The sequence below is a fragment of the Blautia sp. MSJ-19 genome (assembly GCF_018918125.1).
Classification (GTDB): domain Bacteria; phylum Bacillota; class Clostridia; order Lachnospirales; family Lachnospiraceae; genus Blautia_A.
The window spans coordinates 115344-173014 of sequence record NZ_JAHLQA010000017.1 but is presented as its reverse complement, the minus strand read 5'-3'; the positions used below and the strand labels follow the sequence as shown (position 1 = coordinate 173014).

At 44.5% G+C, this 57671-nt stretch carries 40 protein-coding genes and 2 tRNA genes (2 of these 42 cut by a window edge); 5 read left to right on the top strand and 37 right to left on the bottom strand.

The window, feature by feature from the left end:
* The 6 genes in view from KQI91_RS07715 to KQI91_RS07690 are tightly spaced (at most 9 nt apart) and all read right to left on the bottom strand, a layout consistent with a single transcriptional unit that may run on beyond the window.
* Positions 1–659, bottom strand: partial view of a transporter substrate-binding domain-containing diguanylate cyclase gene (locus KQI91_RS07715; protein ID WP_216392264.1) — the 5' end (the start) only. 1492 nt of this gene lie to the left of the window's left edge; only the first 659 of its 2151 coding nucleotides appear in the window; it begins with the start codon at positions 657–659; its stop codon lies beyond the left edge, outside the window.
* Between the two features lie 7 nt (positions 660–666).
* On the bottom strand, positions 667–3009 hold the full coding sequence (locus KQI91_RS07710) for a transglutaminase-like domain-containing protein (RefSeq protein WP_216392263.1): 2343 nt from the start codon (positions 3007–3009) through the stop codon (positions 667–669).
* Positions 3010–3018: 9 nt separating this feature from the next.
* Positions 3019–4191: a DUF58 domain-containing protein gene (locus KQI91_RS07705; protein ID WP_216392262.1), complete on the bottom strand. Its 1173-nt coding sequence runs from the start codon at positions 4189–4191 to the stop codon at positions 3019–3021.
* 6 nt (positions 4192–4197) lie between these two features.
* The gene (locus tag KQI91_RS07700) at positions 4198–5139 is read right to left on the bottom strand and encodes an AAA family ATPase (protein ID WP_216392261.1); all 942 of its coding nucleotides are present in this window, start codon (positions 5137–5139) and stop codon (positions 4198–4200) included.
* A complete protein-coding gene (locus KQI91_RS07695; protein ID WP_216392260.1) occupies positions 5136–9623 on the bottom strand; it encodes a leucine-rich repeat domain-containing protein in 4488 nt (1495 codons plus the stop codon). The genes KQI91_RS07700 and KQI91_RS07695 overlap by 4 nt, the downstream gene beginning before the upstream one ends.
* Positions 9624–11333, bottom strand: a complete 1710-nt coding sequence (locus tag KQI91_RS07690) for an ATP-binding protein (RefSeq protein ID WP_216392259.1) — start codon at positions 11331–11333, stop codon at positions 9624–9626. It abuts the gene before it with no gap.
* Positions 11334–11739: 406 nt separating this feature from the next.
* Between KQI91_RS07690 and KQI91_RS07685 the strand changes: the two genes are divergently transcribed.
* Together KQI91_RS07685 and KQI91_RS07680 are read left to right on the top strand one after the other, a co-directional pair.
* The gene (locus KQI91_RS07685) at positions 11740–12831 is read left to right on the top strand and encodes an ABC transporter ATP-binding protein (protein ID WP_216392258.1); all 1092 of its coding nucleotides are present in this window, start codon (positions 11740–11742) and stop codon (positions 12829–12831) included.
* Positions 12832–12899: 68 nt separating this feature from the next.
* Positions 12900–13982 carry a PucR family transcriptional regulator gene (locus KQI91_RS07680; RefSeq protein ID WP_216392257.1) on the top strand — a complete coding sequence of 361 codons (1083 nt, stop codon included), beginning with the start codon at positions 12900–12902 and terminating at the stop codon, positions 13980–13982.
* Between the two features lie 93 nt (positions 13983–14075).
* Here the strand turns inward: KQI91_RS07680 and KQI91_RS07675 are convergent, their stop codons facing one another.
* From KQI91_RS07675 to KQI91_RS07645, 7 genes are all read right to left on the bottom strand, one after another.
* On the bottom strand, positions 14076–15125 hold the full coding sequence (locus KQI91_RS07675) for a sulfate/molybdate ABC transporter ATP-binding protein (protein ID WP_216392256.1): 1050 nt from the start codon (positions 15123–15125) through the stop codon (positions 14076–14078).
* Positions 15125–15817: a molybdate ABC transporter permease subunit gene (gene modB / locus KQI91_RS07670; RefSeq protein WP_216392255.1), complete on the bottom strand. Its 693-nt coding sequence runs from the start codon at positions 15815–15817 to the stop codon at positions 15125–15127. Before modB ends, KQI91_RS07675 begins: the two co-directional genes overlap by 1 nt.
* Positions 15818–15945: 128 nt before the next feature.
* Positions 15946–16803: a molybdate ABC transporter substrate-binding protein gene (modA, locus tag KQI91_RS07665; RefSeq protein ID WP_216392254.1), complete on the bottom strand. Its 858-nt coding sequence runs from the start codon at positions 16801–16803 to the stop codon at positions 15946–15948.
* Positions 16804–16952: 149 nt separating this feature from the next.
* Positions 16953–17828, bottom strand: coding sequence for a hypothetical protein (locus tag KQI91_RS07660; RefSeq protein ID WP_216392253.1), 876 nt, complete (start codon positions 17826–17828; stop codon positions 16953–16955).
* 170 nt (positions 17829–17998) lie between these two features.
* Positions 17999–18901, bottom strand: a complete 903-nt coding sequence (locus tag KQI91_RS07655; RefSeq protein ID WP_216392252.1) for an undecaprenyl-diphosphate phosphatase — start codon at positions 18899–18901, stop codon at positions 17999–18001.
* Positions 18902–19171: 270 nt separating this feature from the next.
* Entirely contained in the window at positions 19172–22387 is a 3216-nt protein-coding gene (gene carB, locus KQI91_RS07650) for a carbamoyl-phosphate synthase large subunit (protein ID WP_216392251.1), read from the bottom strand.
* Positions 22374–23462: a carbamoyl phosphate synthase small subunit gene (locus tag KQI91_RS07645; RefSeq protein ID WP_216392250.1), complete on the bottom strand. Its 1089-nt coding sequence runs from the start codon at positions 23460–23462 to the stop codon at positions 22374–22376. The genes carB and KQI91_RS07645 overlap by 14 nt, the downstream gene beginning before the upstream one ends.
* A gap of 234 nt (positions 23463–23696) precedes the next feature.
* Between KQI91_RS07645 and KQI91_RS07640 the strand changes: the two genes are divergently transcribed.
* A tRNA-Leu gene (locus tag KQI91_RS07640) sits at positions 23697–23780 on the top strand.
* 60 nt (positions 23781–23840) lie between these two features.
* On the opposite strand, the gene KQI91_RS07635 is transcribed toward KQI91_RS07640, so the two are convergent.
* Positions 23841–26039 carry a leucine-rich repeat protein gene (locus KQI91_RS07635; RefSeq protein WP_216392249.1) on the bottom strand — a complete coding sequence of 733 codons (2199 nt, stop codon included), beginning with the start codon at positions 26037–26039 and terminating at the stop codon, positions 23841–23843.
* A gap of 225 nt (positions 26040–26264) precedes the next feature.
* On the opposite strand from KQI91_RS07635, the gene KQI91_RS07630 reads away from it, so the two are divergent.
* Positions 26265–26348, top strand: a tRNA-Leu gene (locus tag KQI91_RS07630).
* A 141-nt stretch (positions 26349–26489) separates the two neighbouring features.
* Here the strand turns inward: KQI91_RS07630 and KQI91_RS07625 are convergent.
* From KQI91_RS07625 to KQI91_RS07590, 8 genes are all read right to left on the bottom strand, one after another.
* Complete coding sequence (locus KQI91_RS07625) at positions 26490–27113, bottom strand: zinc ribbon domain-containing protein (protein WP_216392248.1); 624 nt, start codon at positions 27111–27113, stop codon at positions 26490–26492.
* A gap of 46 nt (positions 27114–27159) precedes the next feature.
* A complete protein-coding gene (gene clpX / locus KQI91_RS07620) occupies positions 27160–28587 on the bottom strand; it encodes an ATP-dependent Clp protease ATP-binding subunit ClpX (protein WP_216392247.1) in 1428 nt (475 codons plus the stop codon).
* A gap of 145 nt (positions 28588–28732) precedes the next feature.
* A complete protein-coding gene (locus KQI91_RS07615; protein WP_216392246.1) occupies positions 28733–30223 on the bottom strand; it encodes a S1C family serine protease in 1491 nt (496 codons plus the stop codon).
* 96 nt (positions 30224–30319) lie between these two features.
* Complete coding sequence (locus tag KQI91_RS07610) at positions 30320–31243, bottom strand: glycosyltransferase family 2 protein (RefSeq protein WP_216392245.1); 924 nt, start codon at positions 31241–31243, stop codon at positions 30320–30322.
* Between the two features lie 123 nt (positions 31244–31366).
* Positions 31367–32782 carry an LCP family protein gene (locus KQI91_RS07605; RefSeq protein ID WP_216392244.1) on the bottom strand — a complete coding sequence of 472 codons (1416 nt, stop codon included), beginning with the start codon at positions 32780–32782 and terminating at the stop codon, positions 31367–31369.
* An 18-nt stretch (positions 32783–32800) separates the two neighbouring features.
* Positions 32801–34204: an undecaprenyl-phosphate glucose phosphotransferase gene (locus KQI91_RS07600; protein WP_216392243.1), complete on the bottom strand. Its 1404-nt coding sequence runs from the start codon at positions 34202–34204 to the stop codon at positions 32801–32803.
* A 172-nt stretch (positions 34205–34376) separates the two neighbouring features.
* A complete protein-coding gene (locus KQI91_RS07595; RefSeq protein WP_216392295.1) occupies positions 34377–35333 on the bottom strand; it encodes a glycosyltransferase family 2 protein in 957 nt (318 codons plus the stop codon).
* Positions 35334–35338: 5 nt separating this feature from the next.
* Complete coding sequence (locus KQI91_RS07590; RefSeq protein WP_216392242.1) at positions 35339–37210, bottom strand: glycosyltransferase family 2 protein; 1872 nt, start codon at positions 37208–37210, stop codon at positions 35339–35341.
* Positions 37211–37442: 232 nt separating this feature from the next.
* On the opposite strand from KQI91_RS07590, the gene KQI91_RS07585 reads away from it, so the two are divergent.
* Positions 37443–38699, top strand: a complete 1257-nt coding sequence (locus KQI91_RS07585; protein ID WP_216392241.1) for a D-alanyl-D-alanine carboxypeptidase family protein — start codon at positions 37443–37445, stop codon at positions 38697–38699.
* 31 nt (positions 38700–38730) lie between these two features.
* Here KQI91_RS07585 and KQI91_RS07580 read toward each other — a convergent pair whose 3' ends face one another.
* The 15 genes in view from KQI91_RS07580 to KQI91_RS07510 are tightly spaced (at most 55 nt apart) and all read right to left on the bottom strand, a layout consistent with a single transcriptional unit that may run on beyond the window.
* Entirely contained in the window at positions 38731–41181 is a 2451-nt protein-coding gene (locus KQI91_RS07580; protein WP_253288440.1) for a YfhO family protein, read from the bottom strand.
* 55 nt (positions 41182–41236) lie between these two features.
* Positions 41237–42085, bottom strand: coding sequence for a dTDP-4-dehydrorhamnose reductase (rfbD, locus tag KQI91_RS07575; protein ID WP_216392239.1), 849 nt, complete (start codon positions 42083–42085; stop codon positions 41237–41239).
* A gap of 10 nt (positions 42086–42095) precedes the next feature.
* Entirely contained in the window at positions 42096–44540 is a 2445-nt protein-coding gene (locus KQI91_RS07570) for a glycosyltransferase family 2 protein (RefSeq protein WP_216392238.1), read from the bottom strand.
* Positions 44541–44554: 14 nt separating this feature from the next.
* Positions 44555–46978 (bottom strand): glycosyltransferase family 2 protein, encoded by a 2424-nt coding sequence (locus KQI91_RS07565; RefSeq protein WP_216392237.1) that lies wholly within the window; start codon positions 46976–46978, stop codon positions 44555–44557.
* Positions 46979–47021: 43 nt separating this feature from the next.
* Positions 47022–49208 carry a methyltransferase gene (locus KQI91_RS07560; RefSeq protein WP_216392236.1) on the bottom strand — a complete coding sequence of 729 codons (2187 nt, stop codon included), beginning with the start codon at positions 49206–49208 and terminating at the stop codon, positions 47022–47024.
* The gene (locus KQI91_RS07555; protein ID WP_216392235.1) at positions 49205–50467 is read right to left on the bottom strand and encodes an ABC transporter ATP-binding protein; all 1263 of its coding nucleotides are present in this window, start codon (positions 50465–50467) and stop codon (positions 49205–49207) included. Before KQI91_RS07555 ends, KQI91_RS07560 begins: the two co-directional genes overlap by 4 nt.
* A 12-nt stretch (positions 50468–50479) precedes the next feature.
* A complete protein-coding gene (locus KQI91_RS07550) occupies positions 50480–51286 on the bottom strand; it encodes an ABC transporter permease (protein WP_216392234.1) in 807 nt (268 codons plus the stop codon).
* Positions 51283–51852, bottom strand: a complete 570-nt coding sequence (gene rfbC, locus KQI91_RS07545; protein ID WP_216392233.1) for a dTDP-4-dehydrorhamnose 3,5-epimerase — start codon at positions 51850–51852, stop codon at positions 51283–51285. The genes KQI91_RS07550 and rfbC overlap by 4 nt, the downstream gene beginning before the upstream one ends.
* 1 nt (position 51853) lies before the next feature.
* Entirely contained in the window at positions 51854–52732 is an 879-nt protein-coding gene (rfbA, locus tag KQI91_RS07540; RefSeq protein WP_216392232.1) for a glucose-1-phosphate thymidylyltransferase RfbA, read from the bottom strand.
* 32 nt (positions 52733–52764) lie between these two features.
* Positions 52765–54045, bottom strand: coding sequence for a D-alanyl-D-alanine carboxypeptidase family protein (locus tag KQI91_RS07535; protein ID WP_216392231.1), 1281 nt, complete (start codon positions 54043–54045; stop codon positions 52765–52767).
* Between the two features lie 21 nt (positions 54046–54066).
* Positions 54067–55194, bottom strand: coding sequence for a dTDP-4-amino-4,6-dideoxygalactose transaminase (rffA, locus tag KQI91_RS07530; protein WP_216392230.1), 1128 nt, complete (start codon positions 55192–55194; stop codon positions 54067–54069).
* Complete coding sequence (locus KQI91_RS07525) at positions 55191–56129, bottom strand: glycosyltransferase family 2 protein (protein ID WP_216392229.1); 939 nt, start codon at positions 56127–56129, stop codon at positions 55191–55193. Before KQI91_RS07525 ends, rffA begins: the two co-directional genes overlap by 4 nt.
* 18 nt (positions 56130–56147) lie before the next feature.
* On the bottom strand, positions 56148–56492 hold the full coding sequence (locus KQI91_RS07520; protein WP_216392228.1) for a DMT family transporter: 345 nt from the start codon (positions 56490–56492) through the stop codon (positions 56148–56150).
* Complete coding sequence (locus KQI91_RS07515; RefSeq protein ID WP_216392227.1) at positions 56489–56869, bottom strand: transporter; 381 nt, start codon at positions 56867–56869, stop codon at positions 56489–56491. Before KQI91_RS07515 ends, KQI91_RS07520 begins: the two co-directional genes overlap by 4 nt.
* Before the next feature lie 15 nt (positions 56870–56884).
* A protein-coding gene (locus tag KQI91_RS07510; RefSeq protein ID WP_216392226.1) for an ATP-grasp domain-containing protein crosses the window boundary here: on the bottom strand, positions 56885–57671 show its 3' portion. It continues 401 nt past the right edge of the window; 787 of the gene's 1188 nt are visible here — the last part of the coding sequence; its start codon lies off the right edge, out of view — the gene reads right to left on this strand; its stop codon occupies positions 56885–56887.

Genomic DNA, 57671 nt, shown 5'->3' with positions numbered 1-57671 from the left:
ATTTTGAGAATGGAATTCCAGTGATATTTCAAGATTTCTTTCTCAGCAACCGTTGTAGACACAATCGCATCCAGTTTGCCGCTGTTCATGTCATTATAGCGTTCTGAACTGCTTTCGTAAAGTTTAATCTCGCAGTCAATCTGATTCTCTTTACACCATTCCTCAAACAGATCGACCTGGACGCTTCCCTTGTTGATTCCAACTTTTGCGCCCTGCAAAGTAGAAAAATCTGTTGCACTGATATCCGTCCTGTCCTCACGCACAAACAGATAGTAATATTCTCTTCCCTGTTCCTCCCTGGCAAAGTTGATATCTCTGGCACGTTCTTCTGTATAGGACAGATCACCCATAATATCAATTTCGCCATTTTTCAGCATTTCGAGAAGTTCGCTGAAGTTACCGTTGACATATTCATATTCCCAGCCTGCATAATAAGCAATCTGCTGAAGATATTCGTATCCGTAACCGGATTTCGGCTGATCTCCTTCTCCTTCCTGATATCCCGGATAAATGAGGTATCCAACTCGTACTTTCTTTAATGCACGATTTTCATCTTCTGCTCCTGCTGCCCGAGAATTCACAGGAAAGCATGTAAAAATCATAAACACCACAATCAGTAAAATGCCTACATTTAATCTTATCTGTCTTTTTGCAGTCATCTCTTTCCTACAAATCCTTTCTGTTTTTCCATACATAGACATATCTGTATCTCAGCCAGTTTTTCCAATTTAATGATTTTTTCTCAGCAAGCAGCTTTTCAAGGAAGCTGTTCACAGTACGCTCCTCATATGGTTCCAGTTCTATCTCACCATAGATCATTTTTTCAATCAGATCACAGACGCGGCTATATTCGCCTTCTTCCATATCTTCATATCGCTGCGCAAGCTCATGATCCGTTTCCTGTGTATTCCATCCAAGCCGTGCTTCAATACCTATGATATCCAGATAATTGTATATTTTTCTTTCTATCCAGTGGATTCTCCTGCTCTGTTCAGCACTTCTGCTCATCTTCGCATCCTTCCACAGCAGATAGCCCCGAATTCCCTCTGCAAGTACGATAAGCAGTACTCCGAGCATAAACAGTACCGCTATTATGCCAAGACAGATCGCTGCTACACTTCTCACAGTTGGAAGCATTTTATCCCGGAGATTTTCTTTTGTGTTTCCCTCCAGTCCGGTGACCTGTTCCGCCCCAAACGAATTATTTTTCAGAAACGCATTTTTCTGTGCCATATCCGGGGAACCTACCATTTTCTGTAACGCTACAGCATCGTAATAGTATCCCGGAGAAACATCCAGCGGCATCCATCCGATTCCGTCAAAATAGGCTTCAACCCAGGCATGTGCATCTTTGCCGGTAAGCGTGAGCTCTGCTCCGCCATTCTGGGACATTGTCTCAGAAGATACATAATATCCCTCCACATATCTGGCCGGGATTCCATGCACGCGCAGTGCATCTACCGCTGCCGATGCATAAAGCATGGAATTTCCCCTCTGCGATTCTGTAAGAAAATACTGCACCGGATCTTCTCCCTCCGGGGTCTCTTCCGGTTCTTCTGTATAGCTTACGGTTTCTTTAAGTACTTTCCGGATCTGACAGATCGCACTGTAGATTCCGTCACTGTCCGATGCATAATCATCCCAGAACACAGTGCGGATCAGATCAGCAGTTTCTGTATCTACATCTCTGTATTTTTCATAAACAAAAGAGCGATACACTGCCTCTGCTTCCAGATAGGACTCCTGATCTTCTGTCTGTGGAGCACTCACCCAACTGTCTGTTACCATCAGCTCTGATGGTCTTGTCGATGATATTTCATCCAGTGCATATTTCTTTGTGCCCAAAAGCGCCTTACTGAAAAGTCTGGTGTCTTTTTTTTCGGATAATTTTCCACTTCTTACCAGATCCAGCGAAGCCGGTGCATACACATAGTATCTTGATGCTCCGGTCACCTTGACTTCAATCCTGTTTTTTTCCGGCTTATTTTCATCGGTACTGCAGGTATAATAATCCGAAACCTGCGTAAGAGGATCAAAACCTTTTTCATGAAGCCATTCCAACATGCCGGCATGCTCTTCTCCATACGCAGAATCTGCAAGCGGATTCCAGATCCCCGCCTCATATTCAGCACCCACAAAGCCTTTAAGATACAGATTCTTCTGCTGCTCTGTCCGTACCTGAAGCATACTTCCGTTTTCTTTTTGAAGTTCATCCGCGTGATACAGATTTCCTTCCGGCAGTGTGTCCCTGCCGTATCTTATCTGATGGACAGTTTCCTGTACGCTCTCACGTATCTGACTTACCATGGAAATCTCCTCTGAAGATACAGTTCCTCCAAACACACACATAACCACCAGAATTCCACCAGTCCATACGATCCCTCTGAAACTGATCCGTAAATTCCGGTCAGATATCCACAGACCACTCAAGGATGCCAGAAGCAGTCCACAGGCAATGGGATGCAAAACCGCACAGAACAGCTCAATCATCAGCCACAGCAGACAGAACAGATTCGCCCACACAATATGATATCCGGCAACAAGTATCCAGGCAATCTGTGCAACTGCCAGTGTCAGAAACAAAGTAAATACCAAAATATCACTTTTTCCCGCATTGACTGAAAAAAGTGCCGCACCGCCCTTATTTATTGTATTCCATCTGCTGATCAATACATTGATCCAGGCTTTTGCACCTGTGGTTATTCCCTGCAGTCTGGTCATCACAGCCAATACTGCCCATGGAAGCAGCATATACAGCCCTCCCAGTGGATTTTGTTTTTTTCGTATATATGCCAGTATACAACCGGCAAGTCCAAACAATGCAGTCAGCAGCATACTGCCGCCTGACGGAGCTGTCTCTCCCCATCCTGCCCTTATTCCACTCAGAATCCCACCTGTCATGAGCAGTGTCAGAAACAAGATCCACAGAATCTGTCTGTCATATCTTTCTTCTACACCGGAATACAGCTCCTGAATCATAACCGGTGTTTTTTTCATTTTTGTTTTCATTTATATTTCCTAACATATAATCCGATAGGTTCTATCGTTTTTGTGAGCAGCCGGAATCTCCATCAATTCACAGCTGCCATTCCTGCTCACATAAACATCCTCTCTGTTCTCAGATGCATTCAGTACCGTAACACTGATCTGCCCATCCAGAATGCTGAGATTCTGATCATACTGTCCGGCAGACAGGATCAGAAGTCTTGTAAAACAATGCTCCAGATGCTCTGTTATAAACATTTTTAATCCGTCCCCACTGTTTTTCTGTACCCGCATGGCAAGCCACTGAGAAAGCATCCGTCGATAATCACTCTGATTTCGTACTTCTACCAGTCTGATCCCCGATGCGGACGGAAATGCCATACAGAAAGCAACTCCCTTTGCTGCAAGCTGTCTGCATACTGCTGCACCGATCCCGACTGCTGCATTCAGCTCTGTCTCCGAGGCTGATTCGCCTGCCTGTTTCAGACCAAAATCCGGCAGAATCACCATATGATAACGTGAAGGATCGCTTGATTCCCGAAAAATCAGGGTGTCGGTTTTGCTTGAAAGTTTCCAGTGAATCGAGCGCACATCATCTCCCGGCATATATTCACGTATATCAAACGTTTCACTCGGATCATTTCCTTTGCGGCTCTGCACCAGTCCCTCATCCTGTGACGCTCCGACAAATTTTCTGGAAACCTCCACCCTGATCGGGGCATCTTCCGGATAGATCACGGTATGAATCGTCCGAAGGTTCTTTCCCGGAAAACGAAACAGTTTAAACAGATCCGAAATCCATACACCGGCGGATTCAATATTGATCTCTCCACTCAGATTTGCAGAAATCGGAATTTCAAAGCTTTCTTCCGTATGCTGCAGATGCATCTGTACTTTACGCTGCTCCACTGTATCAAACATTTCATTCCTGACAACTGCATCAAGAAGGATCTGCCCTGCAACCAGCATTCTATGCTTTGAAGAAGTTTTCAAAATCAAAGAAGCTGTATTTCCCTGACGTACCGCAGGTCTGATCTCAAATTCAGTTTGCAGATTCCGGGCATCCCGACGCAGAAGAAAAAAATCTCCAACTGCCACTCCAAGCATCAGGAGCAGTGCATACAATAAAAACGGCCTGCTGTAAAAAAACAGAAGCACCGCACATCCTGCCATGACCAGAATATATCCAAGTCGGTTTTTCCACATATCCGCTTACCTTTCTTCCACAGAGGAAGGCTTGATCTTTTTCATAATGTCTTCCAGAATATCTCGCGCATGGACACCTTCTACCTGAGCCTGCGGGCGCAGCACCAGTCTGTGCGCACATACATCACAGAATACATTCTGTATATCCTCTGGTATCACATAGTTTCGCTCCTTCATAACAGCACCTGCTTTTGCCATTCTGATCAGTGCAGAAACACCTCGCGGTGAGATTCCCAGCTCTACCAGTGGATGTTCTCTGGTCTCTTCACAGAGCAGGACCGCATATTTCAGCACACTGTCTGCAATCCGCACAGAAGTAAGGTAATTCTGAATTTCCAGGATATTCTGTGCACTGGTAATCGTTTTCAGATCCATAAGTGGATTGCTGTAACGCTGAGCACGAATGATCTTCATCTGATTTTCCAGTGTCGGATAACCGATGGAAAGACATACCATAAAACGGTCAAGCTGGGATTCCGGTAATGGCTGTGTTCCTGCAAAACCTAACGGGTTCTCCGTAGCAATACAAATAAACGGAACCGGAAGTTCATGTGTCACTCCATCCAGACTGATCGTATGTTCCTCCATAACTTCAAGAAGTGCAGACTGTGTTTTTGGAGAAGTACGGTTAATCTCATCTGCCAGAAGTAACTGGCAATTTGCTGCGCCCTCCCTGTATTCAAACTGATTGTTCTCCCTGTTGTACATATTAAAACCGGTGATATCAGACGGCAGCGTATCTGTTGTGAACTGGATACGCTTATTGCTCAGCCCAAGCACTTTTGCAAATGCCATAGCCAGAGTTGTCTTTCCCACTCCGGGGCAATCTTCCAGCAGCACATGCCCTCCTGCATAAATTGTCATCAGAACTTTTTCTATAATGTTATTTTTACCGATAAAGGCTTTATCTACTTCCTCGATAATTTCTCTTGACTGCTCAACGATCATTCCTGTATCTCCTCCTCGCTTCCGGCCGGTCCATCTGTCAGATCATTCTGTCCAGCCACAGTGTTTCCTTCTATACTGCTTTCTGTCTCTTCTGCACTGTCCGGGGCACCTTCATTCTCCGTCACCTCTGTCGGACTGTCTTCCGTTTCCTTCTGTGTATCTTCCTCCATATCTATGGTTTCCGGATCTTCAGAAATCACGACTTCTTCATCCTCTTTGGTTCCGTTCTGTTCTCCACTTACAAAAATTTCTTCTGAATCTTTTTCTGCTTCCTGCGGTGCAACCGATGTAACTGTTTCCAGTCCCATCATAAGCCGCAGTCGGTTTTCTGCCGGAAGAAGTTTTGTTGCAACAGCCCGGTCAATCTCTTCTTCTGAAGGCTCTGTGCCATTTCCGGAAGCAAGCAGATCTTCTCTGACTGCCTGACGTACCTCGTCCAGATCTGTATATCCGGCAAGTGCATATCGCCATTCCTGAATATAAGTTTCCTCACTTCCCTCCGGAACATGGATTTCCAGCTGCTCATCTGTGACTCCAAATTCAAAAATCTCTCCACTGTCATTCTTCAGTAAAGAAGGCGGTGTAGTGCTCTCAAAATTCAGCGTAAGCTTACTGATCTTCACACCTGCAAACGCGTCTGAATAAATTCCGGATACCGTGTCCGGAATATTCAGATATCTCAGTTTTCCACCTTTTGAAAAAGCATTGCTGCCTATATAATTAATAACCGTATAATCCGGAAGTTCCATATCATAGGTCCATGCCAGATCCAGTTCTTCTACTTCAGTCGGAACCTTCAGTAAAGTAACTTCCCAGTTACTGTAGCGATAATGATACATATCCGTCGGTTCCTGCACCAGTGCAGTTCCGAGCATACTGCGAACGTAGTTTTCGCCCTCAAGAAGTTTTGCTTCTACAAGCTGCATCGTTACTTCATCAGATGGAAATTCCCATGTATCCCAGTCCATATTCTCCCACTGGACATCTTCCCACATTCTCGTATAAGCGGTCTGTTCAAAAACAGAGAAATATCCGGTTGCGATATAACGCCATGCTTTAATATAAGCCATTTCCGAGCCTTCCGGAACATGTATATGTAATTTCTGTGCCTCTTCTTCCGCTGTCCACTCGTAATTGAACTGATACCCCTGCGAACCAAAGATAACCAGCTCTGCCGGGGTCGCCCCATCAAACGTGATATCTGTCAGACTGTCACATCCTGTAAATGCTCCGGAATACAATGTGCCTCCGCCTAAAGTATTGTGAAACCTTACTGTTTTCAGAGACGTACAGTTATCAAAGGCATTTTGTCCCATAGAATACTGATTCTGCATGATTTCAACAGAAGTGATATTGGAGCAGCCGGCAAATGTACTTTCTCCAATATATGCAGATGCGCCTGCCTCGACAGCTCCCAGCATCACAATATCGCCGCCAAGGTCTGCATCCTGGAAAGTTCCGCTGTCCAGAACCCACAGTTCCGTAAGTTCCTCCCAGTTCACGGTATAACTTCCTGATGGTGCATGAGAATCTGCCATCGAATAATTAAACATCTCCACCGTTGTCACAGGAAGCGATACCTGATCCGCAACGCTGCTGCCACTTCGCAGCCCAAGCCATGGCTGCCAGTCATCATCCACACCGAAGAGCATATAATTTCCGTCACCGATATCCACCATATCGTAGCCGCGCACACCAGATTCTGCTGTAAAGCTGATACAGTTTTCGGTATAGCCATCTGATCCGGTCGGTACATAAAAATAACGGTTTCCACTGGCATCTGAAATAACCGGCGAATATTCATCCTGCATCACAGCCTGCATGGCATTAGAGCCAACAAATCGCAGGGAATCACATCCATCCAGTGACATATTTCCTATATAGATCGAATCTTCTGTACTGATAAACAGACCCTGCAGTGAAGTACAGTTTTTGAAAGCCTGATATCCAATTGAATTTACCGTTTCCGGAAGGGTTACCCACTTCAGTTTGCTGCAGTTTTCAAATGCATTGTCCCCAATTGCAGTGACCATAATCTCACTGTCATCTTCCAGAACCAGATTTCCATCAAACAAAGTCAGAGCATCCGGAACATCGATCACGGTAATGATTTCTTCATCATTTTTATCTGCAATTGAATAGCGGATTCCCTCTTTTGATGTACCCACAAGCTCGATGGAAATCTCAGCAGAAGCACCGCTCTGCTCAATCTGGTCTGCTATTTTATAAAACTGCTCTGCTGAGTAGCAGCGGATCGTAGCGAGATCACTGTCCGCAAAACAATTCTTTTCCAGTGTCACTGCTTTGCCATCCTGTGGAAGGTTCAGTGTTGTAAGACCACCTATCCCATTAAAAGCACCTTCCTGTATCACACAAGTTCCATTTGGCATGGAGAAACTGCTTCTTCCGGTATGGAGAACTCTGCGCAGTTTTCCATCATTGCTGATGATTCCTTCATTTTTTATAGTATAGGTAATATCCGGTGCATCTTCTGCAGCCACTGTATTATTTTGATCCTGAGAAAAAACCGTGGAGTTCTGCTCCATAAATGTATTCAGAAGATCATTCTTCACGACCGTCTTGCAGTTGCTGAGGTTTTCATAACTGATCTGCGGCATTTCATCCAGAATTTCTGCCCTGAGTTCCAGCACAGAGATCTGATTTTCTTTGGTCAGAAGCACTTTATTCACAGTTTCCGGCACTGTCAGTGTCTGCATATCATATGGAATTCCCAGATAAGAAGTTCCTGTCTTATCTGCCAGTACTCCGTTTTCCAGTGCCTGATATTTCAGGTTGTCCGAACTTACCCGGTATCCCTTTCGGATTCTCAGACCTCCGGATGAATTATCTACATAGAAAACCGTATCCGGAATCTCCAGATAATCGATTTCTTTGTCCGCATCCGCATCAAAGATCACAGCCTGCACATATTGTGGTACAGTCAGGATCCGATGCATTCCGTCTGCATCCAGTTCTGTTGTAATAGCTTTTTCGGTGCAGTTCGTCAGTGTCTGAAGATAAGTAAGATTGGAATATTCTTTTCCTACATCATATGTATCTGACATCCACTGCAGTACAAATCTGACTGTATAGGCAGAATCCAGAGCAACCCAGTCCGCCGGTTCCAGAATATGACGTCCTTTTTGCGAACTATAAAGCCAGGGTACCAGTTCTCCGTTTTCTGTCCATCCGGGAAACAGTGCTTTCAGTTCATCTCCCTCTACCAGATTTCTCTGCAGACGCAGAAGATTCATCAGACTTCCAATATTCGGAAACTGTTCGTCATTCATGATATTGTCTGTATCGATCTGCTGATTTTCCTGTGTGAGCTGTTCTGATAAAATGAAAATACGATTTTGTTTTACCTCATACGGCACCAGTTCCTCCAGCCAGTTTGTGTCGGATTCTGCTAGTCGGTAAGTAACGCGGATAAACATTTCTCCCTCATCTATATTATCCGGGATCGTTACCGGAAAAGAGTTGCGCCAGGTCTTCTTTCCATCAAAGGAAACTCCCTCAATACGTACATATTTATCCAGTGCATCATCTCCCCAGAGATAACGTACTCCATCTTCACCATAAACCATCGTCTCCAGTGCATTATAGATATCTTTTTTCTCAACAGACTGTCCGACATACAGAGAACTTCCTGTCGCACTTGTCGACTGCCGGATCACAATACTGCTTCCACCATCCTCTGTGTTTTCATTTCCCGGCTTCACGCCTTCTGTATAAGGTTTGCTGGTGATCTGTCCCAGACCGCCTCCCGGATTCGGATTCGCTTTGGTAGATTCAGGATCTCTCGCGGAATCCGCCGGTCTGGAAGTAGTTCCCGGTGCTGGTGTCGGAGTTACAACATCTGCTGTATTTCCACCATTTCCGCTGTTATTGTTGTTTCCATTATTTCCTGTATTGCTGTCAGACCGTGATGGTGTCTTAGTCGGATCTGCCGTACTGGAACTGCCGTTCTGTGAGCCGGAAGAATTTCCTGATGAAGACCCGTTTCCTGAAGGATTCACACTGACTCCTGTTTTTGTTGTCTGCGAAGGATCATTCAGAGAAGCATTTGCATCCGAAGCATTATTGGTAAGATTATAGACCTGATCCGGCTGTTCGGCCGGCTGCGATTCCTCATCCTGACTGCTCGTATCCGTGCTTCTGTTATTCAGAACACCTGCTGTTTCCGTATGTATCTGCTCATTTTCAAACAGATAATCTGCCTGATTTTCCAGCTGCGTTCCCTCTGCAGTGTCCTTTTCTTCATTATTCTTTTTGAGGAGCTGGCTTTCATTTCCGTCTTTCTTTTTTTCACGGCCTGTTCCGGTTTCCTCATCATTAAATACAACCTGATTTACCTGCAGCTCCTGTTCTGAATCTGACGGCTTGAATCCTGTTCCTGCTCTATAGGAAGATGCCAGTGCAACCGTGCCTGCCGCCAGAACCGGTACTGTGATCACTGCAATCCCTATCTTCTTTTTCTTCATTTATCGTCCCATCTCTTTCTCTCTGAGAAAAACTCCAATATTGCGTTGCAAAGCCTGATAATCTACGGGTTTTGCATAATGTGCATTCATACCGCTTTCCAGTGATTTACGCTCATCTTCCACAAATGCATCTGCGGACAGTGCGAAGATCAGTATTGTTTCTGCATCTGCCCGTTCCAGACTGCGGATCTTCCTTGCAGCTCTTCGTCCGTCCATTATCGGCATCTGCACATCCATCAGAATAAAATCATAATAATTTTCCGCGTGGGAAGCAAACATCTCCACCGCTTCCTGTCCATTTTCTGCAACATCAACTTTTGCCCCCATCTTGGAAAGAATCTCTACAGCAATCATTGCATTGATCTCATTGTCCTCTGCCATTAGAATGTTCCGTCCATGGAAAGCAGCTTCATTTCCATTCTGTACTTCTTCCTGAGTTTCCTGCTGTCTTTCTTCTTCCAATGGTGCCTCTGCCGTTGGAAGATGTAAAAATACTGAGAAATCAGAGCCCTTTCCCGGTGTACTCCGGACAACGATCTCACCGCCCATCAATTTGACCAGATGATCCGTAATTGCCATCCCCAGTCCGCTTCCGCCGTATGTCCTGGAAGTATCACTGCTCTCCTGTTCAAACGGGCGGAAAATCCGATTGATAAATTCCGGCTCCATGCCGATTCCTGTGTCATGCACACAGATCATCAGGTCTGCCATACCTTCCTGCTGCATCATTTGTCGAAACGTTACGGTTATTTCGCCTTTTCTGGTAAATTTTACTGCATTGGAGAGAAAGTTGATAATAACCTGGCTGATTCTGAGTTCATCACCGATCACATAGTCGACTGTCATATCTTCAAAATTTACTGCATAATGAATTCCCTCTGCTTCCAGATTTCTGGCAAACATATCATATAGTTTCTGTCCCAGCCTGCGAAGACTGAAACTTTTTTTCTCCAGCTCTACTTTGCCTGCCTCAATACGTGACATATCCAGGATATCATTGATCAGTGCCAGCAGATGTCCGGACAGTTCTTCTGCTTTATTCAGATAGTTTCGTGCCGGAGCTTCATCTTCAAGACTGCTCTCCGCCAGTGTCAGCATACCCATGATTCCATTCATCGGAGTACGGATCTCATGAGACATTCTGTTCAGGAAAGTCGTTTTGGATTCACTTTCTTCCTCTGCTTTGCGAAGCGCCTCTTCGTACTGTGCTATCTTTTTATGTATATCTGTAGAATCCAGAAAAGACATAAGATGGTATTTCCCGTCATCAGCACCGCTCAACGACATTCTCAGCCATCTTCCATCGTTCATTTCTATTTCGTAATGTTCCGGAGAGCTTCCGCTCCAGGCTTTATACTGTTTCCAGATACTATTGCTGCGCTCGCTTCCCTGACAATTTCTGTCCAGACTTGTCACATCCCGCTGTACATGCTCAAATGAAACTCCCAGCAGTGTTTCCAGATTTTCAGTCGCATACACCGGCATCAGATCACTGCAGCGTATCACAATACACGCTTCCTCTTCACGAACATTCAGTTGTTTCAGAAACACAGCCTCCGATCCATAAAAAGCCTGCCGCTTTTTTGCAGGTACTTTTTTCTTCAGGCTGCTGCCAAGAAGAAATACGCCCGCCAGTACTTCCACACTTCCAATCACCACAAGTGAAAAATTATTTCCAAGTGTTGTCAACAGATCCGCAATCGCATCCAACTTTTATCCCTCTTCCTAAGCGCTGTCCGCCTATTTTTCATTATGCATTAATAGTTAAACTACTCTTATCTTATCTATTATAAACGAAAAAGCGTATAAATCAAACATATAATTATAGTATTCTGCGCAAACATGCACATTATTTTCTGTTTTCTCCAATTTCTCCGACAGTTTTCCCAACGGCCCGGATGTGTTTCTTGTCAGATGAATCGTGATGTTTTATAATGAATGCGACCAGATTCTGACACTCTGACGAAGCTTCCCGGGCTTTTCGTCAATCTGTCAAGAAACCCCTCAAATATTTGTAAGGTTCTTCTCTTTATTCTTTTTCACAAATTCAGTATACTGATAACAGTTCAAAACAAGAGCACAAAACTTACATAATATTTTTTGGAGGGAAAAAGTAATGGCAAGTTTATCTTTACAGCACATTAATAAAACATATCCTAACGGTTTCGAAGCCGTTAAAGACTTTAATCTTGAAATCGAAGACAAAGAGTTCATCATCTTCGTAGGACCTTCCGGATGTGGTAAATCTACTACACTTCGTATGGTAGCCGGACTGGAAGAAATCACCAGCGGAACCTTAAAGATCGGTGACAAAGTTATGAACGATGTAGAGCCAAAAGACCGTGATATCGCAATGGTATTCCAGAACTACGCTCTGTATCCTCATATGACCGTATATGATAACATGGCATTCGGACTGAAACTTCGTAAAGTTCCGAAAGACCAGATTGATAAAGCAGTTCGTGAAGCTGCAAGAATCCTTGACCTGGAAAAACTTCTTGATCGTAAACCGAAGGCTCTTTCCGGTGGACAGAGACAGCGTGTTGCTATGGGACGTGCTATCGTTCGTAATCCTAAGGTATTCCTTATGGATGAGCCGCTCTCCAACCTGGATGCAAAACTTCGTGTACAGATGCGTATCGAGATTTCCAAGATTCATCAGAGACTGGGTGCTACAATCATCTATGTAACACATGACCAGACAGAGGCTATGACACTTGGTACCAGAATCGTCGTTATGAAAGACGGTGTTGTTCAGCAGGTAGATACACCTCAGAACCTGTATCAGAAACCAGGCAACCTGTTCGTAGCCGGATTCATGGGATCCCCGCAGATGAACTTCCTTGATGCACAGATCAAAGAAAAAGGTTCCGACCTTGTTGCAGTGATCGGAAAAGACGAACTGGTTATCCCGGCTGCTAAAGCAAAAGCTCTTAAAGATGGCGGCTATGTAGGAAAAACAGTTGTTATGGGTATCCGTCCAGAAGACGTTGCAGATAAGGCTGACGGTTCCATGTCTTCTACAGTTAAAGTTTACGAGCTTCTTGGTGCAGAAGTATTCCTGTACTTCGATGTAAACGGAACTCAGATCACAGCTCGTGTTGATCCAGGCACAAAAGCCAAAACAGGTGATCCGGTTAAATTCGATTTCGATATGGAAAAAACTCACTTCTTCGACAAAGATACAGAACTGGTTATCACAAACTAAGATTAAATCAGAATATCAGACCCGGGGCATTTATTACCCCGGGTCTTTTTTTCAGAAAGGATGATTCCATGTCCATACAGAGAACAATACAAAAATACATGGATGACTGGAAACGCATCAGTCATCTGGATTTCTGTCTGCTCACGGAAGACAACCACGTATTCGTCACAACTTGTGACCGTCGTCTTCCCTCTGCGGCCAGGCTGGACGATTTTCGCAGCAGCACAGCATTATGCCAGGCCAATGCCTCCTGCTGTCTTTACAAAATCACCGAAAAAAATGATTTTCCTTATCTTCTGATCGTATGGGGAAGTAGTGACACAACTGCCACCATCGGAGAACTTGCTGTCTGCCAGATTCAGAGCATTCTCGAAAGCCACGCAGAAAAAAATGACAAAAATGCTTTCATGCAGAAACTGCTTCTCGGAAATTATACCGAGATAGAGGCCTTCAACCGTGCCCGCAAGCTCCACATCTCCTCTTCCGCGCGCAGAGCAATCTTTATGATCGAGACCAAGCAGGCCAGAGACGAACACGCCCTGGCTACGATCAAAAATATTTTCTCCGCACGCACACATGATTTTATCACCGCTATGGATGACAGCGGCATCATCATTATCCGCGAACTCACTTCCACTGAAACTTATGAAGACCTGGAAGATATTGCCCATATGCTGGTGGACATGCTCGGTACAGAGGCAATGACTCAGGCATGGGTCGCTTACAGTAACACCGTCGATGAACTGAAAGATCTTTCTAATGCTTATAAAGAAGCCCGTACTGCTCTCGAAATCGGAAAGATCTTTTATGCAGAACGAAATGTATTTGGCTATCGTACACTCGGAATCGGCCGACTGATCTATCAGCTCCCTGTTTCTATCTGTGAAATGTTCATTCAGGAAATTTTCGGAGATGAAACTCTCGATTCTATTGACGCCGAAACACTTGCGATCATTCGTACCTTCTTCGAAAACAACCTGAATCTCTCCGAGACATCCAGACAACTTTATGTCCATCGTAATACTCTGGTGTATCGTTTCGAAAAGATCCAGAAACGCTTCGGACTGGATCTTCGTACTTTTGAAGATGCCATGACATTCAAACTCGCCATGCTTGTCGCCGGTTATCTCAAATCCAAGGATCTTCGATAAAAATTCTTTTCTTTTACAACAAAACAGGAATCTTTTGGAATAAGCATACTCCATAAAGATTCCTGCTTCCTTTTGTCTGTATTCTCTTTTCTTTTATTTCAGCAGCATCAGATGCTCCGGCGGAAGATACAGGTATGCCGGAAGATTTTCATCATGATCATCCCGGAAACTGTTCTTCGGACGCATCCACCATAATGCTGCACCATCTTTCACATTCGAATTCGTCACCAGATACTGATGTTCAAAAGTTGTTTCCACATACTCAGATGTCTCAAATGACAGACAGTTCTGTCCCGGCTGATCCGTCGGTACGATCCAGTGTCCGCGAATTGCAATATGTGTTATATCTGGTTCCACTTTTTGTTCTGTATGTAATGAAATTCCCCAGTCAACCGCATATACCTCATGATCTCCCAGTCGTTCAATACGGGAATTATTTTTACAACCGGTCAGTCTGGAAGCATCCAGAAGCTGTGGCTGTTCAAACAACGCTCTTGTTTCTCCAAAGATCAGGGTCTTCCCTTCCTTTAAAAGCATCAGTTCATTACAGAAACGAAACGCCTCATCACGACTGTGGGTTACCATCAGCATATCACCGGAATACTGTTTGAGAAATTCCTTCATATCTTTTTGCAGCACATCCTTCAGGTAGCCATCCAGTGCAGAAAATGGCTCATCCAGAAGGATTACCTCCGGTTCTCCGATCATCATTCTCGCAAGCGCCACGCGCTGCTGCTGTCCGCCGGAAAGCTGTGACGGATAACGATTCTCCAGTCCGTCGAGCTGATACCGTCTGATAAAATCACAGACCTTTTCTTCCCTCTGTTCTTTTGCTCCACGATATCCACACAAAATATTATCCTTTACTGTCATCGTCGGAAACAGTGCATAGTTCTGGAACAGATATCCAATTCGCCGTTCCTGTGGCTTGAGATTGATTTTTTTTTCTGAGTCAAAGACCGTTTTTCCATTAATCACGATTTTGCCTTTATCCGGTTTCTCAATACCGGCAATGCAGCGAAGCGTCATACTCTTTCCGCTTCCGGATGCCCCAAGGATTCCTGTTGTCGATGCATTACTCTCAAATGTCGACTTAAGAGAAAATCCCTTAAAATTCTTTTCTATATCTACCTGTATTGCCATCAGATCCACCTTCTACTCTTCATGCCTTTTCCCGAGACGATATTGATCAGTGCCACGATTGCAAAGGAGATCACAACGATTATCACAACCCAGAAGCCTGCAATATCATAGTTTCCTGCCGAAGTCTCTGCCGCGATCGCCACAGATACCGTTCTTGTTTTTCCAAGGATATTGCCCGCCAGCATGGAAGTCGCCCCATACTCTCCAATCGCTCTGGCAAATGCCAGCACTGTACCGGATGCAATTCCCGGTCCTGCTGCCGGAACGATTACCTTCCAGAAAATTTTCCAGTCACTCATTCCAAGCGTCTGTCCCGCATAGATCAGATTCACGTCCACCTGCTCAAAAGCAGCCCTTGCATTGCGATACATCAGAGGAAAAGCAATCACTGCCGCCGCGATCACACAGCCTTTCCATGTCTGGACCACTTTAAAATCAAAATTTGTCAAAAGGAACTTTCCGAACGGTCTTCTGAGACTGAAGAGCAAAAGCAGAAAAAATCCGGCAACTGTCGGAGGCAGCACAAGTGGCATAGTCAGGATTCCATCCCAGACAGCTCGCGATATCGGTCTCATCTTCATAATCTTGCGGGCGCAGAATATTCCCAGAAAAAAGGCAATGGTCGTAGCCACCGCACCAGTCTTTAAAGAAATCCACAGTGGACTCCAGTTAATTTCCTGCAAAAATTCCATTTTCTTTCCTTCTCTGTCTTTCTGTATCTACAAAAAGGAGCTGACATATATGCAGCCCCTTTTATATGTAATTTTTATTTCGGTAACTTTTTACAGTAAACTGATCCATTACTGTTTACAGATAGCAATTATTTTGCTTCTTCTGTAGTTTCTGTGTCTTCTGCAGCCTCATCTTTTTTGTCATCTGCTTTGTATTCAGCAAAGCCATATTCTTCGAATACTTTCATAGCGTCCTCTGTCTGAAGGTATTCCAGAAATGCTTCTGCTGCTGCAGCTTCAGAGTCAGATGCTTCTGTATCTACAGTCAGACCTGCCGGATAAAGAACCGGTGTTTCCAGAGAGCCTGCCGGAGCTTCTGCGATAATATCGACTTTGTCTGCAACGGATGCAGCGTCTGTTGCATATACGATACCAATCTCGTTACTTCCTTCACTGACAGATGCAAGTACATCTGTTACGTTCTTTCCTTCATTGATCTCCATTTTGTTGACATCATCTTCAATACCAAGGTTTTTGAAGATTTCACGGGAATACTGTCCAACCGGAACGTCTTCTCCTGCAAGTGCGATATTCTCCGCATCTGTGATGTTTTCAAAACCAGTAACCTTTGTCTCTCCATCCTTTGGTTTGATCAGAACGACTTTATTCTCCAGAAGATCCACTACAGAATCTTTCTTTGCCAGTTCTTCATCTACCAGTGCATCCATCTGTTTGGTTGCTGCTGAGAAGAAAATGTCGCACCTGGAACCCTCTTCAATCTGTGTCTGCAGTGTACCTGAACTGTCTGCATTGAAAAGAATGTTAACGTCCGGATATTCTTCATTAAAATCTTTCTGTATCACATCCATTGCATTTGCAAGACTTGCTGCGATAAATACATAAACATCGCCGCTTGCCTCCTCTGCAACTGCTGCCTGTATACTTCCTGCACCCATTCCTGCTGCCATAACACCAGCCAGCATTACAGTAAATAATTTTTTCTTCATGATAAATCTCCCATCTTTTCTGTCGTATCTGTTCTGCTGTAACATTCAGTCAGAACCAATAAATTTATTTTACCTGTACAAAAAATTCAAGTCAATTTATCTGTAGCATTTCGCAATAGATATTCTCTATAGAACCTCTAAAAAGATTTTCAGTAGTCCCACTCTACTCCATTATCCTCAGAATCACTGCCTTCATCTACATAGTCACTGCCATCATCATAGCTTCCGTCATCGTAACTTCCATCGTCACCATCATCAGAGCTTCCGTCATCATAACTGCTGTCATCAGAGCTGCCATCATCGTAATTGCTGTCGTCATAACTGTTATCATAGCTGCTGTCGTCAGAGCTGCTGCCATCATCGTAACTGCTGTCAGAACTGCTGTCATCATAACTGTAGGAAGAAGTATCACTGCTGTCAGAGCTGCTGGAAACATCCGATGCTGTCTGCTGAGAATTTCCTTTTGTATCCTTTTCACTCTTGTCAGCAAGACTGGTATATCTGAGATATGCCGTAGAGGATTCCTCATCATATGCAAGAGAAGCTTTTTCCATATCACTCAGATCCACACTGTAGATTTCATATGCCTCTCCTTTGGAAGTTACGATCTTCAGATCATAAACCGTTGTAGATGCTGACTCTTCAGACTCATCACTGCTGTCAGAAGCCGTAGTTTCCGGTGTATAGAACATCTGTACCTGTTCAGATGCTTTTACGGAAGATTCAGATGGGATCAGGTTCTTACCCCAGTCTGTTCCGCCGGAAGTCATCAGATAAATTTCTCTCAGATCATCCTGCAGCCCATTAGTAAGATAGATGTATTTTGCCTGAGAAGTCTTTACTCCGATCACCTTTGGTGCCGGTGTGGAAGTCGGTACCGGTGTTACTGTTGCCGGAACTTCTGTCGGTGTCGGTGTTGCTATCGGTGTAGGAGTTACTTCTGCTGCTGATTTGGAAAATCCACATCCTGCCATAGTGACTGCCATTGCAGTACCAAGTACAACTGCTATATATTTTGCTTTCATTATCTGCCATCCTTTCCGGCTGTAAAAAGCCGTCATATCTGTTTTTCTTTTTTACACTTCTGCTATTATCCCATGGATGCCCGCAAAAGTCAAATCTGGCTGCTGTTGCAATTATGCACAGCAGCCAGATCATTCTGTTTCGGTTCCTCTTTTATTCAGTTAAGCAGGCATTATCCAAGGAAATTTCTTCCTAAAAAGTATCCGAGTACAAGGATACCGAGTACGATACGATACCATCCAAATGCCTTGAAATCATGTTTCTTGATATATCCCATCAGGAATTTGATTGCAATGACAGAAACAAAAAATGCTACTACCACGCCTGTCACCAGTGTCAGGATCTCTGCCGGTGTAAATGCAAAACCAAACTTTACCAGCTTCAGAAGGCTGGCTCCGAACATAACCGGAATTGCCAGGAAGAAAGTAAATTCTGCTGCCACCGTTCTGGATGTACCTACAAGGATACCTCCGATGATCGTAGAACCGGAACGGGAAGTTCCCGGAACTACTGACAGGACCTGGAAAATGCCAATTTTAAACGCGGTACCAAAGCTCAGATTCTCAAGAGAAGTGCAAGTCGGCTTTCTTCTCTTATTGTAGTTCTCAACAAGAATGAAGATCACACCATACACGATCAGAGCGATTGCAACGACCACATAATTGTTGAACTTTTCTTCGATAAAATCATTGAATGGAAGCGCGATCACGATCGTCGGAATACATGCTACCAGAATCTTGAACCAGAGAATCCATTTGTCCTTATCACAGAACTTCTCAACAAAGGTCAGCGCAACACGGGCAACCGGATTCTTACGGGCAAGCTGTGCCTTCTTTTTCTTCGGAATCTGCCTTATGTAAAACGGCCATAATTTCCCCCAGTACAGGACTACGACCGCAAGGATCGCACCAAGCTGAATGACTACCAGGAAAAAGTCTTTGAATTCTGTGGTCATATCCATCTTGATGAACTCATCTACCAGGATCATATGACCGGTACTGCTGATTGGAAGCCATTCTGTGATTCCCTCTACGATGCCGAGGATCACAACTTTTATAAACTCCAAAACACTCATGTTTCTTTTCCTCTCTACTCTATTTTCTTTGTTTCTGATACTTACGGATTACTCCGTGCTCCGCACTTTCATAATCCTACCCGCTATTCGCATATCGCGGGATTATCATCCCACTTGTATCAGTATATTACACTTTCTGCTCTTCGTAAACCTTTCGATGGATTTTATTTGAAAGTTTAGCTTTTGTTTAGGTTTGCCGTCATACATAAAACCGGAGAAACAAAGTTTCTGTCTCTCCGGTCAGTAATTTTATATTATATGAATTTTAACCTATCTGCTTGCGATCGTTGCAATATCGATCAGTGTCAGGTTGTGAAGGTCCGTATTCTCAAGACTGGTTACAAGAGCCTCTGCTGTATCCAGACTGGTAAGAACGTTAACACCTGTCTCGATAGCATTTCTGCGGATTACGAAACCATCTTTCTGATGTTCCACACCCTGCGGCGGTGTATCAATGACAACATCAATCTTATGGCCGAGAATAAGGTCCATAAGGTTTGGTGCAGGCTGTTCCAGTTTGTTGGTACGGATTGCCTTAATACCGTTTTCTTTAAGAACTCTTGCAGTTCCTCTTGTTGCATAGATACGATATCCAAGAGCTTCAAAACGTCTTGCGATCGGAACTACTTCCTGCTGATCTTCATCTTTGACAGTGATGATCATATTCTTGTACTTCGGAAGTTTGATGCCAGCTCCGATGAACGCTTTGTACAGAGCTTCGTTGAAGCTTTCTGCGATACCAAGGCACTCTCCTGTGGATTTCATTTCCGGTCCAAGGCTGATATCTGCACCACGGATCTTCTCAAAGGAGAATACCGGCATCTTGATCGCGATATGTTTTGCTTCCGGCTGAAGTCCCGGTGTATATCCCATATCTTTGAGTTTGTATCCCAGAATAACTTTGGTTGCCAGCGGTACGATCGGGATTCCGGTTACCTTGCTGATGTACGGTACTGTACGGCTGGAACGTGGATTCACTTCGATCACATACACTTCTTCACCGCAGACGATGAACTGGATGTTGATCATTCCGATTACATGGAGTGCCTGTGCCAGACGGCGTGTGTACTCTGCAATCGTGTCTTTGGCTTTCTGACTGATGGTCTGTGCCGGGTATACAGAGATACTGTCACCAGAATGGATACCGGCACGCTCGATATGCTCCATAATGCCAGGAATCAGGATATCTTCTCCATCACATACAGCATCAACTTCGATTTCTTTACCCATCAGATATTTGTCTACCAGGATTGGATGTTCCTGTGCAATCTGATTGATGATTCCGATATATTCTTCTACGTCCTCATCGCTGACTGCAATACGCATGCCCTGTCCACCAAGTACGTAGGAAGGACGAACAAGTACCGGATAGCCAAGCTCGTTGGCTGCTTTCTTGGCTTCCTCTGCTGTAAATACGGTGTGTCCCTTCGGTCTCGGGATCTGGCATTTCTCCAGAATCTCGTCGAAGAGCTCACGGTCCTCTGCTGCGTCAACGTCCTCTGCTGATGTTCCAAGGATCTTGACTCCCATTTTCATCAGTGCTTCGGTAAGTTTGATCGCGGTCTGTCCACCGAACTGAACGACTGCTCCGTCCGGTTTCTCGATATTTACGATGTTTTCCACATCTTCCGGTGTCAGCGGCTCGAAGTACAGTTTGTCTGCGATGTCGAAGTCGGTGCTGACTGTTTCCGGGTTGTTGTTTACGATGATCGTCTCATAGCCCTCTTTTTTGAATGCCCAGGTACAATGTACGGAGCAGAAATCGAATTCGATACCCTGTCCGATACGGATCGGTCCGGAACCAAGGACGAGGACTTTTTTCTTATCATGAGTGGATACGGCTTCGTTTTCTGTGTCCGCTCCGCCATATACAGAGTAATAATATGGTGTGGCAGCTGCGAATTCAGCGGCACAGGTATCTACCATTTTGTAAGCAGCTGTGATCTTGTAACCCTGACGGAGAGCCTTGATATCTGCCTCTGTTCTTCCACAGAGATCTGCGATCACGTAGTCCGGGAACTCCATGCGCTTTGCTTCAAGAAGAAGTTCTTCTGTCAGCGGCTGAGTCTTCAGTGCCTGCTCCATCTCTACCAGAATCGCAATTTTGTCAATAAACCATCTGTCAATCTTGGTGATTCTGTGAATGTATTCTTTGGAAATATCTCTTCGGATCGCTTCTGCAATCTTCCAGATACGGCGGTCATCTACAACTGCCAGCTCGTCGATCAGCTCATCCTCATCCAGTCCAGTAAAGTCATAGGACATCAGGCTGTCTACGTGCTGTTCCAGAGAACGGATGGCTTTCATGAGTGCGCCTTCGAAGTTATGGCAGATACTCATAACCTCACCGGTAGCTTTCATCTGCGTAGTCAGTGTTCTTTTGGCTGTGATGAATTTATCAAATGGAAGTCTCGGAATCTTAACTACACAGTAGTCAAGCATTGGCTCGAAACTTGCGTATGTTTTACCGGTAATAGCATTCGGGATCTCATCCAGTGTATAACCCAGAGCGATCTTTGCTGCAACTTTCGCGATCGGATAACCGGTAGCCTTACTTGCCAGTGCGGAAGAACGGCTTACACGAGGATTTACTTCGATAACACAGTACTCGAAACTTTCCGGATGAAGGGCGTACTGTACGTTACATCCACCTGTGATTCCGAGTTCTGTGATGATATTCAGGGCAGAGGTACGAAGCATCTGGTATTCTTTATCGCCCAGTGTCTGGGACGGAGCAACTACGATAGAGTCACCTGTATGTACACCAACCGGGTCAATGTTTTCCATGTTGCAGACTGTGATGCAGTTTCCTGCACTGTCACGCATTACTTCGTATTCGATTTCTTTCCATCCTGCGATGCAGCGCTCTACAAGAACTTCACCTACACGGGAAAGTCTGAGACCGTTCTCGAGGATTTCTCTCAGTTCATATTCGTTGTTGGCGATACCACCGCCGCTTCCACCAAGTGTGTAAGCCGGACGAAGAACAACCGGATAACCAATCTTCTTAGTGAACGCCACACCGTCTTCTACAGTTGTTACGACCTTGGAAGCTGCAACCGGCTCGCCGATTTTTTCCATGGTATCTTTAAATTCCTGACGGTCCTCAGCCTTCTTAATTGTCTCTGCTGTGGTTCCGATCAAACGAACGTTGTGTTCTTTCAGGAATCCTTTTTCTTCGAGTTCCATCGCAAGGTTCAGACCAGCCTGTCCACCCAGTGTCGGAAGTACGCTGTCCGGCTGTTCTTTGAGGATCAGCTGCTCTACAACTTCTACAGTAAGTGGCTCGATGTAGACCTTATCTGCAATGTCTTTGTCTGTCATAATAGTAGCAGGGTTGGAGTTCAGAAGAACTACTTCCATGCCTTCTTCTTTCAGAGAACGGCATGCCTGTGTACCTGCATAGTCGAATTCCGCTGCCTGACCGATGATAATCGGACCGGAACCAATTACAAGAACTTTATGTATATCTTTATTTCTCGGCATGATCTGTTCCTCCCATCATTTCCATAAATCTGTCAAACAGGTAGCTGGAATCCTGCGGTCCAGGGCAGGCTTCCGGATGAAACTGTACTGTAAAGATGTTTTTGCCGATGTATGCCATACCTTCATTGGTACCGTCATTGACATTGACAAAAGCTGGTTTTGCAATTCCCTTCTGCTCCAGGATATCAGAGTCAACCACATACCCGTGGTTCTGTGAAGAAATATATACGCGTCCGGTTGCAAGGTCCTTGACCGGATGATTGCCGCCTCTGTGTCCATATTTCATTTTATGTGTGTCACCGCCTGTTGCGAGTGCCATCAGCTGATGTCCGAGGCAGATCGCAAAAATCGGCACATCAGATTCATAAAGCTTACGGATTTCTTCTATTATAGTAGTGCACTCTTTCGGATCTCCAGGTCCATTGCTGAGCATGATTCCGTCCGGATTCGCTGCAAGGATCTCCTCCGCCGGTGTAAGTGCCGGATAAATGGTAACTTCACATCCTCTTTCATTCAGAGAACGTGCAATGTTGCGCTTTGCACCAAAATCCATAAGTGCAACTTTCGGTCCATTTCCCTTCAGTACTTCTTTCTCACGGCATGTAACTTTTTCAACTACTTTTCCTGTTGTATAAGCTTTTAAACGGGGGATTATTTCATCTAAATTGTAATTTTCATTGACTGTGATCATACCATTCATGGTACCTTTTTCACGAAGAATTTTAGTAAGAGCACGGGTATCAATGCCTGCAATACCAGGTATATCGTGCTTTTCAAGAAAATGCTGAATCGTATCCACGCTTCTGAAGTTGCTTGGGATACGGGATAATTCACGAACAATAAAACCATCAATCCAGGGTTTCCTGGACTCCTGGTCCTCATAACAGATTCCATAATTGCCAATCAAAGGATAAGTCATGCAGACAGCCTGTCCTGCATACGATGGGTCAGTCATTACTTCAAGATATCCTGTCATGGAAGTATTAAAAACGATCTCACTGATGACTTCTCTTGTTGAACCGATACTGGTTCCTGTAAACACATGGCCATCTTCTAATATCAGAAATGCTTTCATATAATCTCCCTTTCTGTTTTTTATCTAAATCTTCAAGATTGTATCATAAGAGTTTCTATTTTTCAACAGGTTAAAGTGCTAAAAATAATTAAGTTGTTCTAAAAAACTTTGATTTGGCAAATTGTCTAAGTTGAAAATATAATTTAAAAAATTTAAAATTTTATGTTGACATTTTTGTCTTTCTGAGGTATGATAAACAGGCAGTCGACGAGAGCGACTGATTCATAACGAAATGCAGGAGTGGCGGAATTGGCAGACGCGCAGGCTTCAGGTGCCTGTGGTTGCAAGATCGTGTGGGTTCAAGTCCCATCTCCTGCATTCTTTTTTTGTTTTAAATTATGGAACGCATTCAGATTGCCCGAATGCGTTCCTTTTTGTTTATTTTACTTCATATGACATTGCAACTCTCTTTACAGTTCCGTCACTGTCCTTTATATCTACATACAGTGTTTTCTTTCCTGTTGCCCCAGGTATCCAGGTGCAGGTATCAGCTGTACCAAAATCTCTCAGTCTGTACCAGTTCCCTTTATCGTCACAGATGATAAATTTGTAAGTATAGCTGCCACTTCCACCGTCAGCCTTCACACTCAGCTGTACTTTGCTTCCGCTGGATGCACTGCCGGAAGGATCCGCAACAAACTCACCTGCAAGATTGGTTTCTTTTTCTTTTACCTCATATGTAAGACTTACTCTTTTTACAGTTCCTGCACTGTCTTTTACATCCACATATAACGTTTTCTTTCCGCCTACTCCGGTCCTCCAGATATAGGTGCTGTCTGTTCCATAATCTCTCAGTTTGTACCAGTTTCCTTTATCATCATACACGACAAATTTGTAAGTATACTTTCCACTTCCTCCAGTTGCATCTACCTTCAGTTTTACCTGATTTCCTGTAATCGTACTGCCTGACGGGTCTGCCTTGACACTGGCAGTTATTTCCTCTCCCCTTACTCTGTATCCGAGACCTGCTCTTGTTACCGTTCCCTCGCTGTCTTTTACATCCACATAAAGCATTTTCTTTCCAGGAGCCCCTGTACGCCAGATATAAGTGTTTCTGTTTCCGTAATCTCTCAGTCTGTACCAGTTTCCTTTGTCATCACAGACAATAAATTTGTAGGTATATTCTCCGCTTCCTCCAGTTGCATCTGCAACAATTTCTACTTTTTCTCCGGACAGTACCTCTTCTTCATCCACACTGAGAGATACCGAAAGCAGTTTATTGATTTTTTCTGTCCTTGTTTCACCACAGATTGTACAGGTGTAGGTTTTTACCCCTTCTTCTGTATAAGTTGCTTCTGTAGTTATTTTTCCTTCATCCCATGTATGACCCGTTGCAGGAATCGTTTCCGGCTCTTCTAAAACTTTGCCACATACAGCACAATGGCTTCCTCCGGTCTTTCCATCCGTCTCACAGGTTGCATCCACATCTTCATCCGCAACTTCTGTATGTCCCAGTGCCGGGATTTCTTCTGTCTTGTTTATTCCACATCCAATACAGGTATAGGTCTTTATTCCTGTTTCTTCACAGGTTGCCTCTTTTGTCACTTTTCCGGAATCCCAGTTATGCAGAAGTACGGAAGTCTCATAATAATCACCACAGAGCTTGCAGATCATTTCTCCTTTTCCGACAGCCGGACAGGTTATATTATTTGTGATCTTAAGCTCATACTCATGTTCATGCTCCGGATCATAATTGTAATATATCGTAGCTTTTTTTATATCAGAGAACCATATTCTTGAATTTATCCAGTCATTCTCCGTACCATAATACCTTATGCTTCTTATCTGATGGCACTCCATAAATGCATCGCCATCAAAACGCACCAGTTCTTTTGGGATCGTCACTGTTTCCAGACTCGAGCATCCATAAAAGACTGCATTTCCAAGCTTTGTTACTCCTTTTGGAATTTCGACTTCCTTCAAACTGCTGCATTCTCCAAAAGCATCTTCATCAATGCTCACAACCGTCTTTGGAATCTTTATGCTCTTTAAGCTGTTACAAGCGTAAAATGCTGCAAAATCAATACTGGTCAGCCCCTCATTGAGTTCCACACTTTCCAGATTGATACAGTCCTCAAACGCACTGGCTCCAATATTGGTGATTCCGCTTGCTACGGAAACACTTTTTATATCTGATTTGTACCTAAGCCAGGGAACCGTCGGACCATCGTAAAAATTCGGCATCGTTCCGCTTCCAGAAAGAATAAGCTGACTTTTGTCATATAACTTCCAGTAAATCGTGCCGTTTATCCTTCCACCACTCGTCAACACTGCCCGTGAGCTCTGCCCGACACTGTCCGCTCCATCAGAAAATGTCTCCACCTCTGTATCTTCTTCATAGTTTTGTTCCTTTTCCTCCGTCTCTGTATCTGAAACAAAAGAATTTTCCGCCGTATCCGCAGAATCTTCTGTGAAATTCTCTGGCTGCGAAATATTCACCTCCGCCTCTGAATCATCACAAAATTCTTCAACCTCCACCGTTTCCTGTTCCATATCAGCTGCAAATATCTCACCCGGCATTACAGTCATAAGCATCGCCACTGATAATCCGATCGCCAATACTTTCTTCAACCTCATCCTTTATGTCCTCCTGTAATATCATCTGTTTTTCCTATATCCTAAGTGTAACTCAATACTTATATATAAAGCAAAAGAATTTCACCTAAAAAAAAATCTTTGGCATTATGTCTAATATATGAATATGATTTTTGTCGATTATTTTTATTTTTTCTGTTGACATTTTTCATTATATGAGGTATATTAATTAGGCAGTTGTTGGGAACAACATCTGATATATGAAATGCAGGAGTGGCGGAATTGGCAGACGCGCAGGCTTCAGGTGCCTGTGGTCGCAAGATCGTGTGGGTTCAAGTCCCATCTCCTGCATTCTTTTTTATTTTTACTATATATCTTATCTCTGTAAAGCCTTAACTTTTATAAAACAAGCCCGGATACACAGATTTTTCTGTGCATTAGGGCTTGTTCTGATTTTCATCTCAGTTCAGATAGTTATATACGGTTCTGGAATTATTCTTCTGTCTTTTCCTCTTCTGGTTCAGCCGGAACTTCCGCCTCTGGTGCTTCCACTGTCTCTTCTGGTGCATCTTCAGCCGGAGCTTCTGTTTCTGCAACCGGAGCTTCTTCCACCGGAGTCTCGTTCTCAGTTTCCTCTGTCGGAGTTTCTGCCTCTTCTGAAGTTTCTTCCACAGTATCCTCAACAGTTACTTCCTCTGCTGTTCCCTCGATCACATCATCGCCGGCTGCTTCTTCCGGCTCTTCGGTCGGGCAGGCTGCTCCACAGTGCGAACAGAAGGCTGCCTCTTTTTCAATCTGGCTTCCACATGCCGGACAGAAACGTTTGCTTCTGATCTTCAGGTCGGAGATATCTTCTTTATATTTCCCGATCTGCTCCATACGCTGATCGATCTGCTCACAGATTGCTTTCTGTGCATCATCTACCGGAATCTCTTCTTTGTAACGTTTGTAAATGATCCGTCCAAGATCTGCCATCGCTTTTTCTACCTGGCGTTCTTCTCCGGCAATTTTGTTTTTGAGACGCTGTGTCTCATAAACCTCTTCTGCACGACCACTCAGTTCCTTTGCTGTCTTTGTGAGTGTTTCCCCAAGATTTCCAAAAAAGTCTTTTGCCATAATAAAATCCCTCTCTTTCTCAAACTTCCTGTTTACTGACCGATTCTCACTGATTGCTCTCCAGAAGAGGAACCTCCTGGCCCCTCAGAAGAATCTTCGGTCCTCCGTTTCCTTCAATATATTCTCTGGTTATCACGACCTGACCGATCGAATCATCTTTCGGAATCTCATACATGATATCCAGCATATATTCTTCCAGAATCGCCCGAAGCGCCCTGGCTCCGGTATGTTTTTCCATTGCTTTGGCCGCAATGGCATGCAGCGCACCTTCATCAAATTCCAGTTTAACCTCATCCAGTGCAAGCAGTTTCTGGTACTGTTTAAGAATCGCATTACGTGGTTCACTGAGGATCTGTACCATCATATCTTCCGTCAGCCCGTTCATCGTAAAGATGATCGGCAGACGACCGATAAACTCAGGAATCATACCGAAACTGCGGAGATCATCCACGGTCACCTTTTCCAGAATATGCGGATCATTATCATACTTATCCTTAAGATCTGCATAAAAACCAATGGATGCCTGTTTGTTCAGACGCTCCTTAATGATATTTTCCAGATCCGGGAATGCTCCTCCGCAGATAAAAAGAATATTTCTTGTATTCACGGTTGTCAGCGGAACCATCGCATTCTTGCTGTTGGCGCCAATCGGAACCTCCACATCGGCTCCCTCCAGAAGCTTCAGCATCCCCTGCTGTACTGCCTCTCCACTGACATCACGCTGATTGGTATTTTTCTTTTTGGCAATTTTGTCGATCTCATCAATAAAAATGATTCCATGCTCCGCTTTTTCCACATCATTATCTGCTGCAGCAAGAAGTTTGGAAACCACGCTTTCGATATCATCACCAATATAGCCGGCCTCAGTCAGTGAAGTAGCATCTGCAATTGCAAGCGGCACATCCAGAAGTTTTGCCAGTGTCTTTACAAGATACGTCTTACCGCATCCAGTCGGTCCGATCATAAGCATATTGGATTTCTCGATTGCGATCTCATCCATGGTATCTGTTGCCACTCTTTTGTAATGATTGTAAACAGCTACCGACATAACCTTTTTGGCATATTCCTGTCCGATCACATACTCATCCAGAGTTGCCTTGATCTTATGCGGTGCGGGAATTTTTTTGAGATCCAGAACCGGTTCCTTCTTCTCTGCTTTTTTCTTTTTGGGCTTCTTCTGCTGTCCCATCTGGCTCTGCAGACTGCCAAGATCGATCATGCTGATATTTGGCATATTCAGCAGATCCCCATAGTTAAAATTGCCATTCTGCATCTGATTGTTCATGGTGTCAAAACTTCTCTGCATGCAATCCGGGCAAATATGTATGTTATTCGGAAGATCGATCATCTTGCCTGCCTGTTTCTCTGTGCGGTGGCAAAGTGTACAGAATTTCTCAGGACCATGTGTTTCTTCCTGATCGTCTGTCTCGCTGATTTCTTCCTCGACTATCTCGTCATCGTATTTATCTGTCATAAAAAACTCCTTTCACTTCAGGCGCTCCAATGCCGTATCATGCACAGAACGCACAGGCCTGTTGATGTATCCGGACATCTTCTGACCTATGCGTTCATTATAACATAACCTATCAAACTGTAAACTAAAGTTTTTATAAATTCCGTCAGTTTCCGGAACCTGTCCGTCCGCCGAGCGTTACCTGTATCGTCTTCTGTACATACTCTCCGTTATCTGCCCTGGAAATTCCCACATCTACCGACTCTCCGGATGCATAATACGTAAGCTTATTCTCCAGATCATCTTTTCCGCTTACAGCCTGGCCGTCAAAGCTGACGATGATATCTCCCTTCTGAATGCCAGATTTTCCTGCTGCTGAATCCTTGTCCACACGGATCACAAAAGCCCCCTCCGGCATATCATACATCTGAATCGCTTCCGTCGAAAGATCGGCAGATACAACCCCGAGATATGCCGCATCTGCTTCATCTACCTTATCTCTTGTCTGTCGATTCATCAGTTCCTCAAGAATTGGCTGTGCCTTGGAAATCGGGATCGCATATCCCATTCCCTCAACCGCACTGTCCGCATATTTTGCAGAGTTGATGCCAATGACCTCTCCCTGCATATTTAAAAGTGCACCGCCACTGTTTCCAGGGTTAATCGCCGCATCTGTCTGAATCAGACCTGAACTTGTTCCCTCATCTGTAGAGATGCTTCTGTTCAGAGCACTGATCCAGCCGGAAGTTACCGACTGTCCATAACCAAGTGCATTTCCGATCGCCACAACCTGTTCACCGACCTCCAGTGCATCAGAATTACCAAGCTGTGCGATCTTGATCTGTGCAAGAGTATCTTCCGGAATATCGGATTTCTGAACTGCAACAACTGCCAGGTCATTTGTCTCATCGGTTCCCTTGATCTTGGCACTGACTGCATCTTCTACATTGACATCGCCGTCACTGCCTGACATATCTACCGTCTCTTCCTCTGCATTGACCACATCATTTCCGACAAAACATACACTCAGCGTCGTTGCTCCGGAAACCACATGATTATTTGTCGCGATCAGAAGCTCATCATCATTTTCTCCAACGATAATCCCGGAACCGCTGCCTTCGCTGGAATACTGCTGTGTTCCATATCCAAAACCAAATGCCCTGAAATAATTCGGGATTTCCTGGATACTGACAGATGTAATTGCCACAACCGTCGGCATTGCAGCCCTGGCAACATCAGCAACTGTACCTGCCGGAGTGCTGCCTGTATCTGTCGCTGCAGTATCCGAAGTATCTGTTTCTGCCTCAGAAGCTTCTGTATTGTCTGATGAAGCATCTACTGCAAGCTGAGCTGTTTCAACCTGTGCAGATGAAGAACTGTCCGTTCCAAAATATTTATCCGACACTCTGTTTACGCCCTGGAATACAACGCCCGCAACCAGTCCGAAAACTACTGCCAACGAAACTGTTGCTGCCAGTTTTCTTCCACCATGTCTATGATGTTCCGGCTTTTTCCGTGGAGGCTGCATATCTGTCATCTTCTGTTCTGCACCCTGATGCATACGGTAATGTTCGTATCTGGGTGGATCATTTTGCCTGCCATTTTCTGTATCGTTCTGCGGAGCATTTTCCAGATTCCATTTTCCGTTATCACTCATACCTGTGCTCCTTTCTTACATCGATTTCTTTTATGAAGACAGTGTAGCAAGCAATTGTGTTCAAAATGTGACAAGTCCTTTAAAAAAGCGTGTTTCTCAGTCCTTCCAGTATTCCTGGTTCATTGTACACCACAGGACTGCTCTTCGGGGCAGCCGGCGGTAATTCTTCCCGGCAAGATATCCCGCATATTTACATCCCGACTGAAGGACAAACCCCGGTATCATCCACAGTTTTCCCTTTCTGATAAGATAGGAAAACGTCTTTTTCACAAGGCGCATCCCCTCACCTTCTGACGGAACATCGCGAAAGATCTCCGGATGCTCTGCCTGCGAAACTCCGAGATCAAAATTTCTGTGAAACTGCTGCATGCAGGAATAATTATGTGAATGGATCACTCTTGCATCTGCCGCATAAGCAATTCCATATCCAGCCTGAATCAGTCCGGCAGCAAAAATCATATCTTCGTTAAAAATTGCCTTCTGCACAAATCCTCCCAGCTCCTGATAGACACTCTTTCTGTATGCCGCACATACATTCGAACAAAAATAAGTTTTGATCCCATAAACCGGCAGATCTGCCTTTGTCTTTACCACAGATTCTTCCGGATAATTAAATCCTCTGGTATATCGTTCCACAAAATTACACTGGCGATCCGGAAGCTGTCGTGCATAAACAGCGCCTGTATTCTCATTCTCTATCAGTGGTCTGACCAGATTTGCCAGAAGATTTTTGTCCGCCGGCATGGCATCCTGCGTCATAAATACCATTACATCTGCCTGAGAAAGTTTCGCCGCCTCTGCTCTGGTCCCTCCATGATCAAACTCTGATTTTTTCAGATGATGTACTTCCATGATCGGATACTGTGCTTCCCATTCTCGGTTCCAGTAATCTTCTTCTGTATTCATCACAATAATATGATTGACTTCCATCGTCTGCCTAGTCAGCCGCTCCAGTAAAACTGCAAATTCTTTTCCCGGATGATATGCCGGTATGATCACATCTACTTTTATATTTTTCATTCTTTCTCCTGAATATTTTCTAAAACGTTATCTGTTATTTCTTATGGGTGTATGGTAACAGAAAAGAGGAATTTCTTCAATGAGAAATCCCCCTCTCCTGTTTCTTTTATTTTTATGGATTGTTTACTGCTGTTCAGCAGCCTCAAAATCTATCGATCCGGCCTCATCGGAATCATCATCGGAACTGTAACCGCCGCCGGAGTAATCGTCATCTCCACCGGAATAATCATCTCCGCCTCCGCTGTAGTCACTTCCTCCGGAATAATCGTCTCCGCCTCCGCTGTAATCACTTCCTCCGGAATAATCACTGTCTCCACTGTAGTCGCTTCCTCCGGAATAGTCGCTGCTGTAATCACTTCCTCCGGTTGTATCAGACCAGTTTCCGCCGCTGTTTTCGTACATAACCGTATCATCTGTACTGTTTTCTTCAACTGTAGTTGTCTGTACATCGTCCAGACTGTTTTCTCCTCCGACGATTTCAAGAATATTATTACTGTTTGCTACAACAGTAGAAGAAGGCACATAAACTTCATCTCCATACAGGAATTTGTGCAGCTCTGTTACATTTGTTTCCAGAGAAGTCGGAATGATGCAGCTTCCCTTGACATTGGAAAACTTGTAAGAAGATGGAAAACCAGTCGTATCATCTACTCTGTATCCGATCAGCTGCGGAAGAAGCTGAAGGATCTCTGTCTTGTCCATGGATGTCGTGATCATCGGGAACACATCATCCATGATCGTAAAGATCTTGGTCAGTCCGGCTGATTTTGCTTTGCTGACGATCATCTGAATGACTCTACGCTGTCTCTCTGTACGTCCCATATCCAGACTTGCTGTATAACGGATACGGCAGTAGGAAGTTGTCTGTACGCCGTTCAGATGATAACTGTACTGAACCTTTTCGATATCGTCCGGACGTTCCGGAAGCTCGATCGGTGTGTAGGACTTTCCTGTCTCTTCTGAAGTTTCTACACAGTAGTTGTTCATATGGACAATTTCCGCATAGGACATATCCATGTCCAGGCCACCGAGATCATCAATGATCGTTGCCAGAGCACTGAAGTTTACGGTTGCATACTCTGTAATATTAAGGTCAAGGTTTGTGTTGAGCATGGTGATCGCCTGCTCAGCTTCTCCCTTTGCATAAGCCGCATTCGCCTTGGAATACGTATCATCTCCAAGATTCAGGAGAGTATCTCTGTATACGGAAACAAGCTTTACATCTTTTGTGTCATTGTTGACACTGGCAATAATGATCGTGTCACTGTTCTCACCGCCCAGTGCCGCGTTTTTGTCACGATGATCGATACCAAATAACGCATATGTTGTATAGCCGGTCAGTGTTGATGTCTCAGAATCAATAGAATCCTGTACTTCCTGGTTTACCTTGATCTTGCTGTCATCAAGTACCGGCTGATTGAGTTTATCCAGTTTGGAGCTCAGCTGTCCATATACATACAAACCGCCGACAAACAGAAGCAGTATGATAATTTCAACCGCAAACAATATCTTTTTTGCTTTTGACTTTGGTCGTGCCATCTTCTCTCCCCTTATCTTTTAATATGCATTTTTGTTTATAAATCCCTTAAAAATCGTCAGAAACAGAATCTTAATATCGAATCCGATCGACCAGTTTTCAATATAATAAAGATCACAGTCGATTCTTTTTCTGATCGAAGTATCTCCACGATACCCGTTTACCTGTGCCCACCCGGTCAATCCCGGACGAACCTGATGCTTTACCATATAACGCGGGATCTCTTCTCTGAATTTTTCTACAAAAAACGGGCGTTCCGGTCTCGGTCCGACCAGACTCATATCTCCACGCAATATGTTAAAAAGCTGTGGCAGTTCATCTATGCTGGTTCTCCGCATAAATTTACCGATCCCGGTCACACGCGGATCATTCTTGACGGTCCATGCCTTCTTTTCTTCTGATTCAGGCTGAATCTCCATAGAACGGAACTTGTACATCCAGAACGTCTTGTTGTGAAGTCCTACCCGCTCCTGTTTGTAGATCAGCGGTCCCGGTGAAGTCAACCGGATCAGAATACACATCAGAAGCATGACCGGTGAGGAAACAATAATCGCTGCGATCGCACCTACAATATCCATCACACGTTTGACCATCGCATTAAAAGTATTGCTCAGTGGCACATAACGGATATTGATCACGGGCAGTCCCAGAATATCCTCTGTATATGGTTTGGTTGGAATGATCTTGTTGTAATCCGGAATAAATTTGGTATGTACCCCGGATTTTTCACACATTGCAACAATCTCTTCAAGCCGATAATACTCGCTCAGTCCCAGTGTAATTGCAATCTCATCCAGACGGTTCGTCGGTAAGATCACAGAAAGATTGGCAATACGTCCGATCACCTTGACTCCGTTATATATGGTCCCTGCTGCAACATTGTCATCAAGAATCCCACGGATCACATAACCCCATTGTGGATTCTGCCTGATCCTGTCGATATATTCTTCTGCTGCACGGCTGTAACCGACCAGTATCATCTGTTTCTGGTTCAGGCCTCTCTTGCGCATATTGCGGAGCACGGCAAAAAGCAGCAGACGGACACCCCACTCCATGATGATATTGATCACACAGAAAATGTAAACTGTCAGTCTGGAAAAATCCGGTTCTCCAACCATATATAAGGCGAATACCACCAACAGAAGTCCCAGTACATTCGCTTTGATAATATTTGCAAGAAGAAGTCTGCGTCCCTGCATATGCAGTGGCTCATAAAGAGTAAATGCCTGATACAAAAGCAGATATGCCGGAATAATAAATATCAGGGCAAACATGTACTCCTCAAAAGCAAGTGCCCGGACTGCTGAATAAGCAAATGGTCCGATAAAACGGATCATCCAGGCAAATACATAGGCAACAGCAATGACTATAATATCGAGCAGCATCTGGAGACGACTGAAATTTTTCTGATTGTCCTGAATCAACCTCTGCCACCTCTATCCATTCATTATGCTGACAATATCTCTCCAGAAAGAGTGCTTTTATCTGCATTCTCTCTCCGGACAGACACGTCTATATTATAATAGTTATCTTTTAAAATCAACAATATCCTTGAGATATTATATTAAAATTCCATAAACCGCTGTAAAACTGACTTTATGCCCGAAACCTGAAAAACATATTCTTCCACAGCTCAAGCTGGATTTTACAATAGTATGGCAGATGTTTTGCCTTAAACGGAACTTTTTTATGTTTCATACTGATAGAAAAGCCGTTTTTGATACCTGCCAGATATTCTTTGCCCATTCCTTTTACTGCAAAGAACAGAAATTTGACCAGAAATCCGACTGCCAGAAACGGAAGATTCAGTATGATCTGCAGAAGCGGCATGTTCTTGTAGATCAGATAAATATTATTTCTCGAAGAATATCTGGTCTTAAACTGATTATATCTGGAACCGCTTGTTCCACTTCCCACATGATACACGATCGCTTCCGGAGCATACCAGTTCTCGTATCCATAAATCCTTGCCCTGTACCCAATATCCATATCTTCCAGATATGCAAAATGCTCCTCATCAAAATATCCGATTTTTTCCATTATTTTTTTGCGATAAATGGCAGCTCCGCCACAGGCCGCGAATATCCTGTCCTCTGTCTGGTAAGTATCGATATCCTTACCTTTTCCTCTGGCAAAAGCCCATCCCAGTGCACAGTAAAAATTTCCGGCATCATCCAGTCTGTCGCGGTCATGATACTGCACCATCCGCGCTCCGCACGAAAATGCATGTTTATGTCTTTTGATCGCTGCCAGCATCTTTTCCACAAAATCTTCTTTTACTTCTGTATCATTGTTGAGAAGAAGTACATACGGAGCTTTCGCCGCATGGATTCCCTCATTGACTGCTCTGCAGAATCCAAAATTTTCCGGCAGTTCAATAATATGCACCCACGGATAATTTGCCGTCACAAAAGAACAGCTTCCGTCTGCGGAGCCATTATCTACCAGAATGACTTCAAAATTTTTCAGTGTCTGCCCTTCCAGACTTCCAAGAACGCTGTCCAGAAATGCAATCCCATTAAAATTCGGTATGATTACCGATACTTCCATAATTTCTCCTATCTGTCTGTATTGTCTTTGCTTTGCATCCCTTTGAGGGGACGAAGTGAATAATTCCATTTTGTCAGAGAAAGGTTTTTATTATAGTATGGATCGCCTTTTTTGAGGATATCGATCCAGTGAGAACGCATATATTCAATCTCTTCCTGGAAACGCCGTACCTTTTCTTCGCTGTCCTCTGCCCCTCTCGTCTTGGATTCCATATGATACAGCTGAACATATGGATCATAAACGATCAGCCTTCCTGTCTGTCTGACTTTGAGACACAGATCCACGTCATTAAATGCCACAGCAAGTTCTTCACTAAAACCACCAGCATCTTCAAAAGCTTCTTTTTTCATCATCATACAGGCCGCTGTCACCGCACTCATATCCTGAATGATGGATGCCTTATGCAGATAACCGGTACGATTTGCCGGCATATTCACAAACATATGGCCTGCAATTCCTCCGATTCCGATCACACAGCCGGCATGCTGAATGGTGTTATCCGGATAAAGCAGTTTGACTCCGACCGCACCAACTTCTTTTCGCTGACACATACCAAGCATTTCAGTCAGCCATCCCTCTGTGATAACCGTCACATCATTGTTGAGGAACAACAGATATTCTCCCTTCGCATGACGGACGCCATAATTGTTGATCGCGGAATAGTTGAATTCCTTTTTCCAACGGAGCAGACGGATCTTCGGGTCTTTGGAAAGTTCTCTGTAATACTGAAAGATTTCCTCCGAAGTACTGTTGTTTTCTACGATAATGATCTCATAATTGAGATAAGCTGTTTTTTTGCGGATAGATTCGATGCAGGCACGCAGAGACTCCGTTTCATCTTTATTTGGAATAATAATAGAAACAAGGGGATTCCCCTGCACTGGATACTGCACTCTGAAAAATCCAAGATCCGGTGTATGTGTTACCGTTCCCTCTTCTCCAACTCGTTTCAGATGTGCTTCGATCGCACGTCTGCCAGCCTCAAATGCATACATTTTACTTGCCGGATTGTCTGCTGTAGATGCTTTGTGTGTACGCCAGTGATACAGAATCTCCGGTACATGCCCGATCCTGTCCGCCTGTTCCACACACCGAAAAATAAAATCATGATCCTGTGCCCCGTCAAATTCCTGCCGGAAGCCGCCGACTTTTTGGATCACCGACTGTCTCACAATAAAGAAATGGCAGATATAGTTATTGGAACGCAGCAGATCCAGACTGAAATCCGGTTTCAGATGTGGCTGAAAATGTTCACTTAAATCTGTTGTAACCTTATCTTCATCTGTATAAACAGCATCCAGTCCCGGATCTTTTTCCAGTGCCATTGCGATCTCATAAAGAGCATTTGGCGCGAGAAGATCATCATGATCCAGAATTCCCGCATATTCTCCTGTCGTCATCGCAAGTGCTGCATTTGTATTTCCTGCAATTCCGAGATTTTCTTGCAGATCCTGTACATGAATGCGGCTGTCTCTGACAGTATACTCCGCAAGCACAGCCTTCATCGCTTCATCATCCGGACTTCCGTTTGCAATACACAGTTCCCAGTTGGAATACGTCTGTGCAAGAAGAGAGTCGATCATCTGTCTCAGAAACAGCTCCGGTGTGCGATATGCCGGTACTGCCACACTGAGCAGGGGAGCATTCGAAAAACGGTGCCTGCGCTGCCTTTCCAGTTCTGCCTCATCCGGCACATAAGCCTCATACCATGGACCATATGGCACTTCCTCCGGCTCAAACCTTTCATGAAGGCGTATCCAGAATTCTTTGGGTCCATAATGTTTAAAATAACGCAGTCCTTTTTTAATCGTATAAGGACTTAGTTTTTTCAGCATCCTGCCCCATTCGATCCGGCCTGATACATCTTTATTTTTACTCATATTATAACTTTTCCTCATGTTCTGCTCTTAATCTTTACAGAATCATTTCAATAATTTTACTTATAATCGGCTTTATTTTATCATCCACCCTTCATTTTTGCAAGGGCAGATGTTATTCCATCCAATTTACCAGTGGCATTCTGCTTGAATTACCATTCAAAATGGGATATGATAGACTTCAGATATAAAGTATAGAATTATCATTAAAATACAAAACAGGAGTACATTTTATATGAAATTAAAAAAATTATGCAGCAGTCTTGCTGTTCTGGGACTTAGCTGTTCACTGATATTTCAGACACCGGTCCTGGCAGCCGAAGAAACAGCCGCAGCAGAAACAACTTCTGCCATCTCCACCAACAGTATCTCCGGATGGCCACAGGGACCGGAGATCACTTCAACCGCAGCGATCGTTATGGAGGACACAACCTCTACAACACTGTATGCTAAAAACATGGATCAGATTCTTTATCCAGGTGCTACCGTAAAAGTCATGACCACGCTTCTCGCACTGGAAAACGCACAGCTCACCGACTCGATCACCATGACTGCAACCGGCGTATCCGGTGTCACAGACGGCGGTGCCAATATCTCCGCACAGGTGGATGAAGTATTTACTGTAGAGCAATGTCTCTATGCGATCATGCTGGCTTCTGCCAACGATATCGCACTGCAGGTTGCCGAACAGCTGGGCGGATCTGTAGACGGATTTGTCCAGATGATGAACGCCCGCGCTGCTGAGCTTGGATGCAGCAATACTGTATTTACCAATCCAACCGGGATGCCGGATGAAAATCAGCACACCACAGCACATGATATGGCATTGATCATGAAAGCCGCGATCGATAATGAATCTTTCCGAACTATTGCCGGCACTGCTTCCTACACGATTCCTGCAACCAACGTTTCCGGCGGTGAACGAGTTCTGACCAACAACTTTTCTCTGTTGAACAATACGAATGCTTCTTATTATCAGTACTGCATCGGCGGACGTGAAGGATATACCGAAGCCTCCGGCAGCACACTGGTCTGCGGAGCCGAAAAAGACGGAGTTTCTCTGATCGCCGTTGTTCTCCAGGGTGCTTCCGGCACAACTGCCGCCGAAGCAGTCAGTCTCCTGAATTATGGATTTGATAATTTCCAGATGCTTTCTCTCGGTGATACGGATTTCAATATGATTTCCGGTGGAAATGTCTTTGTTCCGGCAGGTACCACTGCAGATGCCCTCACCACACAGGATGGCGAGGTACAGGATGAACAGTATACCCGTCAGTTCTTCTACAATGGTACTCTGGTGGGCACCGCTCTTATGGCTGCCACTGCCCCGGAGGAAGACAGCACCTTAATGCAAACCAGTGCCCAGAATGTGGAGGCAGCCCAGAATTACACGGCGGCTCACTCCAATATTCCATATTTTGCAATCGGCGGTGCCGCCCTTGTTCTTTTCCTTTTGATTCTTCTTCGCATTATAAAAATTGCAAAATCCTGACCACATAAAAATGCATAAAAAAGCAACAGCCCTATGACAGAGCTGTTGTTTTTTTGTTTGTCTTTTTCTTTTTATACAGTACCAGAAATACCTGGCCGCCAATCATAAGAATCCAGCACAGAATGCTGACCAGTGCGCCGGAATACAAGCCCGGAGCCTGGAACGTAAGCGTCAGTGTATGATTTCCTTCCGGTACTTTGCACGCCAGAAATCCAATATCACCCCGGAGCAGTTCGGTTTCCTGACCGTCAATCGTCAGACTCCATCCATTTTCATATGGTATCATAAATAACGCATATCCGTCTGTCTCTGCATGGATGCTTCCTGTCAGCCGTGAATCGATCACCGGTGCATCCAGGGTCACTGTCGATGACTGTTCTTTTTCCTTCTGTGCTTCTGTTTTCAGTTTATCCAGTTCCGACACATTCTGTATCTCCGTACCATCTTCCAGTGCAATGGCACCTCCCAGAAGCGTATCTCTTGTCTCCTCCGTACACAGTTTACTGAGACTGTTCTCCGAAATCGCCGTACTGTAAAAATGCGCTGTCTCTGCATCCAGAAGATTTTCGTGAATATAGAGCCCGCCCTCCAGCCGGATCATCCGGTATTTACTGGTATCCAGTTCCTTCTGTCCAGAAAGAATATATTTTACACCCAGAAAAGCCGCCAGCCAGTTATCACTGATCTGATTCCAGAAAACATAATGGTTCTGATCTGACACAAACAACTGTGGACAACAGGCTTCCACGAATTTCTTTACCCAGCCATTCATGACCGAATTGTAGGTAGATACGCCTCGATATCCCTGTGCCACTGAATCCATTGCCAGAGAACCGGCCATATAGTCTTTTTCCACCCGATAAAAACTACTGTCGTTCTCTTCAAGATAGCTGAGGCAGTCCTGCATATCTGTACGATAGATCGCCCGGAAAAAGTCCTGCGGCTTTTCTGCCTCCGCACTGTATTTCACCAGATCATCTTCCGATTCCCACATGGCTTCATAACGCTGTGTTTCCTGTTCCATCTGCTCCTGCGGGGTATCTGATTTTTTCATGGTAACTCTGTTTTCGTAATTAACTGCACCCTCGGATACCATACTGACTGCCAGACCTGCTGCCATCACACCCATGAGTGCTTTGCGGATCTGCTGCTTTTTCATATAATTCAGAACCAGCATGCAGACCGCAAACAAAATCCCTGTGACAGTCAAAATCAGAATATTCCTTTTGTAAACCGCATAACCTGCCTGTTCATAGCCACTCCAGTATTCCACACACATCAGCACAGCCACTGCCGCAAGCAAAAGCAGGCTCACTTTTCCGCCTTTTCTGAGATAATCCCACATCCATGCCATCAACAACACGAGCACCGGCATCAGAACGAAGGTATAGCGGAAGGAAACAATCGTAAAATAATTAAAGACGATTCCACCGATTGGAAAGCTTACTCCGACAATAATGAGAAGTGCCGCTGCATAAAGCACCCTCTTCGCTCTCTTCTGCATATCTGATTTCCAGAGTACCGCAAGAAACTGCACATCCATAAAAACAGAAAGTGCCGAACAGAACATCACCGGATCTTCATAATAATTTCGCATATAATGCTGCGTTGCCTTTGCCATTCCATAGCCATTCTGAAGATTGCTGGAAAAGATCCGTTTAAAAAGTGTCTCATAATATTTCGGTGCAAACGGTGTAAAACATCTTTTTACAAACTTCCAGAAACTTGTTCCGCTGCTGTCCAGTCTGGTAGATACCCCCAGAAGAATCTCTGCCATCGGAAGAAAGATCACCATACTCATTCCGATCCCCAGAAGGATTTCTCCGCATCCGAGCAGAAACCTGCCCAGACGCTGCTTCCAGGTCAGACCTTCCAGCATCAGAATACGGAAGATCAGATACAGCCCTGTCGCCGCCAGACACATGTATGTAAAATACACACTGTAGATTCCACACAGAAAGACCATGACAGGAAAAAAGCCTCTGCCTTTTTTCTTCTGTACAGATTTTTCACAAAATCCAAGCAGCAGCGGAAGGTAAATCACTGCCGTACCAAACTGATAATGCTGTCCCCATACCAGAAGAAATCCATTCAGTCCATAAACATACGCAGCAAGCAGCTTTGCCTGCCAGCTGAAAGAAAACTGTGACACAAACCAGTAACATGCCATTCCTGCCGCCAGGATCTTCAGGATCTGAATAACATTAATGTAGATCAGCATATGTGCCGGTCCCAGCACAACTCCGATTCCATAAAGAAGCATCAGGAACGGATCAAACAGGTTGAAGTTGAATACATTGATTCCAAGCCCATTCGTAAAATCCCATAATGCAAACTCGCCGGACCGCAGATGATTGACAATACCGGTATAGATCATGATGTACTGCTGCCAGGTATCGCTTCCGATATCATTAAAGATCAGCAGGCGGTCACCAAGCAGATACTCTCTGAAAATAATCAGACAGCTTATGCCCAACAACATTATCAATAAAAAAAGTACCCTGATATTTTGTTTTTTTTCGCTTGTCTGCATGATCTTACATAATCTCTTTCAGATAACGTCCAAGTGCATCTTTCCAGTCAGGAAGTCTTGTAAATCCGTGTTCTTCCAGCTTTTTCTTTTCCATGCGGCTGTTGGAAGGACGTTTTGCCTTTGCCGGATATTCCGCAGAACTTACCGGAAGGACTTTGACAGCCATACCTGCCTGACGGAAGATCTCTTTTGCAAAATCATACCAGGAAATATAGCCGCCCTCGTTGGTTGCATGGTATTTGCCATATTCTTCTTTTTCCAGCATATCTACCAGCAGTCTTGCCAGATCATACGTATATGTCGGTGTTCCGATCTGGTCATCCACAACCGTCAGAGTATCATGTGTTTTTCCGAGGTTCAGCATGGTTCTGATAAAGTTTTTGCCGTTGAGTCCGAATACCCATGCAATGCGCACAATGTAATGCTTCGGTGCATATTTTTCTACAGCTACCTCACCCTCATATTTGGACTGACCATATACATTCAATGGCTCCACAACCGGATCATCCGGCTCCCACGGACGGGTTCCCTGTCCGTCGAACACATAATCTGTACTGATGTACACCATCGGAATGTCGAGTTTTCCACACATCTTTGCAATATTTGCAGTTCCATCCACATTAACTTTGTGACAAACCTCCTGGTTATCCTCTGCCGCATCCACAGCTGTCCAGGCTGCACAGTGTACCACCCTGTCCGGATGAACCTCTCCGATCACTTTTTCCACTGCTGCACTGTCAGTAATGTCCATCTCTGCAACATCCACACCGACACCCTCATATCCTCTTTTTGCCAGCTCATTCATAACATCATAACCAAGCTGTCCTTTTACACCTGTTACCAGTACTTTCATACCAAGCCTCCTATATTCTCTTCAATGAAAAATCCTGGCTCTTTAATGTCAGATTCGGATTGTAGTACGGATCTCCGTCCCGCATGATATCCGGCCAGCGTCTTTCAAATGTCTGAATCTCTTTATTAAAACGTGCTACTTTTTCCGGTGTATCTTCCAGTCCTCTGGACTTGGATTCATAATGATACAGCTCTGCATATGGATTATAGACGATCAGATATCCTGCTGCACGCAGCTTCATGCAGAAATCAATATCATTAAATGCAACCGCAAGCTCTTCTGTCAGACCACCAACCTCATCAAAGGCACTTCTTTTTACCATCATACACGCGGCTGTTACCGCACTGTAATCCTGTGCGCAGATGATCCTGTGGCAGTATCCGGTCGTACCACGCGGCTGCAGAACAAAACAGTGACCTGCAATTCCGCCAAATCCGATAACGACTCCGGCATGCTGGATCGTATCATCCTCATAATACATGCGGGCACCAACCGCACCTACATCACTTCTCATGCAATAGCCAAGCAATTCTTCCAGGCAGTCTTCATTGATGATTTCTGTATCATTGTTGAGCAGAAGGATATATTCTCCTTTTGCAAAAGTCGCACCGTAATTGTTGATCGCAGAATAATTAAATTCTCTGTCCCAGTACACCACATGTGCTTTTGGATTTTCTGCTTCCAGTTGTTTATAATACTGAAACGTCGCGTCTTCTGTACTGTTATTTTCCACAATGATATATTCATAATTCTGATAAGTGGATTTCTGATCGATCGAATCCATACAACGTTTCAGATCATCAATGTGATCTTTATTCGGAATGATGATCGAGATCAACGGATCATGGTCTCTGTGGAATTTTGTTCTGTAAAGTCCAAGGAACTCTCCCTGATATACTTCTGCATCAATCCCTGTTCTTCTGTAATGCTCCTCGATCGCACGTTTTCCTGCTTCAAATGCATACATCTTACTTTCCGGATTTTCTGCCGTAGAATCTTCATGGCATCTCCAGTGATACAGAATCTTCGGTACATGACAGATCTGCTCCGCTTTCACGGCTTCCACACAGCGGAAGATAAAATCATAATCCTGCGCACCATCAAATTCTTTGCGCAGCACTCCTACCTGATCGATCACAGTTCTGTCAACCACAAACAGATGGCAGATATAATTCACCGTACACAGCAGATCCGGATTGTAGTCTGGCTTAAAATGAGGCTGGAAGAACTTATGTCCATCCATGGACATTTTGTCTTCATCAGAATACAGCACACGGATTTCTCTGTTTTTATTCAGTGCCTTGACACACTCGAACAGCGCGTGTGGTGTCAGTTCATCGTCATGGTCTGCAAATGCGATATAATCCCCCGTTGCGATTTCAATGCCAGCATTGGTATTTTCAGAAATCTGCAATGCTTCTTTGTGAGAAACCACCCGGATCCTTTCGTCAGAAGATGCCAGCGATTCCAGAATCTCCGCCAGAGGAGAATTTTCTCCGCTTCCGTCAGAAAGACAGAGTTCCCAGTTTGGGTAGGTCTGATTCTTCACGGATTCTACCAGCTGTCTCAGATATTTCTCCGGTGTCCTGTATAACGGAATCACAATACTGATCTTAGGCTGAAATTCAAATTTTTCTCTCTTCTGCCGCTCCAGTTCCTTCGCATTTGGGAGATGACGCAGAATCCATTTCTGATACGGAATCTCTCTGGTTGAAGCTGTACGGATCTTGGATGCCACTTTTCCTACCAGTGCCGCACTTCCCTGACTTCTCCAGTAACGGATACCTTTCTGTGCGTATTTTTCTATTTTTTTGCGGAGCACCACTGCCTGCTGCAGCGGCACTACATGGACAGACTTGGTATCTCCTGCATAAAATACTACATAGACTACTTTTCCACTGAGATTTGTCAACTCTGCAAAAAATCCCGATTTGTCTGTGTGTTCCATCTCTTCATAGAGCTGTTCCACATCTACTCGCTCCGTTCGCAGGATCTCTGCCTGAATCTTCTGCTTATTTTCATCAAAAATCTGAATGCGTACCGGCTCTTTGGCTACTGCCCATCCGCGGATACGCAGAAATCCCTGCTGCACTTTTTCTTCTTCAATAAAAAACTGCGGCTTTCCTCTGCGCTTCTCCAGATTCTTTACCGGTATCGAAAACCAGCAGAATGTTTTTTCCGGCATATCTGCATAAACTGTCAGTTTCTGAAATCCATCCAGGGATTTCGGCAGCTGTACAGCAGCTGTGATCCGCTCTCCACGCAGCAGATCCGGATCTTTAAAACGTTCCAGCGCACTGACTACTTCCAGTCTCTGAATCTCCGCTTTTATCTCAGAGCCGTCCAACATGGCACGCATTTTTGCCTCTTTCGGCCATGTGCCCTGTAAAATATAGCAACAGGGATCCTGCAGATGAAAGCGGTCCTTTGTTACCTCAAAAATTTCTCTTGCCATATCAACCTCGTTTCTCAGTCCTCCCTTAAAGAACAGTCTCCCTCTGTTACCGAAAGGTTCGGGCTGTAATAAGGATCTCCTGCTTCTAACTGAGCAGCCCATTTTTCCTTGAATCTTGTCACTTCTTTATCAAAACGGAACTGTTTTTCCGGAGTATCTTCCAGGCCTCTTGATTTGGACTCATAATGATACAGTTCCGCATAAGGTGTAAACACGATCTTCTTTCCTGCCGCCCGCAGCTTCATGCACAGATCAATGTCATTGAACGCAACCTGAAAGGTCTCGTCAAAGCAGCCCACTGCCTCGAAATCTGTCTTCCGCACCATCATGCAGGCAGCTGTTACCGCGCTGATCTCCTGTACACTGATCATCCTGCCAAAATATCCCGTCTCTTCTCTGGATGCACGGCACATAATATGTCCGGCAATTCCCCCGAGTCCGAGTACCACTCCTGCATGCTGGATCGTGTCATCCGGATAATAAAGTTTCGCTCCTACTGCTGCCACCTGATCCTGCTGACAGATCTGCAGCATTTCTTCTATCCACTGTGGTGTAAGGATCTCCACATCATTGTTAAGAAACAGCAGATATTCTCCCTGTGCCTCTTTTGCTGCAAAATTGTTGATCGAGGAATAATTGAATTCTTTTTCCCAGGTCAGTACCTTTACTTTTGGATAACGTCCCGGCAGCTTTTTGTAATATTCAAATGTCTCCGGATTCTCGCTGTTATTCTCAACCACCAGGACTTCATAATTCCGGTAGGTAGATTTTTTGTTCATGGAAAACAGACACAGCTCCAGATCTTCTATATGATCTTTATTTGGAATGATGACAGAGACCAGCGGTGTTCCCTGCACCTTCACATAGCTCCGGTACCAGCCCGACCGTTCGGTCATCTCTACTTTTGCTTCGATTCCCAGGCGCTGATAATGTTCACGGATTGCGTTTCTTCCCGCTTCATACGCATACATCTTGCTTGCCGGATCCGCCGCTGTGGAATCCATGTGACAGCGCCAGTGATACAGCACCTTCGGAATATGCACGATATTTGCTGCCTGTTCACAGCAACGGAAAATAAAATCATAATCCTGCGCACCGTCAAATTCCTGTTTCAGATAACCGACTTTGTCCGCCAGACTTTTCCGTACCACAAATATATGACAGATATAATTGTTTTCACGCAGACGGAACAGATTGAAATCGGGTTTGAAATTCGGATCAAAATAATGTCTTCCGTCCATGCTCACCTTATCTTCATCGGTATACAGGACATCCGTTCCGGACTTCTCATTGATGGCCCGGACAATCTCATACAGTGCATCCGGCTCCAGTGTATCATCATGATCACAGAGCATCAGAAACTCTCCTTCTGCCAGTGCGATCGCCGCATTCGTATTTACAGAAATACCACCATTTTCACTGAGCTTGGTATATACCAGTCGTTTTTCTTTTCCATAATGCTTTTCAAGGAATTCTTTTGCTTTATCATTCGGACTTCCATCTGCCAGACATAACTGCCAGTTTTCATAGCTCTGTGCACGTACCGAATCCACCAGCTCTTTCAGATACGGAAGTGGCGTCTGATATAATGGAATCACAATGCTGATCTGCGGTTTCTCTGCAAAATCCGCATGTTTTTGCTTTCTCAGAGTTTTTCTGTCTGCCTGGTGTTTTTTCAGCCATGCTTCATAGCCTCCCGTACTCTCCGGTTCATTTTTGCCGAACAGTCTGCTGAAGAACCCTTTGGGTCTGTTCGCTTTCCGAAGCTCCTGGACATCAATCTCACAGGTCTTTGTCACAGAATCTCCCCGGAAATGAAGAACGATCCGTTTTCCCGGAATCTCCTGAATATTTGCCGAAATACGAAAGCCGATCTCCTGCGTGCGGTATTCCTCATCCAGTCCTCTGCGTTCGGCCACATCCGGTCTTCTGCCACGGCTGATCCTGCATTCCAGAATGCTCATATCCTCTTTATGGACAGCAATTTCCACTGTTCCTCTCTGGTCAATTGCCCAGCCCTGAATTTCCAGCATGGTATCATACAGGACTTCTACTCTGTCCAGATGAAATTCCACAAGGCTTTCCTTCATGAAATCTTCCAGTTCATCAGAAGTTTTTTCCCAGATGGAGGCCTTTTCCTTCCCATCTATTACAAAAAGTTCCAGCTCCTGATATTTCCGGGATAGCTGCAATGCATCCGGAATACACACCGTAAAGCCAGGCAGAAAATCTCCCGCCGCTTCTTCCAGTGCCTGTTCCACGTCCGGACGTGGATGGAACTGTACTTTGGGAATCTCAATCTTCTGATGCCCGTCAGCAAAAAGTTCAAATTTGCATTCTGTCTTTGAAGAAGGAAAATACCATCCCTCCAGACGCAAAACATGTCCATGTCTGTCATTATATTTCTGTTCATCTACGCTGAAGCGTAATTTTTCCATGTTTCATCCTCATTAAAAATTGTTTTTCACAGATTTCTCTCTGTTATTTTTTCTTGATTCCCCGGTACAGCTTCCAGACCTTTGTGTTTTCCATTTCATGGATCTGGCGTTTCAGCTTCCGGATCTCCTGATCTTTCTGTGCCGATGCACTGGCAAATGCTTTCCAGAATTTTTCCTGCGCATCCTGTGCTTTCATCACATATACTTCCAGTCGGACAGCCTGTCCTTTTTTCGGCAGATCTTCCACGATAAACTGCGGATCTCCCGCACCAAAGTAATACTGTCCGGCACCCAGTGGAAATCCATTTGTAGAAAAGGAAAGTTTCTTTCCATCATCCAGTGTCAGTGTTTTTAATTCCAGCCCGCCGACAGCCTCACCTGGGTCCAGGCGCAGCCTGTGCACACCTTCCGGAATCGGGATATCAATGCAGACACCCTGCCGTCCCATCGGCAGAAGAACAGAATCTTTTTCCGAAAAATCAGCTCCCCTGTCGTAAAACACCTGAAGCCTCCGTTCTGCACTCGCTGCGCGAAGCTGCTCATAATAAGCCAGAATATCAACTTTCCCCGGTGAAACCTCTTCATACATGGAAAGCAGCGGAATATGTGTCCCCTGCATGTAATTCTGAAAATGGCGTTCCATTTCTGCAAAAAGCTCTATTTCTTTTTGTGAAATTCCTGCTTTTCCATAAAAATCCCGTTCTTTAAGTATCCTGCGTTTGCCATCGCTTTCCAGATAATAATGGATCATACGGTACAGAATGTACTTGCATGGGATTGGGAAACGGAAGGTCCATTCATAATCAATCACAGATACTCTGTCTTTTTCGATCAGAATATTGGCAGGTACCAGATCAATATTGGACATTCCGCTGCAACGACAGTTCTCACTGATCTCTGCATCTCCGAATACCTCCACAAACTCCGGTGTCTTGAAAAAGATTTCTCCCTCATGGATGTGACGGATCTTTTTGAGATACATAAAAAACAGTTTTTCCAGTTCTTCCAGCTTTCCTTTTTCCAGAAGACTGTCCAGACGTTCCTCCAGTGTTTCACCTTCCAGGTATTCCAGACGTACACCTTCCTCTTCAGCAGAACAGGTATTCATTTCCAGCCCCTCTCTTCCATAAAAGGCAGAAAGTTCTCTGGAAATACGTTCCAGATTTTTTACATGCTCCACTGCTCTTGTATCTGCCGGAAGTTTTCGTACAGACCGTTTGCCTGCATGATTCTCACAGATATCTGTCCGGATATCAAACTCCGGTGCACGCTCATTTGAAAACTTGGAGTAGATTGTCTCTGTCTCTATTTTTTCTTTACTGATCAGCAAAAGAAAAGAATTGGCAAATTCCGGATACAGATCATTTTCCAGCAGAGAATCATAAACCGGTGACTCCTGAAACAGCTGCAGCCGCAGACGGTCATAATTGGTTTCCAGACGATTAAGCTCACCTTTGGCCGGAAGACGTCTGTCTGAATAAATCGTCATCGGAAGCTTGTAATCCGGGAATGGATAATACCAGGAAGCCTGCAGATTTCCTGCTTTTTCAAGAATTGCAGACAACTCTTTTTTAGAAAAAGTTTTCACTCCGCTGGTTGTCGGATATCCTTCCAGTCCCTCGAACAGTGTTCCAAAATGATCCTCCGTGCATCCTGCCCAGTATTTCAGCCCCAGACGGTTCTCAATCGCAAGAACGATCTTCCCGTCCGGTTTGAGATGTCTGGAAATAATCTTCAGAAAATCTATATAAGGAGTTTCACTCTGTATATAGGCTTCCCCATATTCAAATACACCGATCAGCGTAATATAATCATATTTTTCTGTAAGTGTTTTTTCGATATCCTGGAAATTTCCCATAAGAATCTGCAGATTCGCAAAGTCTTTGTGTCTCCAGGCATTGATCATACTGCGTTTCTTTGACAGTTCAATACAGGTGACCTTTGCTGCTTTTTTGCACAGTGCACCGGTCACAGCTCCGCATCCGGAACCAATCTCAAGCACACTCTCCCGGCCGGTAAAAGGAAGCCAGCTCAGGATATTTTCTCTGATATGAGAATAATGATACAGGATTGGCCAGCTTTTGCGCTCTGCAATCACCTGATTCCATTGCTCTTCCGGATAAGTTCTGGCAATTTCCAGCATCTCATCTTCAATCGCACCATCTGTATATAAATCCTGTCCCGGATAATACGTATCATCCAGAATTACCTGTCCAATTTTTTCTGTCATGCTTCTTCTCCACAATGAATTTCCACTTTTGAGTTCATATCATAAAATCCAACGGTATTTTTGTTGGACACAACTGTAATGTTACACGCATCATACAATCTGTGAAATACCGTAAACTCACCGTCTTTATAACCGGTACATCCAAAGGAAAGCAGATATTCTCCGCCCTGCAGGAACATATCCTGTGTAAATGTCACCGTGCAGACATCTCCTGCCTCCGAATGTTCCACATGCATCTTTTCAAACATGGTATTTGTGCCTGTGATCTCTGTTCCCTTGATATCCTTGAAGGTATATGCCAGAATCGGTTCCTGTATGGATTGGTGGAACAACACCCGCATCTTGATCGTAAAAGAAGCTCCTTTTTCAATCGTGTTGGTGCAGAGTCCTTTGTCATCCACAACAGCAAAATCTGTAATCTCCGCCAGCTTGCTTCCATATTCCAGCATATTCGGATTGACCTGGAACTGCTCGTTCCAGTTTTCTCTCGTCTTCTCTTCTGTTTTTTCCTCCGGCGCTTTTGTCGGGTCCTGTCCGACCAGCAGCTGTTTGTACATATCTACCATCTGCTTCGGAGAACCCTCTTCCAGTTTTACGCCTTTATTCAGGAGAATGACCCTGTCACAATATCTGGAAATACTGCTGAGATCATGACTGACAAAAAGAATGGTACGTCCCATCTTTTTGAATTCTTCGAATTTCCGGTAACACTTTGCCTGAAAGAAAACATCTCCTACAGAAAGCGCCTCGTCCACGATCAGGATCTCCGGATCAATATTGATCGCAACGGCAAAAGCCAGACGAACGAACATACCACTGGAATATGCTTTGACCGGCTGATGTACAAAATCTCCGATGTCCGCAAAATCCAGAATATCCTGCAGTCTGGCATCAATTTCCTCTTTTGAAAATCCCATCATGGTTCCATTGAGATACACATTTTCGATTCCGGTATACTCCATGTTAAACCCTGCTCCCAGCTCCAGCAGTGCAGAGATTCTTCCATCTACCACTACTTCGCCACCTGTCGGATTCAGTACACCGGTAATAATTTTAAGAATCGTGGATTTACCGGAACCATTGGTTCCGATAATTCCCACCGTCTCACCTCTTTTTACATCAAAGCTCACATCCCGGAGCGCATAATGTTCCCGCACCGGAACTTTAAAACCAAGAGCTTCTTTCAGTCGGTCGGACGGTTTGTTATATAATTTGTACATCTTGTCCAGATGCTTTACCTGAATTGCAAATTCACTCATTCTACTCTCCAATTACAGTACATCGGCAAAATGTACCTGAAGTTTTTTAAATAATCTGGTTCCAAGGAAAAATACCACCAGTGTAAATCCCCAGAAATACAGAGTCAGCAGCGGATGTTCCCAGATTGCCACTTTGTTGATCAGCGAATCTCTGTATCCCTGCACCACATAGAATACAGGATTCAGTTTCAGAATATTCGCAAGGATTCCTCCAAGTCCCAGATCATTAAAGTCCCACATGATCGGTGTTACCCAGACGCCGACCTGCAGCATGATATTGATGATCTGGCTCAGATCACGGAAAAATACTACCGCTGCACTTGTCATATAGGTAACTGCAAGGATCAGCATAAAAATACAGAAACTGTAGTATACCAGCTGCAGTGCATACAGACTCGGCGGATATCCCATACAGGTATAGATCACCAGTACGATCACAACAAAAAATGCATGTACGAACACTGCCGAAAATACTTTGACTACAGGAAGAATGCGGATATTGAATACCACTTTCTTGACCAGATAATTATATTCCAGAAGTGCATTTGTTCCACCGGTCAGTCCCTCCTGAATGAAGAACCACGGCACCAGACCTGCGATCAGCCAGAGGACAAACGGTACACCTTTGTCGGAACCATTGCGCAGTGCCAGACCAAAAACAAACCAGTACACACAGATCGTTACGATCGGCTGAATAAATGCCCAGATCGTTCCAAAATAGGAACCTGCATATTTTGTTTTGAAATCATTTTTTGCCAGTGAAAAAACTAATCTTCGATTTCTGTAGATTTCCCCCGGCAGCCAGGTTTCGTTTCTCAATCCTTTTTACTCCTGTTGGCTGTATATTCCCTGAAGCTTCCCCATTTCTGATCTTTGTCAGAAAGGATCAGTTCCATTCCCTCCGGGATCGGCCACTCTACTCCGATATCCGGATCATTGTATGCAAGTCCGCCCTCATCGTTCGGATGATAAAAATCTGTACATTTATAAGCAAATTCTGCTGTATCAGAAAGGACCACAAAGCCATGTGCAAAATTCTTAGGGATAAAGAACTGCTTTTTGTTTTCTGCGGAAAGCAGAACGCCATACCACTGTCCGTATGTCGGAGAACCTTCTCTCAGGTCAACAGCCACATCAAATACTTCCCCGCTCACAACGCGAACCAGCTTGTCCTGTGGATAATTGATCTGGAAATGCAGTCCGCGAAGTACTCCCTTACGGGAACTTGACTGATTGTCCTGTACAAATTCCATATCGATTCCGGCTGCTTTGTAATCATTATAATTATATGTTTCCATAAAATATCCACGTTCATCACCAAATACCGTTGGCGTGATAACTTTGAGCCCGTCAATATGGCAGGTTTCTACTGTGATTTTGCCCATTTTATAATCCCTCCGCTACTTCGATCAGATATTTTCCATATGCAGTCTTAAGAAGTGGCTGTGCCAGTTCTACGAGCTGCTCTTTTGTAATAAATCCACGTTTAAACGCAATCTCTTCAATACAGGAAATGTACAGCCCCTGACGTTTCTGAAAAGCAGCCACAAAATCCGCTGCATCCAGAAGCGAATCATGATTTCCGGTATCCAGCCATGCAAATCCACGTCCAAGAGTTTCCACCTTGAGACTTCCTCTTCTCAGATATTCGTTGTTGATGCTTGTAATCTCAATCTCACCTCTGGCTGAAGGTTTGACATTTTTTGCGATTTCAACAACATCGTTGTCATAGAAATACAGTCCCGGTACAGCATAATTAGACTTCGGATGCTCCGGTTTTTCTTCGATGGAAAGTGCTCTTCCATTCTCATCAAATTCTACAACCCCATATTCTCTCGGATCTCTTACATAGTAACCAAAGATCGTTGCTCCCTTTTCTTCTTCTGTACGTTTATATGCATTTAAAAGCACACGTGAAAAGCTCTGCCCATAGAAAATATTATCTCCCAGGACAAGTGCAACTGCATCCTCACCGATAAAGTCTGCTCCGATAATAAATGCATCGGCAAGTCCTCTCGGCTGTTCCTGCACTGCATATTCAAATCTCATCCCCAGCTGTTTTCCGTCTCCGAGCAGTTCACGGAATACCGGAAGATCTCGCGGTGTGGAAATGATCAGGATCTCACGGATACCTGCAAGCATCAGTGTGGAAAGCGGATAGTAGATCATCGGTTTGTCATATACCGGCATGATCTGCTTGGAGATTGCCTTGGTCAGCGGATATAATCTGGTTCCCGAACCACCTGCTAATATAATTCCCTTCATAATGTGTTCTCCTTTATTCAAATTTCTGCATATCATCCATTTTTAATGTAAAGTGCGATCAGAAGGATCACAAGGATACCTGCCATAACTCCCATCGCGATCAGCAGAGTTCTCATAGAACTGGACATTCCCTCAGAACGGATCTCCTCCAGCTGCTGTGTCATAGACTTTCTGTCCTCTTCCGCAGAAGTACCGCTGTCTGTACTCTCTGTTGTCTCTGCCGTCTGTGTTTCCGGCTCCGGAGACGGTGTCGCAGTCGGATCAGCCTGTACCACATAGCCGACAAACTGTCCACTGTAATAATAACGGTTCAGTGTCTTTCCGTTTCTTTCTGCTGTATCTGTTGTCAGATCATTCACCGTAACACCCTTTGGTACGGTCATCTGAGTCCCATTAATATCAATACTGTCAAAATTGTCAAACGCATAATCAAACAGGGCTCTGCTGTCCGTGCAGTTTGTTCCAAGTTCCGCATCACGCATCGTCACAACAATATATGTGCGCCCGTTCCGCTCAGCAGCAGCCACCATTGTATGCTGTGCTTCTGTTGCAAATCCGGTCTTGCCTCCAATGCAGCCTTCATAATAAAGGTCTGACTCCTGTGCCATCAGAGGAAGATGTGTGTGCAGAGATCTTGCCTGACTTGTATTGGTCGCCGGAATCTTGTAGCTGGTGCATTTCATCACCTGACGAAAACGCTTGTTTTTCAGGCAGGCACGCATGATCTTTGCAAGGTCATGTGCACTGGAATAATGATTCTCGTCCGGCAGTCCGCTGGCATTAACAAAATGTGTATGTGTACAGCCAAGCTCTTTTGCCTTCTGATTCATCATTTCCACAAAATTCGCTTCACTTCCACCTACGTATTCTGCAATCTGGGCACACACCTCATTTGCAGACTGAATATAGGCTGCCATCCAGCAGTCTTTCATTGTCATCGTCTCACCCAGCTGTGCATTGATATTACTGCTGTCCCAGCTCACATCCCGGATACCGGTTTCGGTAAAAGTCACACTGTCTTTTGGGGAGCTGTTTTCAATCGCAACCAGCAGTGTCATCAGTTTTGTTGTACTCGCCGGATAACGATACTCATCCATTCCCTTGTCATACAGAACCGCACCGGTATCTGCGTCAATAAGTACTGCTGTCTCTGAAGCGACGGCAGGTGCTGTCGGCCAGTTTTGTACGCTGTCTGTTGCTACTGCTGCCGGTGTTCCGTTTGTAGTAACACCAGCCGCCTGTACTGTTGCAGAAGACACCAGGAGGGCCGCCACACTTAATGCTGCCGCGATCCGGTATATTCTATTCTTCATGTATTTCCCTCCGTAATTCTGTCAAAACTCAAATTTCTGTATTTTGTCCACGATGTATTCCTGATCCTGTACAGACAGATCATAAAACATCGGAAGACGAAGAAGCCGCTCGCTTTCCTTCGTCGTGTAGACATCTTTCCCATTGAATCTGCCAAATTTCTGTCCGGCAGGAGAACTGTGCAGTGGCACATAGTGGAATGCTGCGCAGATACCATTTTCCTTAAGATAAGCAATCAGCCGAGTCCTTGTCTGCAAATCTTTTACCTTTATATAGTACATATGCGCATTATGTACACAGCCTTCCGGTACACACGGACGTTCAATCTTTCCCTCTTCTTCCAGATTCTCCAGATTTGTATGATAATAGTCATAAATCTGATGACGTTTCCGGTTGATCTTTTCACATTCCTCAAGCTGTGCATACAGATACGCTGCATTCATCTCACTTGGAAGATAAGAAGATCCATAATCGATCCAGCGGTACTTATCTACCTGCCCGCGGAAAAACTTGCTTCGGTCAGTGCCCTTCTCTCTCAGGATCTCCGCTTTTTCCTGGTATTCATTTTTCTGAAAGACAAGTGCTCCGCCTTCTCCCATAGTATAGTTCTTTGTTTCATGGAAACTGTAGCAGCCAAAGTCTCCGATTGTTCCGAGTGCCCTGCCATAATAATAAGCTTCCACTCCCTGTGCTGCATCTTCTACCACTTTAAGGTGATATTTCTGCGCGATTTCCATGATCTTATTCATTTCACATGCCACTCCGGCATAATGTACCGGTACAATGGCTTTTGTTTTTTCTGTGATTGCCTGTTCGATCAACTTCTCATCTATGTTCATCGTATCCGGACGGATATCAACAAATACAACCTTTGCTCCCCGCAGAACAAATGCATCTGCCGTAGAAACAAACGTATAAGATGGCATGATCACTTCGTCCCCCGGCTGGATATCACTGAGAAAAGCCGCCATCTCCAGTGCGTGGGTACAGGACGTTGTCAGGAACACCTGGCTGACCGCAAAACGCTCCTTCATCCATGCAGAACAGAGCTTTGTGTATTTCCCGTCACCACAGAGCATTCCCTGGTTCACAGCATCCCGGATATAATTCAGTTCATTTCCAACAATCGCCGGTCTGTTAAAATCTATCATAAGTCCTCTTTTCCTGTAATATTCGCTTTATCCCTGATCACATACTGCGGTGTTTTATTTACATTCAGCATCAGCTTGCCCAGGTACTCACCAATGATTCCAAGCATCAGAAACACAATGCCAAAAAGCACCAGCATTGCACACATCAGCGATGACCATCCAATTGCAGTTGCCGGACAGATGAGTTTCCGGATCAGTACCACAACCGCACCGATAAATCCTGCCGCTGAAAAAATTGTCCCGAAAAAAGTAGATACTCTGAGCGGGATCACCGTAAAATTCAGACAGGAAAGAAACAGATTCAGACCTCTTCTGAAATTGTAATTGGAAGTTCCCACTTCACGTGCAAAATGCTCGATCTCAATATTCGCAATATTATGTGTTGTACGGAAAAACAATACCTGAAGAAAAGTATTGTATCCATCATATTTTATAACTTCATCTCTCACATATCTTCTGCAGCACCAGAAACTGCTCATCTGAATATCCTTCGGACGATCCAGAAGATGCCACAGCAGGAAACGGCTGACCGCTCCTGTCAGATTTTTGAATGCAGAGAATTTTCGCTGTTTGAATACACCAAATACAATGTCATAGCCTTCCTCTATCTTATCCAGAAACTGCGGAATCTGTGACGGATGATTCTGCATATCATCATCCATTCCTATGATCAGATCTCCCTCTGTATAATTCAGTGCTGCCATAATTGCATTGTGCTGCCCGAAATTCTTGGCCAGATTGATGCCCTTTACATTTGAATGCTGCTTTGCAAGTGTTTCAATCGATTTCCAGGTTCCATCTCTGGAATAGTCATTCACCAGAACAAATTCGCATTCGTAATTCTCCAGTTTATTAAATTCTTCTATAGCCAGTTCCACCACCTTACCAATGGTGTGTTCTGAATTATAGCACGGTATGACAATGGATACCAGCATTATGTATTTCCCTCATTTCTAAATGTTAAAAATTATAACTCCCGCCAGAATCAGTGCAAAACCAAGCAGTTTTCTCCTTGTAAATCTTTCTTTCAGAAAGAAATACCCCATCACGGAAACAAAGATATATCCTGTGGATTCCAGTATCGGTGACATGGAAAGCGGTACATATCTCAGTGCCAGCATAGTCAGGATCACCGAACAGAAAAACATCCCGTATGCACCGATGACCAACGGATTCAAATATTCTTTTATCGTATTTTCGTATGTTCTGTTGGCTGCCTTTTTCAGAAGGATCTGCGAAACAGATGAAATAAATACCGAAAAGAGCAACAGACATACAGACATCTGAAGACGGCTCATGCGTGTTCACCGCCTTTCTCTTCTTCTCCTGTAACCAGGTAAATTCCGGTAAAGATCACGGCAGCCCCCGCCAGCATATTCCAGGTGATTTTTTCTCCGAAGATCAGTGCGCCCCAGATGATTCCCCAGATCAGTGTTACAGGACGGTTTGCATAGGCAACCGTCAACGGCATCCTTTTGAGGATCTGCTGCCAGATGATCGCATAGGCAAACATAATGACAAATACCAGCCCGAACCAGAAAAGAAACTCCACAGAAAAGACATTCCCTGTGTAACGGGATGCCATCTTGGAGCATACGCCGCTCAATGAGCTGAACAGAAGGCTGATATGGAGCAGTAAAAAGATGCTTTTCTTTGAAGTAAGACAATTTCTCATGTTATTTTCTCACAATCATACAGTAAATTCAATGTTAATTTTCGACAAAATCTCCCGGATACGATCCTCGCAGCATGCCAGACTTTCTCCTGTTATGATCACCTGACCGAGACGGTCTCTTCCATTTGTATAGCGATGTACTTCTTCTCCGGGTTCTACATTAAAAGACAGATCTATGATATCCGCTGCCGGAGGATTTTCATTGTGTATGGCAGCAACTGTACCATCTCGCTCCGAAAGCAGGGTTCTGGACAGATTCGCCGTATGCTTCTTTTGCTCATCAAACATGTATGCCACCGGCATTCCCATCGCCAGGCGTATGATCGCCTCATAATAGTCAATTCCATAGTACAGACTTACCATTTCCGGCAGGCAGGTTCCTCCTGCACGACCGGTGATCTCGATCACATAGATTCTTCCATCTTTTTCTATCAGGTCACAGTTTACCGGGCAATTATCCAGTCCGACCGCCGATGCCGCCAGCAGCACCTGGTGCTTCACTTCTTCTCCAAGCTCATCCTGTTTCCTGTACGGAACAGAATGTCCGACCGGAGTCGGCACATAACTCTGAAAAGCTTCAATGTTATTCGGAAGACAGTAAAGCATTTTTCCATCCGACAGCATTGCTTCACATCCCAGTATCTGCCCTTCTATGAATTCTTCTACCAGACAATATTCCCTGCCGGTCGCTTCCATAGTCTTTTCATAATACCGAAATGCCTCTTCCCTGTTATTACATCGGAAGATTCCCCGGCTTCCCATCAGATCCACTGCTTTTATGACTACCGGGAATACAAAATCT

What these genes read in the sequence shown, in the direction of transcription:
- KQI91_RS07710 (WP_216392263.1), bottom strand. Translation starts at nt 3,009, where the DNA reads ATGAAAACAAAAATGAAAAAAACACCGGTTATGATTCAGGAGCTGTAT.
- KQI91_RS07705 (WP_216392262.1), bottom strand. Translation starts at nt 4,191, where the DNA reads ATGTGGAAAAACCGACTTGGATATATTCTGGTCATGGCAGGATGTGCG.
- KQI91_RS07700 (WP_216392261.1), bottom strand. Translation starts at nt 5,139, where the DNA reads ATGATCGTTGAGCAGTCAAGAGAAATTATCGAGGAAGTAGATAAAGCC.
- KQI91_RS07695 (WP_216392260.1), bottom strand. Translation starts at nt 9,623, where the DNA reads ATGAAGAAAAAGAAGATAGGGATTGCAGTGATCACAGTACCGGTTCTG.
- KQI91_RS07685 (WP_216392258.1), top strand. Translation starts at nt 11,740, where the DNA reads ATGGCAAGTTTATCTTTACAGCACATTAATAAAACATATCCTAACGGT.
- KQI91_RS07680 (WP_216392257.1), top strand. Translation starts at nt 12,900, where the DNA reads ATGTCCATACAGAGAACAATACAAAAATACATGGATGACTGGAAACGC.
- KQI91_RS07675 (WP_216392256.1), bottom strand. Translation starts at nt 15,125, where the DNA reads ATGGCAATACAGGTAGATATAGAAAAGAATTTTAAGGGATTTTCTCTT.
- modB (WP_216392255.1), bottom strand. Translation starts at nt 15,817, where the DNA reads ATGGAATTTTTGCAGGAAATTAACTGGAGTCCACTGTGGATTTCTTTA.
- modA (WP_216392254.1), bottom strand. Translation starts at nt 16,803, where the DNA reads ATGAAGAAAAAATTATTTACTGTAATGCTGGCTGGTGTTATGGCAGCA.
- KQI91_RS07660 (WP_216392253.1), bottom strand. Translation starts at nt 17,828, where the DNA reads ATGAAAGCAAAATATATAGCAGTTGTACTTGGTACTGCAATGGCAGTC.
- KQI91_RS07655 (WP_216392252.1), bottom strand. Translation starts at nt 18,901, where the DNA reads ATGAGTGTTTTGGAGTTTATAAAAGTTGTGATCCTCGGCATCGTAGAG.
- carB (WP_216392251.1), bottom strand. Translation starts at nt 22,387, where the DNA reads ATGCCGAGAAATAAAGATATACATAAAGTTCTTGTAATTGGTTCCGGT.
- KQI91_RS07645 (WP_216392250.1), bottom strand. Translation starts at nt 23,462, where the DNA reads ATGAAAGCATTTCTGATATTAGAAGATGGCCATGTGTTTACAGGAACC.
- KQI91_RS07635 (WP_216392249.1), bottom strand. Translation starts at nt 26,039, where the DNA reads ATGAGGTTGAAGAAAGTATTGGCGATCGGATTATCAGTGGCGATGCTT.
- KQI91_RS07625 (WP_216392248.1), bottom strand. Translation starts at nt 27,113, where the DNA reads ATGGCAAAAGACTTTTTTGGAAATCTTGGGGAAACACTCACAAAGACA.
- clpX (WP_216392247.1), bottom strand. Translation starts at nt 28,587, where the DNA reads ATGACAGATAAATACGATGACGAGATAGTCGAGGAAGAAATCAGCGAG.
- KQI91_RS07615 (WP_216392246.1), bottom strand. Translation starts at nt 30,223, where the DNA reads ATGAGTGATAACGGAAAATGGAATCTGGAAAATGCTCCGCAGAACGAT.
- KQI91_RS07610 (WP_216392245.1), bottom strand. Translation starts at nt 31,243, where the DNA reads ATGAAAAATATAAAAGTAGATGTGATCATACCGGCATATCATCCGGGA.
- KQI91_RS07605 (WP_216392244.1), bottom strand. Translation starts at nt 32,782, where the DNA reads ATGGCACGACCAAAGTCAAAAGCAAAAAAGATATTGTTTGCGGTTGAA.
- KQI91_RS07590 (WP_216392242.1), bottom strand. Translation starts at nt 37,210, where the DNA reads ATGAGTAAAAATAAAGATGTATCAGGCCGGATCGAATGGGGCAGGATG.
- KQI91_RS07585 (WP_216392241.1), top strand. Translation starts at nt 37,443, where the DNA reads ATGAAATTAAAAAAATTATGCAGCAGTCTTGCTGTTCTGGGACTTAGC.
- KQI91_RS07580 (WP_253288440.1), bottom strand. Translation starts at nt 41,181, where the DNA reads ATGTTGTTGGGCATAAGCTGTCTGATTATTTTCAGAGAGTATCTGCTT.
- rfbD (WP_216392239.1), bottom strand. Translation starts at nt 42,085, where the DNA reads ATGAAAGTACTGGTAACAGGTGTAAAAGGACAGCTTGGTTATGATGTT.
- KQI91_RS07570 (WP_216392238.1), bottom strand. Translation starts at nt 44,540, where the DNA reads ATGGCAAGAGAAATTTTTGAGGTAACAAAGGACCGCTTTCATCTGCAG.
- KQI91_RS07565 (WP_216392237.1), bottom strand. Translation starts at nt 46,978, where the DNA reads ATGGAAAAATTACGCTTCAGCGTAGATGAACAGAAATATAATGACAGA.
- KQI91_RS07560 (WP_216392236.1), bottom strand. Translation starts at nt 49,208, where the DNA reads ATGACAGAAAAAATTGGACAGGTAATTCTGGATGATACGTATTATCCG.
- KQI91_RS07555 (WP_216392235.1), bottom strand. Translation starts at nt 50,467, where the DNA reads ATGAGTGAATTTGCAATTCAGGTAAAGCATCTGGACAAGATGTACAAA.
- rfbC (WP_216392233.1), bottom strand. Translation starts at nt 51,852, where the DNA reads ATGGGCAAAATCACAGTAGAAACCTGCCATATTGACGGGCTCAAAGTT.
- rfbA (WP_216392232.1), bottom strand. Translation starts at nt 52,732, where the DNA reads ATGAAGGGAATTATATTAGCAGGTGGTTCGGGAACCAGATTATATCCG.
- KQI91_RS07535 (WP_216392231.1), bottom strand. Translation starts at nt 54,045, where the DNA reads ATGAAGAATAGAATATACCGGATCGCGGCAGCATTAAGTGTGGCGGCC.
- rffA (WP_216392230.1), bottom strand. Translation starts at nt 55,194, where the DNA reads ATGATAGATTTTAACAGACCGGCGATTGTTGGAAATGAACTGAATTAT.
- KQI91_RS07525 (WP_216392229.1), bottom strand. Translation starts at nt 56,129, where the DNA reads ATGCTGGTATCCATTGTCATACCGTGCTATAATTCAGAACACACCATT.
- KQI91_RS07520 (WP_216392228.1), bottom strand. Translation starts at nt 56,492, where the DNA reads ATGAGCCGTCTTCAGATGTCTGTATGTCTGTTGCTCTTTTCGGTATTT.
- KQI91_RS07515 (WP_216392227.1), bottom strand. Translation starts at nt 56,869, where the DNA reads ATGAGAAATTGTCTTACTTCAAAGAAAAGCATCTTTTTACTGCTCCAT.